The sequence below is a fragment of the Amycolatopsis pithecellobii genome, assembly GCF_009707865.1.
GTDB classification, from domain to species: domain Bacteria; phylum Actinomycetota; class Actinomycetes; order Mycobacteriales; family Pseudonocardiaceae; genus Amycolatopsis_E; species Amycolatopsis_E pithecellobii.
In genome coordinates this window covers 1-42,084 of record NZ_WMBA01000070.1, presented here as the reverse complement: position 1 = coordinate 42,084, position 42,084 = coordinate 1, and the positions used below count along the sequence as shown (strand labels likewise).

The following is a 42,084-nucleotide window of genomic DNA, read 5'->3' as shown; positions in this document are numbered from 1 at the left end:
CGCCCGTCCCGCCCGGGCGGTACCGCGAGCAGGAGCTGCCCCGGCCACTCGGGGCGTTCCACGGCGCCTCGTTGTTCTCCACGTTCGGTGGTGCCATCGAGCCGGCCGACTGGGCCTGGACCCCCGCGGACGTCCGGTTTGCCGACACCGTCCGGCGTGCGTGGGCACACTTCGCCGAGCACGGCCGCCCGGCCGCCCCGGACCTTCCGGACTGGCCGGAGTTCGACGGTTCCCGGGCAATGGTTCTGCGTTCGGACGGCAGTGTCGTCGCCGAGGTGCCGGAGCGGCCCTACCTGGAGTTCTGGGACCGGTTCTACGGGCCGACGCCCTGACGGGCAGCGGCGGGTGAGGCCGATCGGCGAGCTGCCGAGAGAATGGGTAATGGCGTGGGCGCGTTCCCGGTGTGCGCAGGGGTCCCGCCTTCGATTTCGTGCCGGCCGCACCCGAAACACTGCGGCTCCTCGATGAGCATGGCAAGCCGATCAGGGTGGCCAGGCACAGCCCGATTCCCCCAGCAGGCACCGATCGCGTTGCGGATCGGTGAGCAGGGCCAAGACTGGCAGTACCTCCTGTGCGAGTTTCGGCGCCGCTGAGCCCATGCCACCGGCTCAACCGCGGCCGCCGAGCACGGTGGCTACTTCCCGATTCCCATCGTCAGGCCGCGAACCAGGTGACGTTGCAGGAGCAGGTAGACGGCGACGGCGGGTAGCGCGCTGAGCGTGGCACCAGCCATCAGGACCGGCAGGCTGGTCACCCGGCCGGCCGCGAGCACTCCGAGCCCGGTGGTGATCGTCCGGTGCTCCGGAGTTTGCAGGAACAGCAGCCCGACGAGGAGATCGTCCCAGATCTGGATGAACTGCAGGACGACGACCGCCGCGATCGCCGGACGTGCCATCGGCAGTGCGATCCGCACGAAGATCGATCGGTAGCTCAGTCCGTCGAGCAGCGCGGCTTCGATGAGTTCATCCGGGAGTTCCCGGAAGTACACGGTCATCAGAAACGTGGCGAACGGTGTCCCGAGCGCGGCATAAACCAGGATGGCGCTGGAATAGTTGTTGACGAGGCCGGCCTGAGACAGGTTGGCGAATTCGGGCAGGATGATCGACTGGACCGGCACCATCAGGCAGGCGATGATCGCGGCTACGACCGCTCCGCTGCCCCGATAGCGCAGCTTCGCGAAGCCGAATCCGGCACTGGTCGAGACCGCGACGATGATGGCCAGCGCCGCTATCGTGATGAGGGCAGAGTTCGCCATCTCCTGGCCGACCGGAAGCGCCTCGAACAACGCATGCCAACTGGCCAGTGAATGGCCCGAACCGGATTGGTACTGCGCGGACGTGCGCAACGACGAATCGACCATGTAGTACAGCGGATACAGCATGATCACGCCCAGCAGCAGCATGACCAGGAACAGCAAGCCGCGTTTGAACCGCCGTGCGGTCAGCGCCGCAGCGCGCGGCAACAGGGTAGTAGCCATGGGGTTCCTCAATTCCCCTTCGTCAGGAGACGGCCGATCGCGAACTGGATCACGGTGATCAGCGCGACCAGCCCGAACAGTACGACGCCGAGCATGGCGCCATAGCCGAAGTCGCCCTGGCTGAATGCTTGCTGATAAACGAAAAACTCCAGTGTTGTGGTCCCATTGCCGGGGCCACCGCCGGTCATGACGAAGATGAGACTGAACAATGCGGTGAAAGCCGTGACTATCGTGAGCACGGTGGCGAACTGAATGAAGCGTGCCATCTGCGGAAGCGTGATGCTGCGGAAGACCCGCAGCGGTCCCGCGCCGTCGACCCGGGCGGCTTCTTCCAATGCGGGATCCAGATTCGCCAGACCGGCTACGAAGATGATGGTATTCGGGCCGAGCTGGGACCAGACGAAGGTGACACCGACGGCGAGCAGCGCGGAGTGCTCGTGGGACAGCAGGTCCAGACGTAACGCATGCAGGCCGAGGTCGTCCAGCAGATGATTGAGCAGTCCGTCCTGGGCGAAGAAACGGCTGGCGAATGTTCCCGTGACGACCCACGAGATCGAGGCGGGGACGAAGTAGACGCTGCGGAAGAATTTCCACCCCGCGATGTGAGCGTGCAGCATGGTGGCCACGCCGAGCGGAACGAGTACGGCCACCGGCACGATCAGCAGGAGCAGCAGGTTGTTTCGCAGTACCTGCCAGAACGCGGGGTTGGCGAACAGGCGGCTGAGCGTGCCGGGACCGACCCAGCGGGCGGTGAAACCGTCCCAATCGGTCATGCTGTAGTACAGGGCCTGGCCGATCGGGACGACGAGCAGTGCCGCGACCACGGCCACGGCCGGCAGCGTCAACAGTGCGCCGGACCGGCCACGTTGGCGGTCCAGGCCGCTCCCTTGCCGTCGCCGGGGCCCGCCGGCCGTCATGGGGATGGTGTGATCGAGGACGTCGCCGGCCTGCTGCCGGCTGGGTGCGAGACTCACTTGTAGCTCCCGCGGCGATCGGCAGGCAGGCTGTTGAGCGTGTCGTTCATGGCTGACAGAGCCGTGGCCGGCGGGGTGTTGCCCGCGAGCACCGAGGGCAGTGTCTTCGAACCCACATCGACCACCTCGGGCTGTACCACGTTGTCGAGCATCGGGTATCGCCGGTACCCACCCGTCGCGGCGAAGTCCAGCATCTGCTGGGCCAGCGGGTCCGTCACGTGATAGCCGTCGACGTTGGGGATCAGGCCGTCTTTGGCGATGATCGCGCTCGCCTGGGGAGTGGCCAGGAACTCCAGGAATTTCGCCGCCTCGGCCTTGTGAGCCGACGACTTGGTGATGGCGAAACCGTCGCCGGAGTACTCGACGACGTTTGTGGCCGGCGCGGTGGTGAATGGCGGTACGAAGGGGGCCACGTTGCCGCCGAGCGCCTTCTCGAAATCACCGAGGTCCCACGTGCCGTCGATGATCATTGCGGCCTTGCCGGATGTGAAGTCGGTGAGGTTGTCGGTCTTGGTCAGCACGTCCTTGTTCGTGCAGCCACGCCGGGACAACTGGGCCCAGTGGTCCAACTGGTCGCGCAGAGCCGGTGATGTCCAGGGAGTCCGGCCACTGTAGAGGTTCTGCAGTTCCTCCGGCCGGGCGACGCCGGCGACCAGGTAGCTCATGTCATACCAGGGCAGGAACTCCGCGCCCAGCGCCTGCCCGCCGTTGCCGTAGACCAGCGGCTCGATGCCTGCCGCGGTCAACTTCGCGCAGGCGTCGTACAACTCGTCCCAGGTACGCGGCACCGAAGCCACACCCGCCTTCTGGAACAACGCCTTGTTGTAATAACCGATGTAGAACTGGTCGTCCATCGGCATCACCAGGGTGCCCTGGCTCGTGTCGAAACCGGGCGAAGTGTATTCCAGCCCCTTCTGCCCACTCAGTGCCGACTGCGGCACGAGATCTTTCAGATTCACCAGGAGGTTCTGGTATTTGAGGGCGAACAAGCCGGTCCACATGACCGCGAGATCAGGACCGGAATGGGAGATGGTGGCCGATTGCAGCAGCGGAAAGTAGTTGTCTGCAGGCTGGCTGACGACGTTGATCTTGATATCGGGATTCGCCGTTTCGAACGCTTTGACGAGATCGCCGGTCGCGGTCGCGTTGGCTTCAGTGCCGTAGTTGTGCCACAGGGTGAGCGTCCCACCCGCCGCGTCCCCGCCGGACCCACAGGCGGCGAGCGCGGCCGCTCCGACGATGGCCGCGGTCAGTGAGGCGAGGTGACGTAGAGGCGCCCGGAGACATCCGCCGATCATAATGAACTCCTTTGTTCGCGTAGACCGAACGAGAATCGGCTATAGCGAACAGATGCTTTCACCTTGCCGGGCGCGGTGTCAACGTGCACGGGTCGAACTTGAGCAGTCGTTACGAAGAGCCAGGGAAGAGGTACGTATCGGCGCGTGTGCGGCATGGGCATACAATGTTCGGTGTGTCAGAGCTTGAATCGGAAGCCCCCGCCCGAGAGGGCAAGTACGTTGTCCAGAGCGTGGCGCGTTGTCTGCGCCTGCTGGAACTGCTCGGGACGCACACTGCGGACGGGCTGTCCGTGACCGAGGCGGCCCGGCTGCTCGGTGGGTCGAAGAGCGCGACCTTCGCGCTGTTGCAGACGTTGATCGTCGATGACTTCGTCGTCGAAGTGTCTCCGGGCCCGCGATACCGCCTCGGACCTGCCATCCTGCGGCTGGCCGACAGCCACGTCCGTTCGCTGCCGCTGATCGAGGCGGTCCGGCCGGTCATGCGGGCGTTGACCACGGAAACCGGCTGGACCTCGCGGTTGGCGGTATTCGAACACGGGCACGCCGTCTTCATGGACCGTGTCGACGCCGGCGGCACGATCAGGTTCTTCACCCCGCTCGGCCGACGCGAGCTGCCGCATCGGAGCTCGGCCGGCAAGGCCATGCTGGCCACGCTCCCCGAGACGCAGGTCCGCGCGATCATCGCCGAAACCGGGCTGCCCCAACGTACCCGGCAAACGATCACGAACCTCGACGCGTTGATGGAAGACCTCGCGCTGATCCGCGTTCGCGGATTCGCCGTCGACGACGAGGAGGACGACGAAGGCGTGCTGTGCGTCGGTGCCGCGTTCGCTGACCGCGACGGCACGTGCGCCGCCGCGGTCAGCATCACGGGCCTGAAGAGTGGCGTGCCGGCCTGGCGCATTCAGGAACTGGGCCGGCTGGTACGGGCCCATGCCGACAGGATGGCCGAGGTCATCGGCGGACAGCCCGGCCATCCGTATGCCGCGCCGGGAAACGGCGCGGCAGGCTAGCTCCTGCCGATGGTGGGCTCGACGAAAGTGAGTTCACCATCGTCGCGGGGCACCAGGAAATCCAGGTCCGCACCGCGGTCGGCTTGCAGCACGTGCCGCTGGTAAAGGGCCGGCCAGCCGCGTCTGTGCACTGTGGACGGTCGAGGCAGGGAGGCAAGGCGGCCGGCGATCTCTTCGTCGCTCAATGCCACGCTCAGCTTGCCTGCGAACGCGTCCACAGTGATCAGATCACCGTCGTGCACCGCCGCGAGCGGGCCGCCCACGGCGGCTTCCGGTGCCACGTGGAGTACGCAGGTGCCGAAGCTGGTGCCGCTCATCCGCGCGTCGCTGATCCGGACCAGGTCGGTGACCCCGCGCCGGGCCAGCTTCTTCGGGATCGACATCATTCCCCATTCCGGGAACCCGTCCCCGCCTCGTGGCCCGCATCCGGTGAGCACGAGCACCGAGTCCTCGCGGACGTCGAGATCGGGATCGTCGATGCGCGCGAGCAGATCGTCATGGCCGTGGAACACGACCGCCGGACCGGTGTGCCGGAGCAGCCTGCCGTCGGTTGCCGCGGTCTTGACCACCGCACCGTCCGGGGCCAGATTTCCGCGCACGACGGCGAAAGCCGGCAGCGTGGTGACGGGGGAGTGCGGCGCCCGGATCACCGGGGTGTCCGGCGCCACACCGGATTCGAGCGCCGACAGCACGGCCTGGATTCCCCCGGCCGCGTCGAAGGCCGCGATGGTGTGCCGTCCGATCGGCTGCACGTCGGCGAGTACCGGCACCGCCCGCGCGGCTGCCGCGAGATCGTCCAGGCTCAGCCCGATCCGGCGGCGGCCCGCGATCGCGATCAGGTGCACGATCGCATTGGTGGAACCGCCGATCGCCGCCAGGGCCCGGAGCGCCCGCTCGAAGGCCGCCCTGGTCAGCTTCGCTCCGATGGTCTCCCCGGCGCGCGTCATCCGCACGATCCGCGTGCCGGCGTCATAAGCCAGCTCCGACAGTCGTGCGGAGCCGCTCGCCAGCGTGCCGGCGCCCGGCAGCATCACCCCGAGAACCTCGGCCATCATCGCCATCGTCAGCGCCGTGCCCATCACGTTGCAGGCGCCGGCACTGCAGCCCAGCGCCCGCTCGAGCGCCTGCCATTCGCCGTCGTCGAGACGTCCCGCGCGGCGCTCGGTCCAGTACGACCACAGGTCCGTGCCCGCGCCGACCTCCCGCCCCCGGAACAGCCCTGGCCGCCGGTAGCCGCCGCTGATCTGCAGCGCCGGCAGGTCGGCGCTGGCCGCGCCCATCAGCTGGGCGGGAATCGTCTTGTCACAGTTGCCGAGCAGCACCACCCCGTCGATCGGGTTCGCCCGCAGGGTTTCCTCGACTTCCATGGCCATCAGGTTGCGGTACAGCATGGCGGTGGGCTTCATCAGATCCTCGCCGAGAGACATGGTGGCGAGTTCGACGGGGATCCCGCCGGCGTCGAGAACTCCTTGCCTTGCTTGCTCCGCGAGCTCGGTCAGCGGGGCATTGCACGGGTTCAGCCCACTCGTCGAGTTCAGCAGCCCGATGACCGGCCGCCCGCCGTCGGCCGGCGTGCCCGCGGCATGCATCGCCGCCCGGTGCTCGACCCCGACCTCGTCGTCACGCCGGAACCACTTGTCACTACGCAACACCATGGTCAGCCACGGTAGCCAGCGGCGGTCGCGAGCACGTCATAGAGCCGGTCGACCTCCCGGGCCGTCTGTTCGTCGAGCAGGTAGCCGACCGGGCCGCGCGCGATCGCCTGCCGGATGACACCCTGGCGCACCAGCAGATGCTTCTGCACGGCGACGAAGGAGTCGAGGCTGTTCTGCAAGGAGACCAGCGCGCTCATGGGCCCCTGAAGAGTGTCCACAGTGGACTGGTCGCCGGTCTCCAGCGCGTGCCACAGCCGGGACAGCGCCCAGACGATGTCCGGACCCGGCATGGTGCCGGTGATCCCGCGCCGGTGACTGTCCACAAGCGCCAGACCGCCGGTGCCCTCGTACACCTTCGCCGCGCCATCGGTCGCGGCGAGCAGGCTGGACAGCCGCGGCCCGATCGGCTGGGCCTCGGGTTTGAACAGCACCCGGTCGCCGAACGCCCCGAAGAGACGGGCCTGCAGCTCGATACTGAGGGGACGGCCCAGATAACCGCTCGCGTCCTGGACCACGACCGGCACGTCGACGGCGTCGACGATGGCGGAGAAGTAGCCGAAAAGCTGATCGTCGTCGCAGGCCGTGCCCATCGGCGGGATCGCCATCACGGCGTCGGCACCGGCGGCGGCGGCCTGCCGGGCGAAACCGGCGGCCGTATGCGTGCTTTCCGCGCCCACACTGGTCGTGACGGTGACCCGGCGCGCGACCGCCTTGCACGTAAGGGTCGTCAGCTGGGCGCGCTCGTCCTCGGACAGCCGCAGGACCTCCGACACCATGCCGAGCACCACGCCGTGCGCGCCGTTGTCGATGACGAAGTCGATCTGCCGGTGCAAGCTCTCCTCGTCGATCGACCCGTCTTCGGCGAACGGGGTGGCCAGGACGGGCAGCACGCCGGTGGGGATGGTCATACGGTGTCGCTCCTGTCGAGAGTGGACGGAAACGGGGTGGGTCCGGGCAGCGGGATCCGGGTGATCCGGCCGAGTAGCGAGTCGAAGACCGGTTGCCGCGCGACCTCGTAAGCGAGCCTGCGGCCGAGCCGGTTCATGGCGACCCGGTCGGTGAAGCGGGCCCGGGGGATATGCGCGGGCGGGTCGAGTTTCGCGAGCGCCTGATCCTGCAGGATGCGGTAGGCGGCGTTGTGCCCGCTGGCGCCCATGACCCCGCCGCCCGGATGGGTTCCGGCGCCACACAGGTAGTAGCCCTCGATGGGAGTGGCGTACTCCGCGAGCTCGGGCACCGGACGGCCGCTGAACAGCTGGTCGTCGAACATCGCCGCGTGGAAGATGTTCCCGCCGCTGAGCGACCATTCGTCTTCGAGATCCTTCGGCGTGATCACATGCCGGTCCAGGATGTGCGCCTTGAGGTTGGGCGCGTAGTCGCACAGGCGGTCCACGATCAGGTCCGCCCAGGACTCCTTCGCCGCCGCCCACCCGCCTTCGGTGGCCAGTTCCCCTGGCAGCTGCTGCACGCCGAGGGTCAGGGTGTGCAGCCCGCGCGGCGCGAGCGTCGGGTCCGTCGCGGATTGGATGACCGCTTCGATCGCGTAGTCCTCGGCGAGTACGCCCGCCTGCTCGGCCCGCCAGGCTTTTTCGAAGTTCTCCACCGAGGCGCCGAGCATCTGGTGCCCGAGGTGCTGCGGGCCGAGCCCGGCCGGAAGGCCAAGGTAGGCCGGGAGTTCGTCGATCAGCAGGTGGATCCGGGCCATCGAACCGCGCTGGTCGATATTCGCGATGCGCGCACGCAGGCCCGGGTCGAGATCGGCCGGGTCGAGAAGGCCGAGGACGGACCGGACCGGGTCGGCGTTCGAGGCCACCACGCCGGTGGTGAACTCCTCGCCGGTGTCCAGTGCGACGCCGGTGACGCGGCCGTCCTTGGTCAGTACCCGCGCCACCCGCGCGGAGGTGCGGATGGTCACGCCGTAGTGCCGCGCCGAATCGGCGAGTGCCTGGGTGAAGCCGCCCATCCCACCCCGGACGAATCCCCAGACACCGAACTCGCCGTCGAAATCGCCCGAGGAGTGATGGCCGAACACGTAGGAGGTGCCCGGTGTCGAGGGTCCGGCGAAGACCGACACCATCCCGTAGAACGTCAGAAATCCTTTGATCAGGTCGTTTTCGAAGAACCCGCCGATCAGGTCGCGCGTCGAGGATTCGAAGAAGTCGCGGTAGAGATCCAGTTCGCGGTTGCGCTCGAATTCGGCGCGGATCTGCGCGCGGCTCGGGGGAGCGGACAGCAGCCACGGCCGCATGTAGTCGCCGAAGCGGCGAAGCCGGGCGCCCCACTCGACGAAGTTCCTGGCGTCGGCGCGGGAATGCTTCCTGATTTCGCGCACCGTATCGGCCACCCGCTTGTGCAGGAACAGATGCCGGCCGTCGCGGAACATGGCGAAACCCATCGTCGCCGGGCTGTACATGTGGAATCCGAACTTGCGCAGTTCCAGATCCGCCACGATCTCCGGCCGGATCATGTCGGCGATGAACGCGCAGGAGGACCACTTCGCGCCCGGGATCAGTTCTTCCGTCACCGCCGCACCGCCCACGACGCCGCGTGCTTCCAGGACGAGTACCGACTTTCCGAAGCGGGCCAGGTAGTTGGCGGTGACCAGGCCGTTGTGACCGGCCCCGATGACGATCGCGTCGTAATGTCGAGTGGTCAAGGCGACTCCTCCCTGCGCTGACGCGCTCTGTTCGTGTCTACCGAATGCTAGTCACGTAGGCCGAACGATAGCACGGCATGGTGCAGGTTCGATATCGATCGGTTGACCTCCTGTGCAGATCAACGACCGAGGACAAGACCGTTGCGCGACAGCGGAGCGCATTGCTAGCGTGTTCGCTATGAAGGATTGGTATTCGGTACTCACGAACAACGTGGGTCTTGCATGACGGCCCCGCACGGGCCGGCGCTGGTCGTGCGCGGCCCGCACGACCTGGTCGTCGAGCAGCGCACCGCTCCCGCACCGGGCCCCGGTCAGCTACTCGTCACGCCTTCGCATGTCGGGCTCTGCGGCACCGACCTGGAGATCATCGACGGTGACCTCGACCCGGCCTATGTGTCCCTGCCGCTGGTGCTGGGACACGAGTGGTCCGGCCGGGTGGCCGCGGTCGGTGCGAACGCCGACGACTCGTTGGCCGGCGCCCCGGTCGTCGTCGAGGGTGTGCTGGCCTGCGGGGTGTGCCGCGAGTGCCGTCGCGGGGCCACCAACCTGTGCACCGACTACGACGAACTGGGCTTCACCACCGACGGCGCGCTGGGGCCGGGCGTCGTCGTTCCCGCGCATCTGGTGCACCGGCTCGCAGCGGACGTCCCGGTCGAGGCCGGTGCCCTGGTCGAGCCGGCGGCGGTCGTGCTGCGGGGCCTGCGCGAGATCCGGCCGGTGCCAGGAGACCGCGTACTGGTGATCGGTGACGGGACGGTCGCTCTGCTCGCTGCGATGCTGGTCAGGCTCTGGTCGCCGGCACATGTCACGATCGCCGGCCGCCGTGCCGAGCAATCGGAACTGGCTCACACGTCCCATGCCGACGCCTTCACCACCGGCGACCCCGAGCGGGCGGCGTACGACCTCGTCGTCGAAGCGGCCGGCAGCACGGCGGCGGTCGAGACCGCGGTACAGGCCGTGCGCCGGGGTGGCCGGGTGCTGGTGCTGGGGATCGCCGGGCATGGCCAGACGGCGCGTATCCCGGTCGATGATCTGGTCAACAACGACATCACGCTCCGGGGCAGCTTCAGCTACACCGCCGCGTCGTGGGCCGAGGTGGTGCGCCTGCTCAACTCCGGCACGATCGATCCGCTGCCGCTGGTGACGCACCGGTTCGGCCTCGATGCGTTCGAGGAAGCGATCAAGATCTTGCGTGCCGGGGACGGCAGCCCGCGGGGCAAGGTCATGTTCGTCCTGGGCGAGGACGCGCCGCGATGAGCCCGCTGAGCCTCGCCGATCTGCGGACCCAGCGGTGTGTCGCGATCGCTCGCGGCGACCGGGCGACGTATTGCGCCGGCACCGCGAAAACGTTGGCGGACAACGGGATCCGCATCATGGAGTTCCCGCTGACCACGCCCGGCGTGCTGGCGGCGCTGCCCGAAGTGATCGATGCGGCCGGCGCGAGCGGATTCGTGGGCGTCGGCACCGTGGTCACCCGCGCCGAGGCGGAGGCAGCCGTCAAGGCGGGCGGTCAGTTCCTGGTGACGCCTGTCGTCGAACCCGACGTGATCGCGTTCGCCGTCGAAGCGCAGGTGCCGATCCTCGTCGGCGCCTGCACCCCGACCGAGATCCTCCAGGCTTGGCGGGCGGGGGCGACCGCGGTCAAGCTGTTTCCCGCCGTGACAGGCGGCCCGTCCCTGGTGCGGCAGCTGGTCACCGGCCCGTTCCCGTCGATCCCGTTGCTGCCCACCGGCGGCGTCTCACTCGGCGACGCGGCCGGCTACCTGAAGGCGGGTGCCATCGCGGTGGGCATGGGCGGGGCCCTGCTCGGCGACGTCCTGGCCACCGGGGCGTACGAGCGGTTGAGTGAGCGAGTGGCCCGGTTCCGCGCCGCGCTCGAAAGTGCCGGGTGAGCGGCATGGTGGCCTTACTGACCCTCGGCGAGGTGCTCGGCGTCGCCGGCACCCCCGTCGGGACTCCGCTTCGCACCGCGACGACGCTGCGGCTGTCCACAGCGGGCGCGGAGGCGACCGTCGCGATCGGGGTGCGCCGCCTGGGGCTGACGTCCGCATGGGTCGGGACCGTTGGTGCGGACGAGATCGGCACCAGGGTGCTCCGGGATCTCCGGGCCGAGAGTGTCGGCACCTCGTGCGCCCGCCGCGTCGCCGATGTTCCGACCGGGTTTCTCCTCCGTGATCACCGGACCCCTGACTTCACCTCCGTCAGCTACTACCGGCGCGGCCTGGCCGGCTCCCGGCTCGGCGCCGCCGACGTGCGCGCCGCCTTCGCCGCGGTCGAGGCCGTGGACATGCTGCACGTCACCGGTATCACGCCCGCGCTGAGTGAAAGCTGCCACGAGGCCGTCCTGGCAGCGGTCCGGATCGCCGCTGAAAGGGGAGTGACGGTGTCGTTCGACGTCAACTACCGGAGCACGCTGACTTCACGCGCGACGGCCCGGTCGGTCGCCGCGGAGCTCCTCGGCCAGGTGGACATCCTGTTCGCCGGGGACGACGAGCTCGATCTGCTCACCGACGAAACCGACCCCCGTGCGGCCGCGGCGAGCCTGCTGGCCCGCGGACCGTCCGAAGTGGTCGTCAAACGCGGAGCCGCCGGGGCCATCGCCGTCACTCGCGGGAGCGAGCCGCACGAAGTGGCGGGGCACCGGGTCGTCGCGACGGACGTCATCGGCGCCGGAGACAGCTTCGTCGCCGGTTATCTCGCCGCCCGGCATCGCGGCGCGGATCTCGCGACCCGGCTGGCCTGGGGCACGACCTGCGCCGCCTGCACCGTCGGCACCACGGGCGACTGGGCGGGACTGCCGGACCTCGACGAAATCGAACGCCGTGCCCTGCCGGAGGTGACTTTCCGATGAAGGAGTACATCGCCGAGCAGGCGACCACCAGCACCTACTCGCTGGCCGAAGGACCGTTGTGGGACCACCGCACCCAGGAACTGTTCTGGGTGGACATTCACCAGGGCGACGTCCACCGCGGCACGCTGGACGGCAGCCGGATCGTCCCCGTCGAGCGCTGCCATGTCGACGTGACCGTGGGCGCCGTCGCGCTGGGGCACGGCGGACTGCTGGTCGCGGGTCATCAGCAGGTGCTCGAGCTGAGCGCCGACGGCACGGTCGGACGCGTCGCGCGGCTGGTACCGGAAGGACAGCAGCGACGGCTCAACGACGGCAAGACCGATCCGGCGGGCCGGTTCCTGGTGGGCACGCTGAACCTGGGGGCGGACGGTCCCGAGACGCTGTACCAGGTACGGGCCCCGGGCGACGCGGTCGTCGTCGACGACGACCTTGGCATGTCCAACGGCCTCGGCTTCTCACCGGACGGCACGCTCATGTACTCCGTCGACACGGGAAAGCAGGTCGTCTGGCGCCGCCCGTACGACGCCGGTCCGGGCACGTGGGGCCGGCGGGAGGTCTTCGCGCAGATCCCGGACGGTTCCCCGGACGGTCTGTGCGTGGACGCCGCGGGCGGAGTCTGGCTGGCCGTGTGGGGGACCGGGCAGGTCCGAGGCTTCGGACCGGACGGGCGGCAGTACGCGGTCGTGCACGTCGATGCCCCCTACGTCTCGTGCCCCACGTTCGCCGGACCCCGGCTGGACACCCTGGTGATCACCACCGCCATCGACGATCTCGACGAACACAGGCGAGCACAACATCCGCACTCGGGTGCGCTGTTCACCGCGCACGTCGACGCGATCGGTCTGCCCGCCATTCCTTTCACCCCAACAGGAGAGTCATGATCGAGCACCGCACCGAGTCTTTCGACGGGACCGACGTCGACCTCGTCACCATCCACAATGGACCGTGGAAGGCCGTCGTGACCAACCTGGGCGCGCGCCTGACCGAACTGCACGTCCCCGGCAGGAACGGGGAGACCGCCGACGTCGTCCTGCAGCGTCCCACCTTGAAGGAAATGGCTCACGACGACAACTACTTCGGTGCCACCGCCGGGCGCTACGCCAACCGGATCCGCAATGGACGGTTCACTTTGGACGGTGCCGAAGTTCGGCTGGGGATCAACGAGGGGCAGAACCATCTGCACGGCGGGATCACCGGTTTCGACCGCTTCCGGTGGCAGACCCACGTCGATCACCAGATGGATTCGGTGCGGTTCAGCCGGATCTCGCCGGACGGGGAAGAGGGCTTTCCCGGCAACCTGGATACCCGTGTCACCTACACCCTCGCGCCGCCCGCGCTGCTCATCGAAATCCGGGCCACGGCCGATGCGAGCACGATCGCCAACATCGTCAACCACGCGTATTTCAACCTCGGCGGCCACGACTCCGGCACCGTGCTCGACCATGTCGTGCGGATGCGCAGCTCGTTCTACACTCCGGTGGACGACGAACTGCTCGCCACCGGTGAGGTGCGCACTGTCGAGGCGACGCCGTTCGATTTCCGCACCGCGACGCCCATCGGTGCCCGGCTGGACCAGATCCACAACGGGGCCGCAGGGCGGCAGACCGACCGCTCAGCCGGCTATGACCACAACTTCGTGCTCGACGGCACCGGGATGCGCGAGGTGTTCGAAGCCACCGATCCGGCCAGCGGGCGCCGGCTGATCCTGTCCACCGACCAGCCGGGGCTGCAGTTCTACACCGGCGGATATCTCCATGGTGTGACGGCCAAACCTCCGCTCGAGGCGTACCCGGCCCATGCGGGGTTCACTCTGGAGACCCAGACGTTCCCCGATTCGCCGAACTTCGCGCATTTCCCGTCGCCGCGGCTCGATCCAGGGCAGACCTACCAGAACTCGATTCGCCTGGAATTCGCCACGGTTTGATCCCGTTCCCCCCGATACGTTCGCTATCCAAGGAAGAGTAGTGATCGTCATGTCCAGTAAGGACTCCGCCGCCCCCGGCCGGCTTCGCAGCGGTAGCGTGGGCGTCGGACATATCGTGTTCTTCGTCGTTTCGGCCGCCGCGCCGCTGTCCGGTGTGGTGCTCGGGGTGCCGGTCGTCATCGGCCTCGGCAACGGCCTCGGGGCGGCCGGGACCTTCGTCATCGTCTCGCTCGTCCTGCTGTTGTTCTCGGTCGGATACACCGCGATGAGCCGCCGGGTCGTGAACGCGGGCGGGTTCTACACCTTTGTGGCGCAAGGACTCGGCCGGGTTCCCGGGCTCGCCGCCGCGACGTTCGCGATCTTCTCCTACACGGCGATCCAGGCGGGCATGTTCGGCGCGCTCGGCGCTTACGTGAACCCGCTTGTGCACGAGTACGTGGGCCTCGATATACCGTGGTGGATCTACTCGCTGATCGGTACGGCCGTCTGCTGGGTGCTGGGCGTGCGGCGGGTGCAGCTGGGCGCCAAGGTGCTCGGCGTGATGCTGGTGCTGGAGACGTCACTGATCTTGGTGCTCGACGTCGTCGTGTTCGTCACCGGCGGGGCCTCGGGCGGCGGGCCGGCCGGGCTGTCCTGGGAACCGTTCGATCCCAAGACCATTTTCGCCGGTGCGATGGGGATCGCGATGGTGTTCGTCTACACCTCGTTCATCGGTTTCGAGGCGACGGTCATCTACGGTGAGGAAGCCGTCAACCCCCGCCGGACCGTGCCGCGCGCCACCTATGTCTCGCTCATCGTGATGGGCATCTTCTATGCCGCGTCCACCTGGCTGATCATCAACTCGTTCGGGATCGGCGCGGTCATCGGCATCGCACAGCAGGACCCGGGCAACTTCGCGGCGCAGTCCATCGAACACACCCTCGGCCGGGGCGCGGTGGAGATCATGAACGTGCTGATCGTGACGAGCATCTTCGCCGCGGTGCTGGCCTTCCACAACACCCTTGCCCGCTACCTGTACGCGCTGGGGCGCCAGGGCCTGCTCTGGGGTGGGCTCGGCCGGACCCACGCGCAGCGGCAGTCACCGCACGTGGCCTGTGCCGTGCAGGCCGTCTCGGCGGCTCTGTTGATCGTCGTGTTCGCGGCCACGGGAGCGCCGCCGTACACCGGGCTCTACGTCTGGGCCACCGGCGTCGGCGCGATCTGCATCATCGTGCTGCAAGCCGTTGCGTCCGTGGCGGTGTTCACCTACTTCCGCCGGAATGCGGTGGACAACCGGCCGTGGCAGACGTTCGTCGCACCGGCGCTGAGCGTGCTCGCCCTGGTGTCGCTCGCGGTCGTGTCCTTGAGCAACTTCAGCCTCCTGGTCGGCGACCCCGGGCCGATCGCCGTCGCGGCGCTCGCCGCGCTGCCCGTACTCGCCGCACTGGCCGGGGCCGGCCGCGCACTGTGGCTGCGCCGGAACCGCCCCACCCAATACGCGAAAATCGGTGCGACGCAAGACTTCCTGCCCGAATCCGCCTCGCAACCCGGTCCTCAGCCCGGGAGCACGTCGGGGTTAAGAAACCCACGCTGAACGGCCAGTACGGCGTCCGGGTCGCCCTGGGTGAAGGGGTAGTCGACCATCACGTTGCCGGGCCAGTCATCCTCGGGTGGCGGGCTGGTCAGCGCCACCGAGGCCGACTTTTCACGAGGTTGTGAGCGATGTACGCGGTAGGCAGCGCCGGCGCGAGGGAAGCGTGGACGAAGACTGTCTCGCGCCTGCACGGGCGGCTGAGTATCCCCGCTCCCGCGGAGCACACCGGAGAGCCGCCTGCTGGCCAGGGCGCGGTGGTTCGACCATCGTCCGATGGTGTTCGAAGGGCGCCGCGGCCTGGGCAGGGTCGCGTTCGATCTTCTCCGCACCGTGGTGGCAGAGCGCGACGCGCCGGCCGCCACGGACTTCGACGCCGCGTGTGAGCGAGCCGTCGACCTCGCTCGCCTCGCCGGTTCCGGTGCCCGCGACGCCGGCCACAGTCATCGATCCGAGGTGCGCGCGACCATCCGCCGCGTCGTCGCCGACCACGCTATCTGCAGGCCGTAATGCGGGATGAGGGCCTGACGCTGAGCGAGCTGATCCGCAACGCGCGGCTGGATGTGGCTCGCCGGCGGCTGGAGCAGGAGCCGGGCGTTCCGGTCGGCAGGATCGCCGCGGAATGCGGTTTCGGCAGCCATGCCGCGTTCACCACCGCCTTCGGGCGCCGGTCCGGGATGACGCCCGGCGAGGTCCGTGGTGGCCAGGCCGGATCGGCCGGTTACCAGGCCGGCGTTCGCGGGAGACCGGTGACGGGAGCCGGCGCTTGTCCACGGCGACGATGTCACGCCGGCTCCCCGGGCCAACTTTCGATCTCGACCAGTTGCGTGCCGAGGTTTTCACCGGTGAACAGTCCGCGCAGGGCATGCGGCGCGTGCTCGAGACCCTCGACGACGTTGATCTGGTTGGTGATCTTTCCTGCGGTTTCCGACGCCGCGGGCCTGCTCGGCGACCGTGGCTCCCCACCGGAGTCAGCGAGCACAGGGGCTTCGTGGCGCGCTGTCCCGCTAGCGTCGCTCTCGGGATGCTCGCGGCTCGTCGGTGGCACCCAGGCCGCGGGCCAGGACCGTGACGAGGCGTCGAAGCTGCTGGCGGTAGGCGGTGGGGGTGACGGTGGGGTCGTCCTTGGCGCCACGGGCGGCGTCGTAGAAGAGCGTCGCGGCGAGCGCCGGGCTGAGTGCGGCGGTCGTCAGAACGAGCTGACCATCGGCCTCGGCGTCAGCCAGGAGGCGCTCGAGGAGGCGTAGCGAGCGCTTGTGAGCCTCCTGGTTGATGTCGCCGCAGACGCGGTTGTTCTCGTCCAGGAACTCGGCGCCGTGCTTGGTCGAGGCGGTGAGCGTGACGAATGGGACGAAGCGCGCGGCGAGCGCGGCGTAGAGGCGGTCGGCGATCGGCTGGGCGGGGTCGACCGCGGCCTCCATCGCCGCGAGGTGCTCGTCGTGAAGCTCGCTGACGATGGTCCGGAACACCTCTTCCTTGGAGGCGAAGTGCGCATACACGGTCGGGCGCGAGACGCCGGCCGCGGCGGCGATCGCCTCGATCGAGGTCCTGCGCAGCCCTTCGGCCATGAACTGCCGGCCGGCAGCTTCGAGGATCGCGGCGCGTGCGCGGGCACCGCGCAGAGGGGTCATGTGTGGGGCCACGGCAGTGATCGTAGCGGCAGGCTGGACCACGTTCTTGACAATTTTGGCAAATCTGTAAACAATCAAGCCATGTTTGTAAAACACCCTGACTACCCGACGTTGCTGTCGCCGTGGTCGATCCGCGGGCATGAGCTCCGCAACCGCGTGGTGTTCCCGCCGACCTGCCCGACATGGGTCGACAACCCGTGGTCGGGGCGCTTCACCGACCAGGCGGTCGCCTACTACCGCGAGCGTGCGGCCGGTGGGGTGGGGTTGGTGATCATCGGGGCGACGCACGTGCACCCTTCGTCGCTGGCCGCGCCGCTGGCGATCGGCTCGATCTACGACGACCGCGCCATCGAGCCGCTGGCCCGGGTCGCCGAGGCGGTCCACGCCGAGGGCGCCAAGCTGGCCATCCAGCTGCTGCACACGGGGGTGCGGTCGGCGCTGGCCTTCAAGCAGGACACGCGCTTCGACCCCGACGCGGAGTGGTACTCGCGCGCTCCCTCGCAGATCCCGCTCGGCGAGACGCCGGGCTCGCTAACGCCCAAGGCGATGGACGACGCCGAGATCGAGGAGATCATCACGGCCTTCGGCACCGCGGCGGAGCGCGCGGCGGCCGCGGGGCTGGACGGCGTCGAGTTCCACTTGTCACACGGCTACCTGCCGTGGCAGTTCTTGTCGCCGCTGTACAACCACCGCGACGACGCCTGGGGCGGCGACACCGAGCGCCGGTTGGCGTTCCCGGTCCGATGCCTGGACGAGATCCGGCAGGCGGTGGGTCAGGACCGGTTCGTCGGCTATCGCATCAACTCCACCTCGTTCTGGCCCGGCGACCTCGAGACCCCGGACATCGTCGAGGTCGTCCGGCAGCTCGAGGCGCGCTGCGACGTCGACTACGTCTCGGTCTCGGCCGGGGTCCACCACGCCTTCATCCACACGCCGATGCACTTCGAGCAGGGCTGGGAGCGTGACCTGGCCTCGCCGATCACGGAGGTCTCCAGCAAGCCGGTGCTGATGGTGGGGCGGATCACGGAGCCCGGCGTCGCCGAGCGGATGCTCGTCGAGGGCCACGGCGACGCCGTCTGCCTCGGTCGCCAGCTGTTCGCCGACCCCGACTGGGTGCAGAAGGCCGTCGAGCGCCGTCCGCAGGACATCCGCCGCTGCGTAGCGGCGAACCTGTGCTGGAAGACGGCGATGCAGAGTCGGCGGGTCCAGTGCGTCTACAACCCTGCGATGGGGCGCGAGGCGGCCTGGGGGCGCGGCACGCTGACCCGCGTAGCCGACCCCAAGAGGGTCCTCGTGATCGGCGGCGGCCCGGCGGGACTGGAGTACGCCCGCGTGGCGTCCGCTCGTGGCCATCAGGTGACCGTCGTCGAGGCCGCGGCGGAGGTCGGCGGCCACGCCCTGCTGCAGTCGCGGCTTCCGACGCGCCAGGAGTACGGGCGCGTCGGGCGCTGGCTGGGCGAGCAGGCCGCCGGCAACGGCGCCGACATCCGGACCGGTGTGCGAGTCGACGAGGACACCCTCGACGGCCTGTTCGACGAGCTGGCGCCCGACCACGTCGTCTTGTCCACCGGCTCGCGCGCCGTGCGCGACGGTTTCCAGGGCTGGACGGCGAAGCCTGTGCCCGGCTGGGAGACCGGGCGGACCGCCGGCTGGGACGAGGTCGCCGAGGGCACCGTCGTGCCCGAGGGGCGGGTGGTCGTCGTCGACGATCAGTCCGACGTCATCGCGCCACTGACCGCAGTGCTGCTGGCCCAGCGCGGCGCCGAGGTGGCGCTGGTCACGCGCTGGCCGATGGTCGGGATGGAGACGGTCCTCGACGTCTACCTGGAGTGGATCTACCCGCAGCTCTACGCCGCCGGCGTCGAGATGATTCCCGACCACTTCATCACCGCGATCGACGGCGACCGCGTCACGCTGTCGCTCATCCACGACCACTCCGGGCAGACGACGCGCCAGCTGGCCGCCGACTGGGTCGTGATGGCGACCGCGCGGCGCTCGCAGGACGCGCTGCGCGCGCCGCTGCAGCAGCGCGGCATCTCCTTTGAGGTGATCGGCGACGCCGTCGCGCCGCGCGGGACCTATGAAGCCGTCTACGAAGGCCACCGACAGGGGCGCAAGCTGTGAGACTCCGAGTTGTTGCAGGTCAGCGCGGCGAAGGCGTCGCGCTCTGGGATGCCCCGCGCGACCGCTGGCTGCCGCTGCGCGACGCGCTGGCCCATCGCGCCGCCGCCGACGCCGGCGTCCGTGCGCTCCTGAGCGACGTGCAGGACGATATGATCGCGTTCCTGGCCGGCGGCACCGCGGTCCGCGAAGCGGCTCTCCGCCTCGCCGAGCGCCTCGCCGACGAGGCCTTCGCCGCCGACCTGACGCCGCGGCTGCCGTTTGCAGCGCGCTCGCTGCGCCCGTTCCTGCTTTCGCCGCGGCACTCCGAGGGCGTGGCGCGGGGCATGGCCGCGCGGTACGCGCCAAGCGAGGTCCTCCGCCAGGCCGAGGAGCACGAGCGCGCCACGGGAGAGACGTTCCCGGGCTTCCGCCCGCGGCCGCTGATGCTGAGCCTGCCGCTGCTCTACCAAGGCAACCACAACGCCTTGGTCCCGAGCGGCACGCCGATCGCGGTGCCGCCCTACGGGCACGACATCGACTTCGAGCTGGAGCTCGGGTTCGTGGTCTGCCGGGATGTACGCGACGCCGACCCCGAGGAGTGCCGCGAGGCGATCGGCGGCCTGGTGATCCTCAACGACGTGTCCTTGCGCGACACGCAGTGGGAGGAGATCCACGGCAGCCCGCTGGGGCCGGTGCAGAAGTGCAAGAGCTTCACCACCGCCATGTCCAGCGAGGTCCTGACTGCCGACGAGGTCCTCGACGACCTGGCGTCGCTGACCGGCGACGTCGACGTCGACGGAGAACGCTGGGCGTCCGGCCGCGCCGACGACTTCGCCCACCCGCTGGAGGTCTGCCTCGCGCGCGCCTGCGCGGGGGAGACCGTGGTCGCGGGCGAGCTGTTCTCGACCGGGACCCTCGCCGGGTGCAGCGGCATCGAGCTCGGCCGCCTGCCCCAGCCGGGGGCGACCGTTGCCTTGACCGTGCCGCGCATCGGCACCCTCGCCAACCGATTCGGAGGAGTCTCCGCATGAGCACCATCCGCTGGCCCGCCGGCCACACCCCCGACGGCGCGGCGATCCACGTCGTCAACACGGGCACGACCACGGCCCCACCCGAGGCCGTGTGGACGTGGCTGATCCGCCCCGACCACTGGGCGGAGTACTACGGCAACGTCAAGAAGGTCAAGCACATCTCCGGGCCGTGGCCGGAGGTCGCCATCGGCTCCACGTTCAGCTGGATGACGTTCAACACCAGGGTCACGACCAAGGTCACCGAGTTCGATCCCTACGCCCGCCTCGCCTGGACGGGCGGCGGGCTGGGCTCGGTCGGCCACCACGCCTGGCGGTTGACGCCCACCGGCGACGGCCGGACGGAGATCCACACGGAGGAGACCCAGCGCGGCGCGGCGTCCAGGCTCTTCGCGCCGATGCTCCGCCGCAACATGCGCACCTGGCACCAACGCTGGGTCGACGAACTCGCGGTGATCGCCGCGGGCGGACGGCGGCCGTGACCACCGTCCGCGCGGCGGCCTATGACCTGCTGCGCCGCCACGGCATCACCACCATGTTCGGCAACCCCGGCTCGACCGAGCTGCCGATGCTCGCGGACTTCCCGCAGGACTTCCGCTACATCTTGGCGCTCCAGGAGGCCGTGGCCGTCGGGATGGCCGACGGCTACGCACAGGCCTCGGGCACTGTCGGCCATGTCAACCTGCACACCGCCCCCGGCGTCGGCAACGCGATGGGCGCGCTGTTCAACGCACAGGCCAACAGGACGCCGCTGCTGGTGACCGCCGGCCAGCAGGTCCGCGCGCAGATCACGATGCAGGCCAACCTCACGAACGCCGACGCGACGCAGGTGCCGCACCCGTTCGTGAAGTGGAGCTTCGAACCGCCGCGCGCGCAGGACGTCCCGGCCGCGCTGGCGCGAGCGATCCACCACGCCGCGCTCGCGCCGTCCGGGCCCGCGTTCGTCTCGGTGCCGATGGACGACTGGGCGGCGGAGGCCGATGACGGGGCCGTCGCGCGACTGCTCGCGCGGGACCTCGCCTCGCGTGCGGGCGCCGAGCCGGAGGTCGTGCGGGCGCTGGCCCGGCGGCTGGAGGAGGCGTCCGCGCCGTGCCTGGTCGCAGGACCCGGCATCGACGCCGCGGGCGCCTGGGACACCGCCGTCGCGCTGGCCGAGAAGCTGCGCTTGCCGGTCTTCGCCTCCCCGGCCACCGGCGGCGGCCGGCTGGGCTTCCCGGAGGACCACCCGAGCTTCCAGGGCGTGCTCCCGCCGGCGCTCGGGCCGCTCGGCGCCACGCTGGAGCCCTACGACCTCGTGCTCTGCGCCGGCACCTCGGTGTTCCCGTACTACCCCTACATCCCGGGTCCGGCGCTGGCCGACGAGACCAGGTTGGTGGCCATCACGAACGACCCGTCCGAGGCCGCCCGCGCACCAATGGGTGATGCGGTCGTCGCCGACGTGCGGCTGACGCTGGAGGCGCTCCTGGCGGAGGTGCGTGAGACGAGCGGGCGCCCGCAGCCGAGTCCGATGGGCCCCCTGCCGGCCCTGGACGACAGCACCCCGCTGTCGTCAGCACGCGTCTGCGCGACGCTGGCCGACGTCCTGCCCGACGACGCGATCGTCGTGCTGGAGGCCCCGACCGCGACGGCCGCGTTGCGCGCGCGCCTGCGCATCGGGCGCTCCGCGTCGTACTGGTTCGGCGCGGGCGGCGGGCTGGGCTTCGGCCTCAGCGCGGCGCTCGGCGTGCAGCTGGCCCTCCCGGAGCGGCGCGTGGTCTGCGTGCTCGGCGAGGGCAGCGCGCAGTACGCGATCACCGCGTTCTGGACGGCGGCGGCCTACGCCATCCCGGTCACGTTCGTGATCCTGCGCAACGACGAGTACGGGATCCTCAAGTGGTTCGCCGCGCTGGAGTCGGTCTCCGCCGTGCCCGGCCTGGACCTGCCGGCGCTCGACGTGCGCGCGACCGCTGCGAGCTACGGCGTGCCGGGCACACACGCCAACGGCGGCGCCGAGGATCTGCGTACCCAGCTGCTCGACGCCCTCGCGACCGCCGGCCCGTCGCTGGTCGAGGTCCCGGTGGCGCCGGGAATTTCGCTCTGACGTCATCACCAAAGGAGAAGATCACCATGTCCAACATCCTCATCACCGGCTGCAGCAGCGGCTTCGGACAGCTCATCGCACTGGCCCTCGCGCGGCGCGGCGACCGCGTCTTCGCGACCGCGCGCCGGCCGGAGGCGGTCGACGACCTCGCCGGCCGCGCGGAGGGCCTGCCGCTCTCGGTGCACCTGCTCGATGTCACCGACGCCGCGTCGATCAACCGGGTCGTGGCCGAGGCCGCCGGTGAGGGCGGGATCGACGTCCTGGTCAACAACGCCGGCTACGCGCTGCGCGGACCCGTCGTGTCGCTGCAGGACGACGAGGTCGCGCGCCAGCTCGACACCAACGTGGTCGGGATCGTCCGGATGGTCCGCGCCGTCGTGCCGCACATGCGCGAGCGTGGGGGCGGCACGATCGTGAACCTCTCGTCGGCGGCCGGCCTGGTCGGCATCCCGTTCGAGGGCGCCTACGCGGCCAGCAAGCACGCGGTCGAAGGCCTCTCCGAGACGCTGCGATTCGAGCTGGCCGCTGACGGCATCGCGGTCGCGCTGATCGAGCCGGGCGCCTTCGACACGGGCTTCTTCGACAACGTCACCGAGTCGCGCGGCTTCGGCGCAGACCATCCCGACCGCCCCGTCTTCGACCACTACCACGAGCGCATGATGGCCGTCGGCGGCGCCGGCCGCGCGGCGCCCCAGCCGGTCGTCGACGCCGTCCTGGCGGCGATCGACCACCCGGACGGGCCGTTCCGCCGTCTGGTGGGCGACGACGCCGAGCTCGTCGTCCGGATCAAGCGAGAGCGCCCGTTCGCCGAGCTCGAGGCCGGCATGCGCGCGGCGATGGGGACGACCGCATGATCGTCGTCAGTGGCACCATGACGTTCGACCCTGCCTCCCACGACCGCGTGCTCGAAGCCGCACGCACGCTGACGCGCGAAACGCTGAGCGAGAAGGGGTGCGGGACCTACGAGGTCTGGGCCGACCCGGACCAGCGCGGTCGCTTCCGCCTCTTCGAGGAGTGGGACTCCCAGGAGTCGCTGACCGCCCACTTCGCCTCACCGCACTTCCAGGCGTTTGGTGGCCGGCTCGGCGAGCTGGGGATGGAAGCGATGGACGTCCACCGCTACATCGACCCCACGGTCGCCGAGCTGTTCTGATCGACTCAGATCTTGGGGGAGTAGCTCCGACCAAGGTAGGGGACAAGACGAGCCACCGTCCTGTCCTTTGCGGCGCCGCGTCGAACCCGTACCCCCGCGCCCGCACGGATCCGCAAGGGCGGCAAGGAAGACGAGCCCAGCGCGGCGCGTGGGGCGCCGGACCGTCAACACCGCGTGCGGACCCGGCAGCGGCTCATCAACATCGCGTCAGTGGCGCCCGCCCCGCCTGGTCTATCGGGTTGCATGAACTCGCTCCCCGACGGCCACGGCAGAGGACCGCGATGCATACCCCGAAGCGTTCCCGCTTCCGGCGAAAGACTGACTGGAAGCGGAACCGGGACGGCGCGGTGCCGAACATCGGGCATTTCCTCGAGGGCCTGGCCCAGGTGGCCGCGAGACAACTGCTGGTCATGCACGCGATCGACGACCTGCACGACGCCGTGCCGGACAGCTGGTTGGGCGCATTCGGCAGCGGCGCGCGGAGAGGGAACACCTCGAACAGCGAAGCGCCGGAGACATCCGCGATGGGACGGGCGCCGGAACTGACAGTCCCCCATGCTCCGGCGGGCACGGAACCGGGCGGCGACCACCGGGACGCGTTGTCTCCGGCCAGCAGCGCGGAGCGGGGCGAGCTTCGCGACGCCGCCGCCGGAGCAGCGGCGGCGGTCGCCGCGCTGGAACGGGAACTGCGCGCGGTGCTACCGCCGCACGACGGGACGGCGCGGGACTGCGTAATCCGGCTCGACGCCCTGCGCCGGCACTTCTACGGCAGTGCGCTCGCGACGCGCGACGACCTCGCTGTCGGATCGCCCTGGCGTGAACTCGAACTCGCCATCGCCGTCGGCGGCGTGTGGCGGCCGGTGCGCGGCTCGATCTCCGGTGTCGTCCGGCAGGTGCGCGAGCTCGGTCCTGGCGCGATGGCATTCGTGCTGACGAAGCCCCCCGGCGGCGAATCCCACGGGATCGGGCTGCGCAACCACGGCGGAACCGTGCTGTGGTTGGAAACCCAAGCCTCTCCGGGCTCTCGGGTGCGGACCGTACCGCCACCGCTAGTCGACGCCCGGGTGCTCGTGGTCGCCCCGACGGGCCGGGCGGTAACGCCGACCGGGGAACCGGCAGGGTCCGTGGACGGCCTTCTGCACCCCAGCACCAGCCTCGGCTACGGGTTTTTCGGGCGCGTGTTCGGGGGCCGGGCGAGCTCCGCGGCGCCCGTAGCGACCGGCTCGATCTTCGCCGCCCCAGGACAGACCGTTCGCGCCAAGGGCCTGGACGGCCGACCGATCACCGTGGCACTGCGCGACATCTTCTACCAGGTCACGCCGGGCAGCGGGCACGGTGTCGCGTTCACCCGGGACAGCAGCTTCCAGCTCACCGGCCGCTACCGCATCGCGATCAAAACACTGCCCGGCGAGACCGTGCACGACACCCGCGCGCGCACCAGCCGCCCTGGACCGGAACTCCGGCTCGACGGGGATTTCCACGTGCACGCCGAGGGAACTCCCGACGGGTTTGCGGTGCCACTGCGCAACGGCACCTCGGTGACCCTCGAACCGCGCGCCTTCGCCACGGTGCTCTCCCACATCGAACCACTGCGGACACTCGTCCAAGCAAAACCGGGCCTCAACTTGGTGCTGCTTTCCTCCGGCGACCACGACGCGAAGGACACCGCGCGCGGACTGTTCAAGGAGCGGATGGACGTGTCCATGCTCAGCAACGACGGCACGGTCTCTCAACTCCCCGATGGACGCTTCGCCGTCGCCGACAACCGAGGCTGGAGTACCTACAAGTCCGGTCCACGGTTCTGGCACCTGTGGCCGCAGCACCAACGGCTCGGCGTCTATTCCGAGGGCAACATCAACAACGTCATCTTCTTCGAGACGCACCTGCCGACGGCCACGTACATCCCCGACGCCGATCCCGGCGCCGAGGTCCCGCTGCAAGGCAGGAACAAGCATGGCGACGTCGTCGACTTCTTCCCGCACGAGGTCGTACGTATCGGCCTGACCAGTACCAGCACCGGGCGCCAACGCACCAATGGTCTGGACCTCACCGGCGACCACGAGGCACTGTTCCCGGACCTGGTGGGCAACCTCGACCAGATGACCCACGTCGTGCGGACGTTCCCCGGCGAAAGATCCCGCGACATCCGCCGCGCAGAATGGGACAAGCTGCGCGATCACGACCCCAACCGCCGGCTCGTGGAAGTACCGTGGCAGCCAGTAGAGCTGACCACCACCGACCCGGTGTCCCGACCCGGAAATGTTCGCGTCGGCCCCAACGTGATCATCGCGCATGGCCACTCGCGTGCCGTCGGAATCACGATCGAACGGGGCGGCAACCACAGGCGCCTCAGCGTCAGCGGCGACACCCTCGTCGGCCTGCTGGTGCAGCTGCCGGAGTTCCAGCAGATGTATGCCGTCAACCCGCACAGTCCCTTCCTTCTGCTCATCTGCGGCACCGCACAGGACGGCGCGCCAGTGCTCGAGGGAGCGGTGAAAGCGGCTCGGTACCTGACGCTGCCCAACACCTTCATCGGCGCCGGCAGCGACATCGTCGTGTACAAGCACAAGGATGGACCCCTCCTGTCAGTGATGGACAACGCAGGTTTCACGATCAGCTCCCGCGTCCATCGCCGCGAGCTCCTGAAGATCCACGCCCTCTACCAGGAATCGGAGTCGGCGGGGGACCCTGGAGCGCGACGCCCCGGCACCACGGAAATACCACTTGTCTCCCATGGACGAGGACTTCGCTAGCCCGCGGTACCGTCGCCGACTTCCCTCGTGGTCCGGTGAAGCGCAGAACTTTCATGGGAGGCGCGCGGGAAACCCGAAGCCGCAGCACGGCTCGGGGCCAGGCGCTTTCTGATCAACCACCCGACATTCGAGTTCATGCGGTGGTCCGACGACCTCGCGATGCCCTTGCGCACGCTCGATGTCCACCTCGAAGTCGGGTGCGTCGCCGACCTCGGAACGGCACCGTCGGCGAGCACCACCGCGCGCCTCGCTACCTTGTACCCGTCCTCGCTAATGATCTTCGGCAGCGACCTCGGGCATACCGATTACCCGTCCTACCGCGAAGGCGTGACCGCCTGGTACGAGGGCATCGAGCCGCACGTGGGAGCGACAGTGCTGGAGAAGATCATGACAACCAACGGACGGCACCTGCTCGACGGCTGACTGTCGCGCGCTGCCCTGGCTCGGCATCCGCCGGCCCGCGGACGTCATCCTCGCGGTAGCCAGGGGAGCCGCAGCCTCAGGCTGCGACGGAATCTGGGTCGCCGACCATTTTCATGACAGATACGGGGCCGGTTCACGTCATGGAACGGTCGCCATGCGCACGTCAGCCGGCCGGAAGGATGTTCTTGTCGCGTCCCGCGGCCGACCGCGGCCGGATCAGTTTCAGCGCCGTGCCCAGTGCGAGCCGCGGCAGTACCGGTGCACCGTGCATCCGCAGAATCGCGAGCATCGACCACAGCCGTGTTTGCCGCACGTGGTGCGGTGAGCCGTGCACGTCGTCGTGTTCCGTCGTCCAGGACAACCGGATCGCGGTGCGCAGTGCGTCGCCGTCGGCGGGCGGGATGATCTCGTCGCGGGTGCTGATCGTCGCCGCCACCGGAATGGTCAGTGCGGTCAGCGCCTCCCGCGGAAGTGCCCAGTCCGCCGGTGGCAAGCGGCCTATCAGGTGTCGCAACGTCTCCGCCGTGATGGCCGGCAGGCGCCGCTGCCATTCCAGGTCCGTGAAGAACGCGGCGACCGGGGCGCCGGCCGTCACGATGCCGCGCAAGCGCACGTCTTCGGCCGCGCACCGCAGGGCGAGATGGCCGCTGAAGCTGAGCGCGATGGCATAGGTGTGCGAGACGTCGGCGCGGCCGGCGAGCGCGTCGAGGACGGCCGGGAACATCCGCCAGCTGTCCGCGTCGTAGGGGAGCGGGTTCTCCCCGACACCGGGCAGTTCGGCGACGACTCCGGCGAAGCCCATCCTGCGCAGGGCCAGCAAGGCCGGCGCCCACTGCTCCTTCACGCTGACGATGCCACCGCACAGCAGCACCAGCGGGCGGGGCCGGGTCGCGGACAGGCCCGCCGCCCAGCACCGTACCCGTCCGCCCGGCACCGGGATTTCGACCCGCTCCAGCCCCCTGGGCCCGGCCCAGTGGGCGAAAGTTTCGATCGCTCGCTCCAGCGCGGCGCGACGAGCCACACCGTCCACATAGGGAAACCGGGCCATCACGAAACAACTGGTCGCTCGCAGCAACTTGCCTTTCGCGCGGAGCCGCTCACCCTCGGCCGACCACTCCGAGACCCACGCGTCGTCGTCGGAGATGCGGGCGAGGATCGACTCCCCGCCGCTGATGTTCTGCGATCGGACGTGCAGTCTGGCGAACTGCTTGAGCTCGGCCGTGCCGATCACCGCCGCCACCGTTCCAGTGTTTCCTTGATACCGGCCAGCACTTCGGCCGCCTCGGCGCCGTCGAGCACCCGGTGGTCGAACGCGAGACTCAGGCGCATCACCGGCGCGATCGTCACCGCATCGTCCCGTACCACGGGACGGTCGGTGATCCGCCCGACTCCCACCGTGACGCTCGTGCCGCCGACGGAGTGGAAGCTGTCCACCGCGGTGTGACCGAGCGACGTGACCGAGACGGTGCCCATGAGGTTCGGGCGCCTTCTCAGCGAACGAGCGGCGGACCGGAATGCGAGCGCCGACAACGGCCATGGCAGCCGCTGGAGCAGCCGCGCTCCGCTGAGTTCGTCCAAATCGGACGGATCGGTGTCCCGGAACCGGTCCACCTCCTTCTGGATCACGTCCAGTGCGGCAGTGTCGACGCCCGGCACCACGGCCGAGAAGACCACCCGTTCGCCATTGATCGTCTTGTCGAGCGTGACCTTGGCGGCGACCGAGTCGTACCTGGCCACCCTGGGCCACCGTTTCCCCGATATCGCCCGGTTGGCCGCCGGGTGCTCGGCCAGCACCCGGCCCGCGGCGTACAGGACGTAGGTGACCCAGGACAGCCGCACCCCGCCGTCCCGCGAGGCCGCGCGGTGGGCCCGGACGGCGGTCATGTCGACCTCGGAATCGAGGAACACCGGCGCGATCGACCTGGCGTATTCGAGGAACCGCAGCGTGTGCCTGCGTTCGCGCGGCAGGGGGCCGATGGCGGTCATGCCGCGACCGTGAGGTCGTACAGCGCGGACAGGCTGCGGCTGCCGAGGACGTCCGGCAGGGACAGGGGTTTGCCGGTGGTGCGCTCGAGCACGGTCACCAGGTGCAGCAGCAACGCCGAGTCCCAGCCGGGCAGCTGGTCGAAATCGAGGCCGACGTCGTCGGCGGAGACGGTCAGCCCCACCTCTTCGCGCAGCAGGGTCAGGAACTGATCGAGGGTCGTCATCGGACCGGCCTTTCGATTTCACCGGTGAACCGGACGTGCTTGGGGATCTCCACGGGCAGCGCGAGATCGTGCCGGAACACCGTCCGCTCGTCGTCGTGGTCGTGCGTGGTGAAGCCATAACGCGGATAGAACTCCCGCACCACCGCGTTCTTGAGCGACGGACGGTAGATCGCGCGCATCTCGTGCACGCCGGTGGCGAACGCGTGGTCGAGCACGGCGGCCAAGCAGGCCTGCTCGATCCCGCGGGAGAACACCCGGCAGCTGAGCAGGAAGTTGTCGATCCACGCGAGTTCACCGTCGCGCCGGTAGAAGACCGCCCCGACGATGCCGTTGTCACCGAAGCGATCACGCGACGCGATCGTGAACACGATGCTGTCCTCGTCGGCCAGCAGCCGGGTCACGTCCTGGTGCTGCAGCCTGTGGGTGGTGAGGTTGAACTGGTTGGTGCGCAACGACATCTGTGCGACCCGGCCGGCCTGGGCCGCTGTCGCGACGCCGAGGTGCACCGTCACGTCGAGCTCGCGGAGGTAGTCCTCGATGCTGGAGAACGTGCTGAGGAAAGTCTTGCGGGCCACTTCCTGCTTGTACTTGACCCCACGGGTGCGGTCTTCGCCGGTCAGTTCCGTGACGGTGAACCAGTTGTCCCGCAACAGGTCTCGCGGGTGCCACGCGGGTTCCTCGGTGAGCCCCACCACGGCCGTCCCCGGCAGCCCACGGCGGACGAGACCGCATTCGTACGGGCTGTCGTCGGCGAACACGAAGCTGTCCACCCCGATGTTGAGAGCTTCGGCCAGTTCGGTGAGGTTCTGGTGCTTGGGATCCCAGTTCGCCGTGATCCGGACGAAATCGTCCTCGGACAGCGGCATGCCCGGATGCGCACGAAAGGCCGCGCGCACGTCCTCCGCCTCGTTCTTGCTCACGGCGGCCAGCAGCACCCCGCGCGAGCCGATCTGCTTGACGACGCGCTGGAACGCCTGGAAGGCGTCTCCGCGTCCGCCTCCGCCGACGGCGATTCCGTCCGGGCCGTCCTCGGCGAGGATGCCGTCCCACAGCGTCTGGTCGAGATCGAGGACGAGGCACTTCTTGGTGAGTCCGGTGATCTGCCGCGCGACGTGGCCGGCCTCGCGGGCGTAACGGACGAGCAGCTCCTCGGACAGGTACGCGCCGGCGTACACCGACATCCGCGGTTCGGTGAGGGGAATGCCCTCCGCCACCAGGGAATCCAGGTCGATGACGACGACTGAGGGGTGCTCGCCGGCGAGCCGCAGCAAGCGTACTTCGGCTTCGTGCCAGGCAATGCTCAGCCGCGCGCGGGAGCGCCGGTCCACCAGCGCGGCCGAAAGTTCGTGCGGCAGCGGGAAAGTATTGAGCACCAGTGTCGCGTCGCTCCGCGCGGTGAAGCCGGCCACCAGCTGCTCGAGCAGGTCGAGCTTCTCGGCGAGCACGCGTTCGGCGTCTTCGGCCTCCCAGGGGACGGCCAGCTCACGCGTGATCATCGACGGGTCGAGCACACACAGGACGAGATCGGGTTGGTGCCGGGCGATCTCCGGATCGTCGCCGGAGAGGACGAAGACGTAACTGTCGAACCCGGCGAGCACGGGTCGCAGGAGCAGGCCGTGCCGCGCGGTTTCGGCGGTCATCGGCGCGACGAGCCCGTCGAGCGTGCCGGGCCCGGTGATCACGGTGGTCACGGCCCGCTGGTCCGGCTGCGCCGCCAGCACCTCGTCGGCGTCCACCCGGGACAGCAGGTGGCCGGCGCGCACCAGCTCCTCGGCGGTCAGTTCCGCGAGCAGGCCGGGCAACCGCGGATAGTTTTCGGCGAGCGCACCGTCGTGGTGCAGCTCGAAGAGGTCGGTCAGGCCGGTCACAGCACCTCCAGGGTGAAGCCGCCTTTGATCCACTTGCTGGACTCCACCGACACCGCCAGTGCGCGATCGCCCGCCGTCAGCCGGGGGAGCAGCTCTTCCAGCTGGAAGAACGGCAAGGCGTTCGCGGTGTTGCCGGTCCGCTCGACGCACCCGATCTCCGCCGCCGCGGGCATGTCGAGCCCGGCGACGATGCGGCCGGTCATCTTCGGCGACAGCTGTGGCGGCAACAGATAGTCCACATCGGACCGTTTCCAGTTCAGCCCGTCCAGCAGCTCGTCGACGATCTCCAGTGCCAGCACGGGAACGCGTTCTTCGATCGCCTTGTAGTCCTCCTGCACCGCGGGCAGGTCCTCGCCGCGGTCGCGGAGGCCGAACCATTCGACCCGCTGACCGGGCGCCTCGCCGAGCCCGGTGAACGTCGTGAGCACCCGGTTCAGCCGGACGCCCCGCTGACCGGGTTCCGCCGCACGCAGCAGGACCGCGCCGACCCCGTCCCCGAACAGGACCGTGTTGACCCATTCCGACGGGGGCAGCTTCGCGTAGTCGATGCCGAGGTCGACGTGTTTGGCGCACACGTCACCGCCCAGCACCAGCGCGGTCCGGTGGCCGCCCGTCCCCAGCAGGCGGGTGGCCAGGTAGAGGGCCTGCATGGCGCCGGTGCAGCCGGACTGGATCTGGAACGTGGGCACCTGCGCGATCCCCAGCCGGTCGGCGATGAGGTTGACCGTCGTGGGCAGGAGTGAGTCCGGCATGGACGTTCCCATGATCACCACATCCACCTCGCCCGCCTGGATGCCCGCGGCCGAAAGCGCCTGGCGCGCCGCGGTTTCGCCCAGATCGGCGAGCGAGTACCGGACCTCGCCGGTGGCCAGGTCGATGGCGAGGTGCCGGGTCTTGGTTCCGATGAAGCCGTCCACCCACTGCTCGAACACGGGCCCCAGCCCGAGTACCGCACCCAGCTCGGCATTGGTCACCGCCGGTCCCGGCAGTGCTGTGCCGACCGAGCTGATGTGCACGACCGACTCCGCCATGAATGTTCCCCTCGTCCGGTTGCGGCGACTGCGGAGATTTTCGGCGGCGGAGGCAAAGCAGCGCTTAAGCCGTGCTTGTCCGGCCGCGATTAAGGAGCGCTTTAAGGCCCGCGCGGATGGTTGCTCGCCGAGGTGCACGCCGCGTCCATCCCGCTTTCGTCAGGAAGTTGAGCCTTGATGACGAACGAAGAAAAGCTCACCGACTATCTTCGGCTGGTCACCACCGAGTTGCGCCAGACCCGCCGGCGCCTCGAGGACGCCGAGGCCGCGGAGCGGGAGCCGATCGCCATCGTCGCGATGGCGTGCCGCTATCCCGGGGGCGTGGCCACGCCGGGGCAGTTGTGGGACCTGGTGGCGCAGGGACGGGACGCGATCGGCGAGTTCCCCGAAGACCGCGGTTGGGACGTGGCCGGGCTCTACGACCCGGTGCCGGACCAGCCGGGCAAGAGTTACGTACGGACGGGTGGGTTCCTGCGCGACGCGGCCGGGTTCGACGCCGAGTTCTTCGGTATCAGCCCGCGCGAGGCGCTCGCGGTCGACCCGCAGCAGCGGCTGCTGCTGGAAGTCAGCTGGGAGACGCTGGAGCGCGCGGGGCTGGAGCCGCGGTCGCTGCGGGGCAGCCGCACCGGCGTGTTCGCCGGGTTGTTCTACAACGACTACGTTTCGCGGCTGCGGTCGGCACCGGCCGAGCTGGAGGGCTATCTCGCGAGCGGGAACACCACGAGCGTCGCGTCGGGACGGATCTCCTACACCTTCGGGTTCGAGGGGCCCGCGCTGACCGTCGACACCGCCTGCTCGTCGTCACTGGTCGCCCTGCATCTCGCCGTGCGGTCGCTGCGGCACCGCGAATGCGACCTGGCACTGGCGGGCGGGGCGACCGTGATGACGGCGCCGACCGCGTTCGTCGAGTTCAGCAGGCAGGGCGGGCTCGCCCCGGACGGTCGCTGCCGCTCGTTCGCCGCGGGCGCCAACGGCACCAGCTGGGGCGAGGGTGCCGGCATACTGCTGCTGGAGAGGCTGTCCGATGCCCGGCGCAACGGGCATCCGGTCGTGGCGCTGGTGCGTGGCAGCGCGGTCAACCAGGACGGTGCGAGCAACGGGCTGACCGCACCTCATGGGCCGTCCCAGGAGCGGGTCATCCGCGAGGCGCTGACCGCGAGCGGTGTGCGACCGTCCGATGTGGACATCGTCGACGGGCACGGGACCGGCACCACGCTCGGGGACCCGATCGAGGCCCGTGCCCTGCTGGCCACGTACGGCCGCGACCGCACGGGAGAGCCGCTGTGGCTGGGCTCGGTCAAGTCGAACTTCGGGCACACCCAGGCCGCCGCCGGGATCGCCAGCGTGATCAAGATGGTGGAGGCCATCCGGCACCGCACCATGCCCAGGACCCTGCATATCGACCGGCCGTCGGACGAGGTGGATTGGCAGTCGGGCCAGGTGTCGCTGCTGACCGACGCCAGGCACTGGCCGGACCCCGGGCGACCGCGCCGCGCCGCGGTGTCCTCGTTCGGGATGAGCGGTACCAACGCGCACGTGATCGTCGAGGAGCCACCGCCCCCGGCCGCCGGCACGGAGGAACCCGGCACGCCCGACATCGCGTGGGTGCTTTCCGCGACGAGCACCGACGCGCTGCGCGAGCACGCCGCCCGGCTGCACGACCACGTCCGCGACACGGACTCGTCCGGGATCGGGCGGGTGCTGGGCCGGCGCACGACGTTCGCGCACCGGGCCGTGGTGGTCGGGAATGCTCGCCACGAGCTGGTCGACGGGGTGCGGGCACTGGCCGACGGGCAGCCCTCGCCGAACGTGCTCCAGGGTGTCGCCCGGCAGGCGGGCAAGCCGGTGTTCGTCTTTCCCGGGCAGGGTTCGCAGTGGGCGGGCATGGGCGCCGAGCTGCTGGACACCGCGCCGGTCTTCGCGGCGAAACTGACCGAGTGCGCTCGCGCGCTCGCCCCGTACACCGGCTGGGATCTGCTCGACGTGGTGCGGGGCAACGGCGGCGCACCGGGCCTGGACCGGGTGGAGGTGGTCCAGCCCGCGCTGTTCGCGGTGCTCGTGTCGCTCGCCGAGCTCTGGCGGGCGCATGGCGTCGTCCCGGCCGCCGTGGTGGGCCACTCCCAGGGCGAGATCGCCGCGGCCTGCGTGGCGGGCGCGTTGGACCTCGACACCGCCGCAAGGGTGGTTTCCTTGCGCAGCAAGGCTATCGCCGAGATCGCGGGCACCGGCGGCATGGTGTCGATGCCGCTCTCGCTCGCCGACACCGAACGGTTCATCGCACCGTGGTCCGGCCGGATTTACGTCGCCGCGCACAACAGCCCGGGCTCCACCGTGGTCGCCGGCGAGGCCGAGGCGCTCGACGAGCTGATGGATGCCGCCGGCGACGTGCGTGCCCGCCGCGTGCCCGTCGACTACGCGTCTCACACCCCGTCCATGGACGCCTTGCGCGACCGGCTGGTGGCCGACCTCGGCGAGTTTTCCCCGCGACCGGCCACGGTCCCGTTCTTCTCGACGCTGACCGGAGAACTGCTCACCGACACCACCGTGCTGGACGCGGGTTACTGGTTCCGGAACCTGCGGGAGACCGTCCGGTTCGCCCCGGCGGTGCGGGCGGCGGCCGAGCGTGGCTACACGACCTTCGTCGAGGTCAGTCCGCATCCGGTGCTCACGGTTCCGGTCGAGCAGACCGCGGAAGGCTCGATCGTGGCCGGGACCCTTCGCCGCGACGACGGTGGGCTGACCCGCTTCACCGCCTCACTCGCCGAGCTGTTCGTCAAGGGCGTCGCCGTCGACTGGGCCGCACTGCTGGGACCGGCGCCCGCTCAGCTTCCGGAGGTGCCGACGTATCCGTTCCAGCGCCGGCGTTTCTGGCTCGAAGACGGGGAACCGGCCGCCGACGCCCGAGGCATGGGGCAGTCCGCGGCCGGGCACCCGCTCCTCGGTGCCGTCGTCGAAGTCGCCGACGGCACCGGGCTGGTACTGACCGGAAGAGTGTCGGCCGCCGCGCAGCCGTGGCTCGCCGACCACCGGGTGGCGGGGCGGATTTTGTTCCCCGGTACCGGTTTCGTGGAGCTCGTGGCACATGCCGGGCAGCTGGCCGGCGCCGGCTCGATCGCCGGGCTGACGCTCCAGGCCCCGCTCGAGCTGGCGGACTCCGTCGCTGTGCAGATCGTCGTCCGCGCACCGTCGGAAGCCGGCGACCGCGAGGTGAGCGTCCACTCCAGGGCTGCGGACGACGCCGAATGGACCTGCCACGCCACGGGCACGCTGACTCCCCGGCCCTACGCCGCGGCGTCCCCGGCGGAATGGCCGCCGCGGGATGCCGTTCCGGTGGACCTCACCACAGCGTATGAAGACCTCGCCGACCGCGGACTCGGCTACGGCCCGGTGTTCCGCGGCCTGCGCGCGGCGTGGCGGCGCGGGGACGAGTCCTTCGCCGAGGTCTCGCTCCCCCCGGGCACCGATGTCACGCGATTCGGCGTGCATCCCGCGCTGCTCGACGCCGCCCTGCACGTGCAGGGCGTCGTGACCGGTGCGGAACTCAGGCTGCCGTTCGAGTGGAACGGCGTGACCGTGCACCGCTCGGGTGCTGACACGCTGCGGGTGCGGATCGGGCCGGCCGGCGACGACGACGCCGTCGCGATCGAGGCATCCACTGTGGACGGTGAGCCGGTGGTGACCGTCGGGTCGCTGCGCACCCGTGCGCTGTCGTCCGCGCGGCTGTTCGACGTTTCCCGTTCGTTGTTCGGCGTCACATGGGTTCCGGTGTCCGGGGAACCCGTCCCGTGCGAGTCCTTCGACGACTACGACGCCGTCCGCGCGATCCGGGACGTCCCGGCCGTGGTCGCGGTTCCGGTCCACGGGGCCGGCGCCCGCGACGCCGTCCAGCAGCTCGCCGCGTTCCTGCAGTGGTGGCTCGGCGAAGAGCGGTTCGAATCGGCCGTGCTCGTGATCCGGGTCCGCGGCGACCTCATGGGCCGCGCGTGCGAAGGACTGGTCCGGTCCGCGCAGACCGAACATCCCGGCCGGTTCGTCCTGCTCGAGCACCCCGACGACGGTGCGCCGCCCCGGATCGTGCCCGGTGAGCCACAGCTGGCCCCCCGCGACGGAGTGCTGTGCGCGCCACGGCTGGCCCGGCTCCCGGCCGGAACCGAGCCCGCTGATCGGGGCGCCCTCGGCGACGGCACCGTGCTGCTGACGGGCGGCACCGGCGGCATCGGCTCCGCGCTGGCGAGGCACCTGATCACCGAACACGGCGTGCGCAGCCTGGTGCTGCTCAGCCGGCGTGGCGGTGACCCGTCCGGGCTCGCCGCCGAGTTCCCGGATGTCGACATCCGGACCGAAGCGGGCGACGCCGCCGACCGGGCCGCGCTGGCTTCGGTGCTCGACCGGATTCCGGGACGGCTGACCGCGGTCGTGCACGCCGCCGGGGTCCTCGAAGACGGCGTGCTCGCCTCGCTCACCCCGGACCAGATCGACCGGGTACTGCGGCCGAAGATCGACGCCGCGTGGCACCTGCACGAGCTGACCAGTGGACTGGACCTTTCCGCGTTCGTGCTGTTCTCCTCGGCGGCGGGTGTGTTCGGCACCGCGGGACAGGCCCACTACGCGGCGGGCAACACCTACCTCGACGGTCTCGCCGGATACCGGCGCTCCCTGGGCCTGCCGGCGGTGTCCCTGGCGTGGGGGCTGTGGGAGCTCGACAGCGAAATGACCAGAGCACTGGACGCGGCGGGCCGCTCCCGGTTGTCCCGTGGCGGTCTGCTCCCGATGGGCACGGGCGAAGGGCTGGCGCTTTTCGACGCGGCGCTGGACACCGATGCCGCACTCGTGGTGCCCGTGCGGCTCGACCTCGCCGGTTTGCGTGGCCTGGCCGCGCGCGGCCAGGTGCCCCCGATCGCTCGCGATCTGCTGCCTGCCGCGCCGGTCGCCGGGGGAGGGTGGGCGCAGCGGCTCGCCGGGCTGTCCGCGGACCATCGTGCCCGAGCTCTCGGCGGGCTGGTCGGCGAGCAGGTCAGCGCCGTACTCGGGCATGCCGACGGTGACATCGTCGACCCGGGCCGCGCTTTCCGGGATCTGGGCTTCGACTCGCTGACCGCCGTCGAGCTGCGCAACCGGCTCGCCGCCGCCACCGGGCTGACCCTGCCCGCCACCCTGGTCTTCGACCACCCCACGGTGACCGCGCTGAGCGCCTACCTGCTCACGAGGATGTCCGGCGACGCGGCGGTTCCCGGCCACGAGGTCGCCACGGCCGCCCCCGATGAGCCGATCGCGATCGTCGGGATGGCGTGCCGGTTCCCCGGCGGAGTGCGCACGCCCGGGGAACTGTGGCGGCTGGTCGCCGACGGCGGCGACGCCATCACCCCGTTCCCCACCGATCGTGGGTGGGATTTGGCGGAGCTGTTCGATGCGGACCCGGATTCGGTGGGGTCGTGTTATGTGCGTGAGGGTGGGTTTTTGTCGGGGGTGGCGGATTTTGATGCTGGTTTTTTTGGGATGAGTCCGCGGGAGGCGTTGGCGACGGATCCGCAGCAGCGGTTGTTGTTGGAGGTGGCGTGGGAGGCGGTGGAGCGGTCGGGTATTGATCCGGTGTCGTTGCGGGGTTCGCGGACGGGTGTGTTCGCGGGCGTGATGTACGACGACTACGGCTCCCGCCATGCCCAAGCCCCGGAAGGCTTCGAAGGCTATCTGGTCAGTGGCAGCGCCGGGAGTGTCGCTTCGGGCCGGGTGGCTTATGCGCTGGGTTTGGAGGGTCCGGCGATCACGGTGGATACGGCGTGTTCGTCGTCGTTGGTGTCGGTTCATCTGGCCGCGCAGGCATTGCGGGCGGGGGAATGCTCGCTCGCCGTGGCCGGGGGCGTGACGGTGATGGCGACGCCGGCCGTGTTCGTGGAATTCAGCCGCCAGCGCGGACTCGCGCCCGACGGGCGCTGCAAATCGTTCGCGGGTGCGGCCGATGGTGCGGCGTGGTCGGAGGGTGTGGGTGTGGTGGTGTTGGAGCGGTTGTCGGATGCGGTGCGCGCTGGTCGTCGGGTGTTGGCGGTGGTGCGGGGTTCGGCGGTGAATTCGGATGGTGCGTCGAACGGGTTGACGGCGCCGAACGGTCCCTCGCAGCAGCGGGTGATCCGTACTGCGCTTGCGGGTGCGGGCTTGCGTCCGTCCGAAGTGGACCTGGTGGAGGCGCACGGGACGGGTACCCGGCTCGGTGATCCGATCGAGGCGCAGGCGTTGCTGGCCACTTACGGTCAGGAGCGGGACGGGGCGCCGCTCTACCTCGGGTCGGTGAAGTCGAATATCGGTCACACCCAGGCGGCCGCGGGTGTCGCGGGGATCATCAAAATGGTCCAGGCCATGTGCCACGGTGTGGTACCCAAAACCCTGCACATCGACGAGCCCTCGCCGCACGTGGACTGGACCGCGGGGGAGGTGGTGCTCGCCGAGGAAGCGCTGGAATGGCCGGACACCGGGCGCCCCCGCCGCGCCGCGGTCTCCTCGTTCGGGCTCAGCGGCACCAACGCCCACATCATCCTCGAACAGGGCCCGGACACGACCCACGAGCCGGCCGAGGTGACGGAACCACTGCTGTGGCCGCTCTCGGCGAAGACCCCAGCCGCCCTGCGCGCGCTGGCCGGCCGCCTGCGTGAGCACACCGGTGACCCGGTGGGCACCGGTCATGCGCTGGCCACCCGCCGCGCGGCTTTCGAGCATCGCGCCGTCATCGTGGCCGCCGACAGCCAGACCCTCCGGACCGGGCTCACCGCGCTGGCCGCGGGCGAGCCGTCTGCGTCCGTCCTCACCGGTATCGCGCCCGCCGACGCCAAACCCGTGTTCGTGTTCCCGGGTCAGGGATCACAGTGGCCGGGGATGGCGGTGGAGTTGCTGGATTCGTCGCCGGTGTTCGCGGAGCGGTTCGCCGAGTGCGGTGCGGCGTTGCGCGGGTTTGTGGACTGGTCGCCGGCCGCTGTGGTGCGCTCGGGTGAGTTCGATCGTGTGGACGTGGTGCAGCCGGTGTTGTGGGCGGTGATGGTGTCGCTGGCCGAGTTGTGGCGGTCCTACGGTGTCGAGCCTGCTGCGGTGATAGGTCATTCGCAGGGGGAGATCGCGGCGGCGACCGTCGCGGGTGCACTGTCGCTCGAGGACAGTGCTCGGGTGGTTTCCCTTCGCAGCAAGGCAATCACGGCCATCACCGGATTCGGGGGCATGCTCTCGGTGGCGTTGCCCGCCGACCGCCTCACCGGGCTGCCCGCCGGACTGTCCATCGCCGCGATCAACGGCGCCGAGTCGACCGTGGTCTCCGGCGACGCGGACCAGCTGGTCGAGCTTCGTGACCGGCTGGAGGCCGAAGGCCATCGCGCCCGCCTGGTGAACGTGGACTACGCCTCCCACTCCGCGCACGTCGAGCGGATCGAGGACGAGATTCTCGCCGCGCTGGCCCCGATCCGGCCGCGATCCACCACCGTGCCGTTCTACTCCACGGTCACCGGCGAGGAACTCGACACCGCCGGACTGGATGCCGCCTACTGGTACCGCAATCTGCGCGGCACCGTCCGCTTCGACGCCGCGACCGCGCATGCACTCGGCCGCGGGCACCGCCTGTTCATCGAAACCAGCGCGCACCCGGTGCTGGTGCCCGCCATGCAGGACATCCTCGACGACACCCCGGCCGTCGCCATCGGCACGCTGCGGCGCGACGACGGCGGCCCCGGCCGGTTCCGGACCTCACTCGCCGAGGCTCATGCCCACGGCGCGAAGCTCGACTGGACAACGGTGTTCGGCGCCGGGGTGGCACCGGTCGCCGACCTGCCGACCTACCCGTTCGAGCACGAGCGGTACTGGCTCGACGCCGCTCCCGGCGCCGGTGACGTCACCGCGGCCGGTCTCGACGACACCGGCCACCCGCTCCTCGGGACCGCCGCCGAACTGGGCGGCGGCGAGGGCACGCTGTTCACCGGCGTGCTGTCCCTGCGCACCCACCCGTGGCTGGCCGACCACGCCGTCGCGGGCACCGTCCTCGTCCCCGGGGTCGCACTGGTCGAGCTGGCCACCGCGGCCGGCGCGGGGCTGGGCTGTCCCGCTGTCGACGAGCTGACCCTCGAAGCACCCCTCACCGTCCCCGCCGAGGGAGCGGTCACCGTGCAGCTGGTCGCCGGAGCCTCCGGTGACACAGGGCGCCGTCCGGTGAGCGTCTACTCGCGTGCGGCAGGCGATCGAGGCGAGTGGACCCGGCACGCCACCGGCACCGTGACCCCTGCCGCGACCCCGGGCCCGTCCATGGCTCCGGCCGACTGGGCCACGGTCTGGCCGCCGCCGCGTGCGACACCGGTGGACCTGGCGGACAGCTACGAACGCCTCGCGCTGCGCGGGTACGACTACGGCCCGATCTTCCAGTGCCTGCACGGCGTTTGGCGCGACGGCGACGACGTCTACGCCGAGGTCCGGCTGTCCGGCGAGACCCGGACCGACGGCTTCGGCGTGCATCCCGCGCTGCTCGACGCGGCCCTGCACCCGGTCGCACTTGGCTTGACGGGGGGAGACGCCGGCGCGATGCGGCTGCCGTTCGCGTGGTCGGGCGTCACGGTCCGGTCCATGGCCGGGGTGAGCGCGCTGCGGGTGCGGCTGTCGCCGGACGGCTCCGGCGGCACCCGGATCAGCGCCGCCGACGAGCAGGGCGATGCGGTTCTGACCGTCGGATCGCTGCTGCTCCGCTCGTTCTCGCCCGCCGCGCTCACCGGCGCCACCGCAGGCGGGTTACGGCGCGTCGAGTGGACCGAGATCGACCGGCCGGCACCGGGCGAGCTCACGGCCGCCGTCCGCCTCGTCACCGGCGACTCGCCGCACGGCCTGCGCGCCGCCGCACACGAGGCGCTCGCCGCCGTGCGAGAGTGGCTTTCCGGCCCGCCCGCGGCCGACCGGCTGGTCCTCGTCACCGACGATGGCGCCGCCTCCTCCGCCGTCCACGGTCTGGTGCGGGCCGCCCAAGCCGAGCATCCCGGCCAGTTCGTTCTCCTGCACGACCCGAGCGGCGAACCGGACGCCGAAGACATCGCGGCGGCGCTGGCCACCGGCGAACCCGAGCTCGCCCTGCGCGACGGGGCCTTCTTCGTGCCGGTGCTGTCGGCGCCACTGGCAGGCGGGGACCCGGTGTTCGCGGCGGAGGGAACCGTCCTCGTGACGGGCGGCACGGGCGTGCTCGGCAGCCTCGTGGCCCGTCACCTCGTCACCGCGCACGGCGTCCGGGACCTCCTCCTGCTCAGCCGCGGCGGCCCGGCCGCACCCGGTGCCGCCGCGCTCGCCCAGGACCTCACCGAAGCGGGCGCGCACGTCACGATCAGGGCATGCGATGTCGGCGATCGCGAAGCGCTTTCCGCCGCGCTGTCCGGCGAAACCCTGTCGGCGGTTGTCCACACCGCGGGCCTGCTGGACGACGCCGTCGTACACAGCCTCACCCCGGACCAGCTCGACGCCGCGCTCCACGCCAAAGCGGAAGGCGCCTGGCATCTGCACGAGCTCACCGCGGATCAGCCGCTCACGGCCTTCGTGCTCTTCTCGTCGCTGGCGGGTGTCCTCGGCAACGGGGGACAGGCCGGGTACGCCGCGGCCAATACGGCCCTCGACGCCCTCGCGGCGCGGCGGCGGGCGGACGGCCTGCCCGCGGTGTCCATCGCCTGGGGCCTGTGGGCCGACGAGTCCGCCATGACGGGGTCGCTCGACGAGCAGGACCGCGGCCGGTTCGCCAGGTCCGGCATCGTCGCGATGGCGGCGACGACCGCGCTCGGCCTGTTCGACGCCGCGCTCGCGACCAGCGAACCCGCGGTCGTCGCCGCGGGGTTCGACCCGGTCGCGCTGCGCGCACAGGCCGCGGCGGGTGACCTCCCCGCGGTACTGCGCGGGCTCGTGCCCGCGCGGCGGACCCAGTCCGCGGCCGACGCCGGCTCGCTGCGGGCCAAGCTGTCCGCCATGCCGGACGCCCATCAGGTCCGGTTGCTGGCGGACCTCGTCCGTGCCGACGCCGCCGCCGTTCTCGGACACGCCGAGGGCACGTCTGTCGACGCGGCGCGGGCGTTCCGGGACCTCGGATTCGACTCCCTCACCGGCGTCGAGCTCCGCAACCGGCTGGCCGCGCGGACCGGGCTGCGGCTGTCGCCGACTCTCGTCTTCGATCACCCGACACCACTCGTCCTCGCCGAGCACCTGCGCGAGCAGCTGGCAGGGGGCGCACCCATCCCGGCCGAGGTGACGACCCCGGCGCGGCATGACGAGCCGATCGCCGTGGTCGGGATGGCCTGTCGCTTCCCTGGCGGGGTCCGCACCCCCGGCGACCTGTGGGACCTGGTCACCGCGGAGACCGACGCCACCAGCGCCTTCCCCACCGACCGTGGCTGGGAC

General features: G+C 70.2%; 31 protein-coding genes and 1 pseudogene. 19 read left to right on the top strand and 13 right to left on the bottom strand.

Annotated elements, in window-relative coordinates; genetic code table 11:
• Window positions 1–332 (top strand): carboxylesterase family protein (locus GKO32_RS31850; protein ID WP_154760615.1); only part of this gene is annotated, 332 nt, incomplete at its 5' end.
• Window positions 333–634: 302 nt separating this feature from the next.
• Here the strand turns inward: GKO32_RS31850 and GKO32_RS31845 are convergent.
• The 3 genes from GKO32_RS31845 to GKO32_RS31835 are packed head-to-tail and all read right to left on the bottom strand — an operon-like array spanning window position 635 to window position 3,749.
• Window positions 635–1,477 carry a carbohydrate ABC transporter permease gene (locus tag GKO32_RS31845; protein WP_154760614.1) on the bottom strand — a complete coding sequence of 281 codons (843 nt, stop codon included), beginning with the start codon at window positions 1,475–1,477 and terminating at the stop codon, window positions 635–637.
• Window positions 1,478–1,485: 8 nt separating this feature from the next.
• Window positions 1,486–2,451: a carbohydrate ABC transporter permease gene (locus GKO32_RS31840; protein WP_154760613.1), complete on the bottom strand. Its 966-nt coding sequence runs from the start codon at window positions 2,449–2,451 to the stop codon at window positions 1,486–1,488.
• Entirely contained in the window at window positions 2,448–3,749 is a 1,302-nt protein-coding gene (locus tag GKO32_RS31835; protein WP_154760612.1) for an ABC transporter substrate-binding protein, read from the bottom strand. Before GKO32_RS31835 ends, GKO32_RS31840 begins: the two co-directional genes overlap by 4 nt.
• Window positions 3,750–3,922: 173 nt before the next feature.
• On the opposite strand from GKO32_RS31835, the gene GKO32_RS31830 reads away from it, so the two are divergent.
• A complete protein-coding gene (locus GKO32_RS31830) occupies window positions 3,923–4,762 on the top strand; it encodes an IclR family transcriptional regulator (protein ID WP_166459796.1) in 840 nt (279 codons plus the stop codon).
• Here the strand turns inward: GKO32_RS31830 and GKO32_RS31825 are convergent.
• From GKO32_RS31825 to GKO32_RS31815, 3 genes are read right to left on the bottom strand one after another with little or no spacing between them, the layout of a single operon-like run.
• Window positions 4,759–6,417 carry a dihydroxy-acid dehydratase domain-containing protein gene (locus tag GKO32_RS31825; RefSeq protein ID WP_154760610.1) on the bottom strand — a complete coding sequence of 553 codons (1,659 nt, stop codon included), beginning with the start codon at window positions 6,415–6,417 and terminating at the stop codon, window positions 4,759–4,761. The two genes, GKO32_RS31830 and GKO32_RS31825, sit on opposite strands and share 4 nt — an antisense overlap.
• A gap of 2 nt (window positions 6,418–6,419) precedes the next feature.
• The gene (locus GKO32_RS31820) at window positions 6,420–7,325 is read right to left on the bottom strand and encodes a dihydrodipicolinate synthase family protein (RefSeq protein WP_154760609.1); all 906 of its coding nucleotides are present in this window, start codon (window positions 7,323–7,325) and stop codon (window positions 6,420–6,422) included.
• On the bottom strand, window positions 7,322–9,073 hold the full coding sequence (locus tag GKO32_RS31815) for a phytoene desaturase family protein (RefSeq protein ID WP_154760608.1): 1,752 nt from the start codon (window positions 9,071–9,073) through the stop codon (window positions 7,322–7,324). Before GKO32_RS31815 ends, GKO32_RS31820 begins: the two co-directional genes overlap by 4 nt.
• Before the next feature lie 222 nt (window positions 9,074–9,295).
• Between GKO32_RS31815 and GKO32_RS31810 the strand changes: the two genes are divergently transcribed.
• The 8 genes and pseudogenes from GKO32_RS31810 to GKO32_RS40690 all read left to right on the top strand — a co-directional run.
• Window positions 9,296–10,330 (top strand): zinc-dependent alcohol dehydrogenase, encoded by a 1,035-nt coding sequence (locus tag GKO32_RS31810; protein WP_154760607.1) that lies wholly within the window; start codon window positions 9,296–9,298, stop codon window positions 10,328–10,330.
• The gene (locus GKO32_RS31805; protein ID WP_154760606.1) at window positions 10,327–10,965 is read left to right on the top strand and encodes a bifunctional 4-hydroxy-2-oxoglutarate aldolase/2-dehydro-3-deoxy-phosphogluconate aldolase; all 639 of its coding nucleotides are present in this window, start codon (window positions 10,327–10,329) and stop codon (window positions 10,963–10,965) included. Before GKO32_RS31810 ends, GKO32_RS31805 begins: the two co-directional genes overlap by 4 nt.
• Before the next feature lie 5 nt (window positions 10,966–10,970).
• On the top strand, window positions 10,971–11,924 hold the full coding sequence (locus GKO32_RS31800) for a sugar kinase (protein WP_246245023.1): 954 nt from the start codon (window positions 10,971–10,973) through the stop codon (window positions 11,922–11,924).
• Entirely contained in the window at window positions 11,921–12,805 is an 885-nt protein-coding gene (locus GKO32_RS31795; protein ID WP_154760604.1) for an SMP-30/gluconolactonase/LRE family protein, read from the top strand. The genes GKO32_RS31800 and GKO32_RS31795 overlap by 4 nt, the downstream gene beginning before the upstream one ends.
• On the top strand, window positions 12,802–13,848 hold the full coding sequence (locus GKO32_RS31790; RefSeq protein WP_154760603.1) for an aldose epimerase family protein: 1,047 nt from the start codon (window positions 12,802–12,804) through the stop codon (window positions 13,846–13,848). Before GKO32_RS31795 ends, GKO32_RS31790 begins: the two co-directional genes overlap by 4 nt.
• A gap of 49 nt (window positions 13,849–13,897) precedes the next feature.
• On the top strand, window positions 13,898–15,421 hold the full coding sequence (locus tag GKO32_RS31785) for an APC family permease (protein WP_166459795.1): 1,524 nt from the start codon (window positions 13,898–13,900) through the stop codon (window positions 15,419–15,421).
• A 273-nt stretch (window positions 15,422–15,694) separates the two neighbouring features.
• Complete coding sequence (locus GKO32_RS31780; protein ID WP_154760601.1) at window positions 15,695–15,928, top strand: hypothetical protein; 234 nt, start codon at window positions 15,695–15,697, stop codon at window positions 15,926–15,928.
• A pseudogene (locus GKO32_RS40690) lies at window positions 15,928–16,056 on the top strand (helix-turn-helix domain-containing protein); the annotation flags it as partial. The gene GKO32_RS31780 and the pseudogene GKO32_RS40690, both read left to right, overlap by 1 nt.
• A 146-nt stretch (window positions 16,057–16,202) precedes the next feature.
• Here the strand turns inward: GKO32_RS40690 and GKO32_RS31770 are convergent.
• Window positions 16,203–16,400 (bottom strand): hypothetical protein, encoded by a 198-nt coding sequence (locus tag GKO32_RS31770; RefSeq protein WP_208024611.1) that lies wholly within the window; start codon window positions 16,398–16,400, stop codon window positions 16,203–16,205.
• 25 nt (window positions 16,401–16,425) lie between these two features.
• Entirely contained in the window at window positions 16,426–17,061 is a 636-nt protein-coding gene (locus tag GKO32_RS31765; RefSeq protein WP_312868898.1) for a TetR/AcrR family transcriptional regulator, read from the bottom strand.
• Between the two features lie 69 nt (window positions 17,062–17,130).
• Between GKO32_RS31765 and GKO32_RS31760 the strand changes: the two genes are divergently transcribed.
• The 8 genes from GKO32_RS31760 to GKO32_RS31725 all read left to right on the top strand — a co-directional run bounded on the left by GKO32_RS31760 (window position 17,131) and on the right by GKO32_RS31725 (window position 26,589).
• A complete protein-coding gene (locus tag GKO32_RS31760; protein WP_154760600.1) occupies window positions 17,131–19,173 on the top strand; it encodes an oxidoreductase in 2,043 nt (680 codons plus the stop codon).
• Entirely contained in the window at window positions 19,170–20,183 is a 1,014-nt protein-coding gene (locus GKO32_RS40315; RefSeq protein WP_154760599.1) for a fumarylacetoacetate hydrolase family protein, read from the top strand. Before GKO32_RS31760 ends, GKO32_RS40315 begins: the two co-directional genes overlap by 4 nt.
• Window positions 20,180–20,662: an SRPBCC domain-containing protein gene (locus tag GKO32_RS31750; protein ID WP_154760598.1), complete on the top strand. Its 483-nt coding sequence runs from the start codon at window positions 20,180–20,182 to the stop codon at window positions 20,660–20,662. The genes GKO32_RS40315 and GKO32_RS31750 overlap by 4 nt, the downstream gene beginning before the upstream one ends.
• Complete coding sequence (gene mdlC / locus GKO32_RS31745; RefSeq protein ID WP_312868897.1) at window positions 20,659–22,260, top strand: benzoylformate decarboxylase; 1,602 nt, start codon at window positions 20,659–20,661, stop codon at window positions 22,258–22,260. The genes GKO32_RS31750 and mdlC overlap by 4 nt, the downstream gene beginning before the upstream one ends.
• A gap of 26 nt (window positions 22,261–22,286) precedes the next feature.
• Window positions 22,287–23,114 carry an SDR family oxidoreductase gene (locus GKO32_RS31740; protein ID WP_154760597.1) on the top strand — a complete coding sequence of 276 codons (828 nt, stop codon included), beginning with the start codon at window positions 22,287–22,289 and terminating at the stop codon, window positions 23,112–23,114.
• Window positions 23,111–23,413, top strand: a complete 303-nt coding sequence (locus GKO32_RS31735) for a putative quinol monooxygenase (RefSeq protein WP_154760596.1) — start codon at window positions 23,111–23,113, stop codon at window positions 23,411–23,413. The genes GKO32_RS31740 and GKO32_RS31735 overlap by 4 nt, the downstream gene beginning before the upstream one ends.
• 281 nt (window positions 23,414–23,694) lie before the next feature.
• Complete coding sequence (locus GKO32_RS31730) at window positions 23,695–26,166, top strand: hypothetical protein (RefSeq protein WP_154760595.1); 2,472 nt, start codon at window positions 23,695–23,697, stop codon at window positions 26,164–26,166.
• Between the two features lie 135 nt (window positions 26,167–26,301).
• Window positions 26,302–26,589 (top strand): hypothetical protein, encoded by a 288-nt coding sequence (locus GKO32_RS31725; protein WP_154760594.1) that lies wholly within the window; start codon window positions 26,302–26,304, stop codon window positions 26,587–26,589.
• 163 nt (window positions 26,590–26,752) lie between these two features.
• On the opposite strand, the gene GKO32_RS31720 is transcribed toward GKO32_RS31725, so the two are convergent.
• From GKO32_RS31720 to GKO32_RS31700, 5 genes are read right to left on the bottom strand one after another with little or no spacing between them, the layout of a single operon-like run.
• The gene (locus tag GKO32_RS31720) at window positions 26,753–27,829 is read right to left on the bottom strand and encodes an alpha/beta hydrolase (protein ID WP_208024610.1); all 1,077 of its coding nucleotides are present in this window, start codon (window positions 27,827–27,829) and stop codon (window positions 26,753–26,755) included.
• Window positions 27,817–28,575 carry a 2-oxo acid dehydrogenase subunit E2 gene (locus GKO32_RS31715; RefSeq protein ID WP_154760593.1) on the bottom strand — a complete coding sequence of 253 codons (759 nt, stop codon included), beginning with the start codon at window positions 28,573–28,575 and terminating at the stop codon, window positions 27,817–27,819. The genes GKO32_RS31720 and GKO32_RS31715 overlap by 13 nt, the downstream gene beginning before the upstream one ends.
• The gene (locus GKO32_RS31710; RefSeq protein WP_154760592.1) at window positions 28,572–28,799 is read right to left on the bottom strand and encodes a phosphopantetheine-binding protein; all 228 of its coding nucleotides are present in this window, start codon (window positions 28,797–28,799) and stop codon (window positions 28,572–28,574) included. Before GKO32_RS31710 ends, GKO32_RS31715 begins: the two co-directional genes overlap by 4 nt.
• A complete protein-coding gene (locus GKO32_RS31705) occupies window positions 28,796–30,667 on the bottom strand; it encodes an HAD-IIIC family phosphatase (protein ID WP_208024609.1) in 1,872 nt (623 codons plus the stop codon). The genes GKO32_RS31710 and GKO32_RS31705 overlap by 4 nt, the downstream gene beginning before the upstream one ends.
• Entirely contained in the window at window positions 30,664–31,698 is a 1,035-nt protein-coding gene (locus GKO32_RS31700; protein ID WP_154760591.1) for a 3-oxoacyl-ACP synthase III family protein, read from the bottom strand. The genes GKO32_RS31705 and GKO32_RS31700 overlap by 4 nt, the downstream gene beginning before the upstream one ends.
• Before the next feature lie 174 nt (window positions 31,699–31,872).
• Here GKO32_RS31700 and GKO32_RS38570 point away from each other — a divergent pair.
• On the top strand, window positions 31,873–42,084 hold a 10,212-nt coding region (locus tag GKO32_RS38570), incomplete at its 3' end, for a type I polyketide synthase (RefSeq protein ID WP_446680222.1).

Excerpts from the sequence above, each read along its gene's own strand:
- GKO32_RS31740 (WP_154760597.1), top strand. The coding sequence starts at position 22,287 with ATGTCCAACATCCTCATCACCGGCTGCAGCAGCGGCTTCGGACAGCTC.
- GKO32_RS31825 (WP_154760610.1), bottom strand. The coding sequence starts at position 6,417 with ATGGTGTTGCGTAGTGACAAGTGGTTCCGGCGTGACGACGAGGTCGGG.
- GKO32_RS31730 (WP_154760595.1), top strand. The coding sequence starts at position 23,695 with ATGCATACCCCGAAGCGTTCCCGCTTCCGGCGAAAGACTGACTGGAAG.
- GKO32_RS31780 (WP_154760601.1), top strand. The coding sequence starts at position 15,695 with ATGGTGTTCGAAGGGCGCCGCGGCCTGGGCAGGGTCGCGTTCGATCTT.
- GKO32_RS31790 (WP_154760603.1), top strand. The coding sequence starts at position 12,802 with ATGATCGAGCACCGCACCGAGTCTTTCGACGGGACCGACGTCGACCTC.
- GKO32_RS31750 (WP_154760598.1), top strand. The coding sequence starts at position 20,180 with ATGAGCACCATCCGCTGGCCCGCCGGCCACACCCCCGACGGCGCGGCG.
- GKO32_RS31820 (WP_154760609.1), bottom strand. The coding sequence starts at position 7,325 with ATGACCATCCCCACCGGCGTGCTGCCCGTCCTGGCCACCCCGTTCGCC.
- GKO32_RS31710 (WP_154760592.1), bottom strand. The coding sequence starts at position 28,799 with ATGACGACCCTCGATCAGTTCCTGACCCTGCTGCGCGAAGAGGTGGGG.
- GKO32_RS31735 (WP_154760596.1), top strand. The coding sequence starts at position 23,111 with ATGATCGTCGTCAGTGGCACCATGACGTTCGACCCTGCCTCCCACGAC.
- GKO32_RS31800 (WP_246245023.1), top strand. The coding sequence starts at position 10,971 with ATGGTGGCCTTACTGACCCTCGGCGAGGTGCTCGGCGTCGCCGGCACC.
- GKO32_RS31810 (WP_154760607.1), top strand. The coding sequence starts at position 9,296 with ATGACGGCCCCGCACGGGCCGGCGCTGGTCGTGCGCGGCCCGCACGAC.
- GKO32_RS31795 (WP_154760604.1), top strand. The coding sequence starts at position 11,921 with ATGAAGGAGTACATCGCCGAGCAGGCGACCACCAGCACCTACTCGCTG.
- GKO32_RS31715 (WP_154760593.1), bottom strand. The coding sequence starts at position 28,575 with ATGACCGCCATCGGCCCCCTGCCGCGCGAACGCAGGCACACGCTGCGG.
- GKO32_RS31835 (WP_154760612.1), bottom strand. The coding sequence starts at position 3,749 with ATGATCGGCGGATGTCTCCGGGCGCCTCTACGTCACCTCGCCTCACTG.
- GKO32_RS31845 (WP_154760614.1), bottom strand. The coding sequence starts at position 1,477 with ATGGCTACTACCCTGTTGCCGCGCGCTGCGGCGCTGACCGCACGGCGG.
- GKO32_RS31760 (WP_154760600.1), top strand. The coding sequence starts at position 17,131 with ATGTTTGTAAAACACCCTGACTACCCGACGTTGCTGTCGCCGTGGTCG.
- GKO32_RS31805 (WP_154760606.1), top strand. The coding sequence starts at position 10,327 with ATGAGCCCGCTGAGCCTCGCCGATCTGCGGACCCAGCGGTGTGTCGCG.
- GKO32_RS31725 (WP_154760594.1), top strand. The coding sequence starts at position 26,302 with ATGCGGTGGTCCGACGACCTCGCGATGCCCTTGCGCACGCTCGATGTC.
- GKO32_RS31700 (WP_154760591.1), bottom strand. The coding sequence starts at position 31,698 with ATGGCGGAGTCGGTCGTGCACATCAGCTCGGTCGGCACAGCACTGCCG.
- GKO32_RS31785 (WP_166459795.1), top strand. The coding sequence starts at position 13,898 with ATGTCCAGTAAGGACTCCGCCGCCCCCGGCCGGCTTCGCAGCGGTAGC.